This is a genomic window from Novosphingobium naphthalenivorans NBRC 102051 (assembly GCF_001590985.1).
Lineage (GTDB): Bacteria > Pseudomonadota > Alphaproteobacteria > Sphingomonadales > Sphingomonadaceae > Novosphingobium > Novosphingobium naphthalenivorans.
On sequence record NZ_BCTX01000014.1, the window covers coordinates 1 to 57,671 of the forward strand.

Sequence of the window (57,671 nt, forward strand, 5' to 3'; positions counted from 1 at the left end):
CTAGGCCGGAGACAAGCAAATATTAGCGAATGACACTTAAAGTGATTGGCCGTCCTTGTTCAGGCAGGCAAAGAAAATGAAAATATTGGTCATCGACGATGAGCCTGCCGTCCGGGAAGCCTATCGTCATGTCCTGGCCGAACAGAAGAATCTCGCACCTTCCGACGGCATGAATGCGCTGGCGCAGGAACTGTTCGGCGATGATCCTGCGGCGGAAGGTCCTGTTCCGGCCACCAGGAATCCCGTTTTCGACGTCCATTTCGCATCGCAGGGCCTGGACGGCGTTGCCATGGTCCACAAGGCGCTCGAACAGGACGATCCCTTCAAGGTCGCATTCATCGATGTGCGCATGCCGCCGGGAATCGACGGGCGCGAAACCGCGCGGCGCATCCGGGCGATGGACAGCGACATCAATCTCGTGATCGTCACTGCTTATTCCGATCATTCGGCCACCGACATTGCCGCCGTAGCCGGTCCTGCGGACAAGATCTTCTACATCAGCAAACCCTTCTCGAACGAGGAAATCCGGCAGATGGCCGTCGCGCTGTGCCAGCGCTGGGACCACGATACCGGGCAACTGGAACTGCTGCGCCAGAAAGTCGCCGAACTGGCCACCAGCGAGGCACGCGCGCGCCACGCGGCTCTGCACGATTCCCTGACAGGCGCGGCCAACCGCATGGCCTTTCTGCAGGAGCTTTCCTGCCGCATCGCCCGCGGCGACAAGGACTACGCGCTCGCCATCATCGATCTCGACCGCTTCAAGCACGTGAACGATACCTTCGGCCATGGCGCCGGCGATGACCTCCTCATTGCCGTCTATGACATCCTGAACGGCCAGGTCTCGGAACGGGGCATGGTTGCGCGCTTGGGCGGCGACGAGTTCGGCCTGCTCCTGCCTGCCGCCGGACTGGAAGAGGCCAGGGCGAAGTGCACGCGCATGATCGAAAGCTGCTCGCGCAGCTTCTCGATCTTCGGAAATTCGGTTCGCATCGGCGCGTCTTGCGGCCTGATGATGCCGAAGGAGCAGCCCTACCGCGATGCCAGCGAACTGATGCGGTTTGCCGATCTGGCGCTCTTCGCGGCCAAGCGCGGCGGGCGCGAGAGGGTCTGCGTGTTCGATGCCGCGATGGATGAAAGCCAGCGGTTCCGCCAGATGATCGAAACGGGCCTGCGCCACGCCATCGCCGGCAACGAACTGGCTCTCCACTATCAACCGATCGTGGAACGCAACGATCTCAAAACCGTGGGATTCGAGGCCCTGCTGCGGTGGAACAGTCCCGACCACGGACTGATCTCTCCGGCCGTTTTCATCCCCATCGCCGAAGAAAGCGGGTTGATCGATGATCTGGGCGAATGGGTGCTGGGCCATGCCCTGAGCGATTCCCGCGACTGGCCTGGCTTGTTCGTGTCCATCAACTTCTCCCCGCGCCAGTTCAAGCGGGCGAACTTTATCGAGTGGCTGGATGCGCATGTGGCGCAAGCACAAGTCACTCCCGAAAACGTGCAGATCGAGATCACCGAGACCGCGATCTTCGAAGACACCGAATGGGCTTCGGACGTACTGCGCAAGCTGCAACGCAAAGGGTACCGCATTGCTCTCGACGATTTCGGCACGGGCTATTCCAGCCTGTTCAATATCAAGAACTTCTCGCTCGACTGCCTGAAGATAGACAGGACTTTCATCGAAGGACTGGGGCACGACAAACACAGCGCTGCCATCGTCAGTTCCGTTGTTCACCTCGCGCGGGCGCTTGGCCTGTACATCGTTGCGGAGGGCGTCGAGACCGACGAGCAGTGCCAGATGCTGCGTTTGACCGGCTGCTCGCACATGCAGGGCTTCCTGTTCGGCAAACCCTCCGCAGTCGCCCGAGCGGCGGAACAGACTACCTTCCTGCCCGAGATACCGGACAACCCTTCGCGCACCACCGCGATCGGGGAATAACGTGGCTTGGCGTTTGCCGCAGTTTCGGAACCGCGAAGGCCGGATAGGCAACACGCTGCTGCGCAATCTGGCTTTCATCGGCCTGATCGCGACGGCAGCGCTGTTCTTCCTGCTGGGCTTCTCCATCGATAAGAGCTTCTCCGCGCTGGAACAGAAGGAGCTGCAGGGCCACCTTGGCCGTGTCTCCGATTTCCAGAAGACCAGCATGGGCACCCTGATGGCGCGGGCGAAGGATTGGGCAATCTGGGACGACAGCTATCGCTACGCCCAGGATTTCAACCCCGGCTACGAAACCAGCAACGTCAATCTGGAATCGTTTCAGAATGCCGAAGTCGATGGACTGGCTATCGTCGACTTCGATGACGGCCAGGCGCGCACTTTCGCCTTTGACCGGGAGGAAGGCCAGCAAGAGCCCGAACTGGCAAGAGCGCTTCTGGCAGAAGTCACCCGGCCGGATTTCGTGCAACGGATGCGCCGGCAGGAAGGCACCCAAAGCTTCATCACTTTCAATGGCCGGCTGTACGCGATTGCCAGCGTGCAGCTCCACAGAAGCAACGGCACTGGCACGCCCCCGGGGTTCCTCACATTCATTCAAAACATCACGGCCCCGATGGCAAGCGGTGCCCTGCAGGTGCCTGCCGACATCGATCTCGGCTCACGAATGGCGGATACGCAGATTACCCGAGGCGCCAACACGATCGAAGTCGCAGCGCCGCTCAAGGGGCCTGACGGAAAAACTGTCGCCGCCATCCATCTCCACCTCACGCGCCCATTGACGAAAGCCGCGCAAAAACTGCTGCTGATCACTTTCGCAGGCGTGTTCGGCCTGATCGCCGTGCTGCTCGCCGTACTCAGCCGGCGGGTCAAGACGCTGGTTCTCGATCCTGTCCAGCGGCTGCACAAGCATGTAAGCCGCATCCGCGAATCCGGAGAACTGCGGGCGATGGACGATCCTGCCCCGCCCAACGAGTTCGGGGCCTTGCAGGCCGAATTCAACAACATGACCACCGAACTGCAGCAATTGCGTTCGCAACTGGAATCGCAGTCGTTCACTTTGGGCAAGTCGCAAAGCGCCGTCGGCCTGATGCACAACCTGCGCAATTGCCTGAGTCCGGTCCGCGTCATCCTCGAAACACTCGACCAGACCTGCGGCGACACTCTGCCCACACATGTTCCGCGGGCCTTGAGCGAGCTGTCCAACAGTTCCCTCGATCAGGAACGGCGCGAAAAGCTGGTCAGCTTTCTGTCCGCCGCGCATGAACACCTCGAAACCAGAAACGCCGCTGCGCGCCAGCAGGTCCGCGAGGCGGCCCGCAACCTGATGAATGCCCTCGACGCCATCGATGCCGCCGCGCAGAATGAACGCGGCACGCGCTTCGACGAGCGCTGCGACCTCGCCGGCCTGCTCGGCCACTCCGCGAATATCGCACGCTACGCGCAGGGCATTGACGTCACGGTCGACGTTCAGTGCGACGGCTATATCGCCGTATCCGGCAACCGGGTGCTCCTCAGCCAGGTTCTGGAAAATCTGGTCGCCAACGCACTGGAGGCAATCCAGGACAGCGGACGGCCGGACGGCGCGATCTCGCTCCAGGCAACGCAGGACCTGGAGCAGGGTCGATGCACGATCACCGTGACCGACAACGGCGCGGGCTTCGGCCCCGCAACCGCAGCCCAGTTGTTCGAACGCGGATTTTCGACGCGCACGTCAAAATCGGGCGGTCTGGGTCTGCATTGGTGCGCGAACACGGTGCGGGCCATGGACGGCGAATTGACACTGGAAAGCGACGGCAAGGGCGCAGGCGCGCAAGCCGTCATTCGCCTGACCTTGTGGCACGATCAGGATATTCAGGGCCAGAACGCAGCCTGACGCCCCCTTTCCAGGGCAGTCATGAAAGCGTCTTCATCCCGAAGGCCATCCCGCGAGTGCACCCCCTGCCACATCGGCAGCGGCGCTAGGAGCAGGCGTGCGCGGCCATCGGCGCTGCCCGTACAAACTGGATCGAATGGGGCCTGTTCGTCGAAGACTGACTCCATTCCGTCCGCGCCTGCCCCTGAGAAAAGGGGCGGAACCGTGTGGCGGACCGTCATAACCGCGTCGCGATTCGGAACCAAAACGGCTAAGGTGAGTCTCACCTCGGAAATAGGAATATGCGATGCGTGGATTTTTCATCGGCCTGGCCGTAGGCGCGGGGGCGGCACTGACCGGCCAGTCCTATTGGCGGGTCGCCCGCCCAGCAGCCAAGAAAGCGATACGGGCCGGGATCGAAGGGTACATCGTGGCCCGCCGCAACCTCGCCCGGATGGCTGAGGAAGTCGAAGACCTCGTCGCCGAAGTTTCGCATGAGATGGCGGAAGCGGCCGCTGAAGCGGATCAGGCCGTGGTCCGCACCAGTGCGGCCGCCGCCGAAGAAAAATGACCGCACCGCTCACTGCAAGGCTGCGCCACCGCATGGCCGATCGGGTCCGGTTCGCCCTGGACTTTCCCCTGCCCCCGCGTGACCGGCTCGAAGCGCTGGCCACTGCGCTGACGGGCACCAAAGGGGTGCTGGAAGTGGAAATCCGGCCCCTGAGCGGCAGTCTCATCATCCGTCATGCGGGGGATTACGACGCCATCTTGGCAGCGCTGTCCAAGGCAGGCCTTGCCGTCGAAGCGGCAGAGCAGGCACCGGCTCCCGCCGGTCCCATCGATCCCATTCAGGAAACCCTGAACCGCCTTTCCTCCGCAGACGCCGTGCTTCAGCGTTGGTCAGGCGGGCGCGCGGACATCTGGAGCGCGGGCTTCTCGTTTCTGGTTACGGCAGGGCTTGTCCAGCTCGCGCGCGGACGGGTCGCAGGTCCTGCCCTGACGCTGTTCGGCCAGGCCGCGACGCTCGTGATGGCGCGGCCGCTGCGCCGCTTTCTCGGCTGAGCCCTCTGCGGCTTTCGGCAAAGAGATAATAGGCCCCGGTCAGACCGAACGACAGCGCCAGATTGCCCGCCGTGGGAACGGCGATGCCCAGCAAACGGCGCAGCGGCGGGACGGCGAATGGCGTGGCCAGCAAGGCCCCCGCCGCAGCCAGCGTCGCCTCCAGCCGGCGGTCGGAGGTTAGCTGTGCCGCATCCGATCCGGCCTTGCGGTCCCGCAGCAGCCACGCCTGCACGAATTGAGCGAGCGCCAGCGTAAGGAACGTCATCCCGCGCGCCTGCGGCCCTGGCCCGGCCTGCACTTGCTGCAGGAAATGCGCCGTGAGTGCCGCTGCCGAAATGCCCGTGCCGTCGAGCGCCATGCTGGTGAATTCATCGCCCGTGAACAACGGATCGGATGCCGCGCGCGGCGCCCTTTCCATCACGTCGGCACGCGGCTCGGCCAAGGCAAGGCCAAGCCCCGGCAGGATGTCCGTGACCAGATTGAGCCAGAACAGCTCCATCGGCGTTTCCAGCTCGCCGCGGCCGTGCAGGGATTCGCCCAGCATGACCAGCACTTCGGAAAAGTTGGTCGAGAGGAAATAGCGGATCGCCGTCCGCACATTGTCATCGATGGCGCGCCCGCGCGCGATGGCCCGCGCCAGTGCGCGAAGATCATCGTCGGCAATGACGACATCGGCCACCTCGCGCGCAACGTCAGTGCCGCCCGCCCCCATCGCAACGCCCACCGAGGCCGCTCGCAAGGCCGGACCGTCGTTAATGCCATCGCCGATCATCGCCACGCGCTTGCCGACCGCCTGCAGCCCTTTCACGATGCGCAGCTTGTCGCTCGGGCTGACGCGAGCGAAGACCGAGGTCTTCAGCGCCAGCTCGCCCACTTCGCGATCATCGAGACCGACGAAACGGCTCGTTTCGATCACAGGAATGATGCCGGTCCGGGAAAGCTCCAGCGATTCCGCCACGGCCAGGGCCGTAACCGGCTGGTCGCCGGTGAGCATGATCGTGCGGATGCCCGCCTTGTGGAATATCCCGATCGCCTCGCGCGCTTCGGCGCGAATGGGATCGGCCAGCGCGACAAGGCCCAGCCAGACGAGATCACCGGCTCCGGATGCCTCCCCGTCACGCGCGCGCCGGGCAACGCCGAGAAGACGCAATCCTCTTTCGGCCAGCCTGTCATTGGCCTCAAGGATGCCCTGGCGCCGTTGCTCGTCGAGGGGCATCGCCTCCCCCTCGACCAGTTCATGCGTGGCCAGGGCGAGGAGCTCGTCCGGCGCGCCTTTCATCGCCACGAACCGGCCATTGCCGTCCTCGTGCTCGGTCGACATCCAGCGCCGTTTGTGGTTGCGGCTGTGGACCTTGAGGATCGGCGCATGTTCCTGCAAGGCATCGGGATCGACGCCGCTCAGCCGTGCGAAATGGAGCAAGGCCAGTTCGGTGGCGGAACCGGACAGACTGGCGAGACTTGCCTCGTTGCACAGCGAGGCAGCTTCCGCGAGCGGCCGGAATGCGGCCAGATCCACGGCTTGCCACGCATTTCCGGGCGAGACGTCCACTATGCGGCCCTCGACATGGACCGCCACCACGCGCATCCGGTTTTCCGTGAGCGTTCCCGTCTTGTCGAGGCAGATCGTATCGATCGTCCCCAGCACCTCGATCGCGGGAAGCGCGCGCACGAAGGCCTTTTCGCGCTCCATGGCCCGGGCGCCGAGAGCCAGGGTCGAAGTCGCAACGGCTGGCAAGCCTTCGGGAATGGCCGCGACGGCAAGCGCAATCGCACTGCGAGTGATATTGATGAGCGGCTCGCCGCGCAGGAGACCAATGGTGAAGACCACGCCGGACGCACCAAGGCACGCCACGGACAAGCGGCGCCCCAGCAGCGCCAGCTGATCCTCGATTTCCGGTCTCGGCGGGCGCGCCAGACCGATCATCGCGCGGGTGCGCGCCATTTCCGTATGGGCACCGGTCCCGACCGCGACAGCCAGACCATTCCCGCCAGTGACAACGGTTCCCGCGTGAAGGATGGTGTGGCGGTCGGCCACGGACAAGGGCGGGGCAGGCAATGCAGCCGCCTGCTTTTCGACGGGAAGGCTTTCGCCGGTCAGCCCCGATTCGTCGGCGGAAAGATCGTGCGCCTCAAGGATGCGGGCGTCCGCCGGCACGAAATCGCCCGGTGCCAGCACGATCACATCGCCCGGCACGATCTCCCGCGCGGCAACCTTTGCCGCCATGCCGTCGCGCAGGACCGTGGCTTCGTGTTCAATGGGATGCGAGAGGCGCCGGATCAGGTTTTCCGTGGCGCTTTCGGACGAGTATCCGATCGCGGCATTTGCCAGGACCACGCCGAGAGTAACCGCAGCATCGGCCAGTCCGCCAGTCGCCAGCGACAGGATGGCCGAACCGAACAGCAGCGCGACCGGGAACGTCGTGAACTGGGCCGTCGCCATTTCGGCTCTCGAACGGCCCGCAGGCGCGGCCGTCGCATTGTATCCGTGAAGCGCAAGCCGCCGCCGCGCTTCTTCGCTGGCGAGCCCCTGGGCCTGGCTTTCCAGCTCCCGCAGGACCTCAGCCGGACCGGAAGCCGCCAGCCGGTCCAGCCCTTCCCCCAGATCGCTGCGGCGGGGGAACGCCTCCGCGCCGGGCTCGGCGGTATCCGCCACAGGTCCGGCTTCGCCCTGCAAGGCCTGCTCAATCCGGCGGCGCAAATCTTCGGCCGGGCTTTCCTTGCGATGCCGGACCAGCAGACTGCCCGATGCCGGATTGCCCGCTCCGACGCTCGCTCCCGCACGGGCCAGAACATCGTGAATACGGCTCAGGACAGATGCCGATGGCCATGGCTCGAACCGGAAACGGGTCCGGCCAGGCACATGATGGTGGATGACGACGGTCATCCGAATCTTCGTGAACGCAGCGGCATCGATATCAGGCATACCATGGCCCGGCAGTCGGCCCTCTCCCAAATTGCGGCCTGCGGAACCCACAGACGAAGCAGCGCCTTGCTGCCGGACAATCCCGCAGCCTAGCGCGAGGTCAAGCCATACGGCCGAATTTGGTCTGTAAGCCGTCCAATCAATGACGATGATATGACATAGTCGTGCTCATTCCCGGCCGGCTCGAACAGGAATCCGCATCCGGCAGAGCGAAACGCGGGTCCTTGAGGAAATGCTCGTCGGTCAGGGAAGCCAGGAAGGCCTCCAGCGGAGCCTCCTTCGCCTCCGGCAAGGCAGCGAAAGCATCATGGGCACGGATGGCGTCAGCGAAGGCCGGCGCGGAACCGTCATGCAGGTAGGGCGCCGTGACACTGGCATTGCGCAAGCCGGGGGTGCGGAACTTGCCCTCGTCGGCCTGCTCGCCGGTCACTTCGGCCAGTCCGCGATCCCCGGTATCCTGTGCCGGGTGCGATGCGATCCGGTGATAGGCCGTGTCGGTAAAGTCAGGGCCGGCATGGCAGGAGGCGCATTCCCGCTCGAAAATTCGCAAGCCTTGCTGCGCTGCCGGCGACAGGGCTGCGGCATCTCCCCGCGCGTAGAGATCATAAGGGCTGCCGCGCGAAACGAGCGTGCGCTCGAAAGCCGCAATCGCCCTGGCGACAAGGGGATAGCGGATAGCGCCGCCGCTCTCCGGAAAGGCGCGGGCGAACATCTCGACATAGCAGGGATCGCGGCCCAGCCGCCGGGCAATCTCGTCTTCATGGCCCTTCATTGCCATTTCCACGGGATCATCGCCGAAAACGGGAACCGCGACCTGCTTTTCCAGGCTGGTCTGGCGCGGGTCCGCCCAGGTGAGGCGGGGAAACCACCCGACATTGGCCAAGCCCGGCACATTGCGGCGGCCCGGATCGTCGAGGGCACCGGGATGGCTGACATTCCCATCGGCAAAGGCGTGCTTCTGCTCATGGCACGTGGCGCAGGACATCGTGCCGTTCACCGACAAGTCCGCATCGTAGAACAGCCGCCGTCCCAGTTCGACTTTCGCCGCGCTCATCGGATTGTCCGCAGGCACGGGAGGACCAGGCCGCAGGACCGCCGCCGCTGCCGAAAGGCCGCACAGCAAGGCCGCCAGCACAGAGGCCGTCCGCAACACGCCCTGCATCGGCCGGCTCACGGCAGGCGCGTGACAAGCAAGGGCATGTCGGGCGCCGCGTTCGCCGAAACCTGCAAGAGGTAGCGTCCCGGCGCCAGCGAGAAGTCGACCATCTTGCGGATGCCCGTGCAATCTGGCCCATGGCCATGCGCCGTGGAAACGAGAGCCTTGCCCTCCTGCACCAGATCAATCCACGCGGCAGAGCCCAGCGCGATCCGGTAATGGCCCGCCTGCTCCACCGTCAGCGCATAGAGGCCGCCGAAGCTCACCGAGCCGCCGGGCTTTTCAGGGCGCAGTGCATAGCGGACCTCCGGCGTCGGGCGCAGCCGCGCATCGACCGCCTTGCCGATCGTGATCCGGGCATCTGCCAGACTCGATGCATCGGCGGCGGCCGCCAGCGCCGTGCGGTCCGGCCATGCGGCCAGTTCCGGCGGAAGTTCCGGCGTGGCCGTGCAGGCTGGCGACGCCTTCCCGTTCTCCATGCCGCTCCCCATTTCGCTCCCTGTGCCACTCTGGGCCTGGCCGCTGGTTACAAGGATGACTGAAGCCAAGGCCGCAAGGCCGGATCGGACAGGCAGACGCATCGTGATTACCCCCCTTTTCGGTTCACGGGTTATTATATACGATAAAATATAGTGAGTCGCCAAGAGCGGCTTCCATACAAACGCCAAACACAATTTCAGGGGGGTATCCATGCGTCTTTCGACCGCGCTTGCGGCCAGTTTTTGCTGCGTCCTCGCCACGCCGGCCATGGCCGATGACACCGCCGCGCCGGATAGCGACGGCACGTTTTCGCTGGGCCGGATCATCGTCACGGCATCGCCGGTCAAAGATCTGACGATCACCAGCTCGACGCTCGACGCCGAAGCGATCGACACCTTCGAACGCACGAGCCTCGACGATGCCGTGAACCTGATGCCCGGCGTCTCCGCCTCCAACAGCGGCGGATCGCGCAACGAACGGCTCATCTACGTGCGCGGGTTCGACCGCTTTCAAGTGCCGCTCTCGATCGACGGCATCCGCGTCTATCTGCCTGCGGACGGGCGGCTGGACTACGGCCGCTTTCTGACGGCGGACATCGCGCAAGTGCAGGTCGCCAAGAGCTATGCCTCGGTGCTCGACGGGCCGGGCGCGATGGGGGGCGCGGTCAACCTCGTGACACGCAAGCCCACCCAGCCGCTGGAAGCCGAAGCGCGCGGCACGCTCAATCTGGGCCGCGATGCCGAATATACCGGCTACAACGTCTTCGCCCTGCTCGGCACCAAGCATGACAAGTGGTACGCGCAAGCGAGCTACACCCGCAATTTCCGCGATCACTGGGATCTGCCCGGCGGCTATGAACCCGTCGCGGGTTCGGCCGAGGACGGCGGGCACCGCGATTTCTCGCGCAGCACCGACTGGCGGCTCAATGCCAAAGTCGGTTTCACGCCCAATGCGACCGACGAATATTCGCTGAGCTATACCCGGCAGGAAGGCTCGAAAAACGCCCCCCTGCACGTGACGGACAGCGCATCGACCCAGCGCAACTGGACCTGGCCCTACTGGAACATCGACAGCATCTACTTCCTCTCGACCACCGCACTGGGCGACCATGCCACGCTGAAGACGCGGCTATACCGCAACGGCTTCGACAACCTGCTGCGCGCCTTCGACGATGCGAGCCAGACCACGCAGACCAAGGGCCGCGCCTTCAACAGCTGGTATGCCGACACCGCCTGGGGCGGATCGGCCGAACTGGACCTGGCGGTCAGCGACATTGATCAGTTCAGCGTCGCGGCGCATTTCCGGCGCGACAAGCATGTCGAATGGCAGCAGAGCTTTCCGGCAGGCACCACCGAGCCGAAACAGACCAGTATCGAGAACACGTACAGCCTGGCGGCCGAGAACCGGCTGACGCTGACACCGGACCTCACACTGACCACCGGGGCCAGCTTCGACTGGCGCGATCTCAAGCAGGCCGAGGACTATGCGAGCGGCGTTCTGATCGAATATCCCCTGCATAACGGCAGCGCCTTCAACCTTCAGGGCAAGCTGGTGTGGACGCCCGATCCCGCGACAACGCTGCACGCCAGCGCCTCATCGCGCGCGCGGTTCCCCTCGCTGTTCGAACGCTTCAGTTCGAAGTTCGGCGGGGCCGTTTCCAATCCCGCGCTCAAGACCGAACGCGCCAGCAATTACGAAATCGGGGCTGCGCACGATTTCGGGCCGGTCCATGCCGAGGGCGCGGTCTTCTACTCGCACCTGCAGGACGTGATCGTCTCCTTCCCGTTCCTCTACGAAGGGCAATCCGTCTCGCAAAGCCGCAATCTGGGAAGCGGCAATTACTACGGCGCCGAACTGGCGCTGACCGCGCAAGTCGCCAGCACGTTCAGCCTCGGCGGCAACTACACCTATACGCACCGCGATCTCAAAGACCCCACCAACAGCGCGTTCGAGCCGACCGGGGTGCCCACGCACAAGGCCTTTGTCTGGGCCGATTGGGCGCCCTTGGACGGACTGCACATCCTGCCCAACGCCGATATCGCGTCCGACCGCTGGACAGTGAACACGGCCGGCACGCTCTACTATCGCACCGGCGGCTATGTGCTGGCCAACCTCACCATGAACTACGAACTGCGCGAAGGCATCGAAGTGGGCGCGGGGGCGCGCAACCTGTTCGACAAGTACTACGTCCTGACCGACGGCTTTCCCGAACCGGGCCGCAGCTTCTTCCTGAGCCTTGCCGTCAAGTACTGAGGCCCGCCCCCCGTGGCCTGAGCCGGACAGCTCCCTGCCGGCTCAGGCCACAAGTCTCAACAGGTGGGCTTCGCAGTGCCGGCAATCGCTGCTGCCGAAGCCTGCCAGCGCGGTCTCGAACAGGCCCGAGGCGAGAAGCCGGTCCACGATCTCGCATTCGGAGCCGCCGGGGATAGCGAGCGCAGCCATGCAGGCCGCGGCATTGGTCAGTTCATCGACGTGCCAATGGACTTTCTTGTCCTTCCGAAAGTGCCGCCGCAGCCGCGCGCCGATACCGCCACCGCCCCGCGCGCTGCCGGCATAGACCAGCCACCCCGAAAGCGGCGTGGCGGCAATGCCTTTGCGCGCGAAAGTGACCGGCTCGGCCGGTTCGATCACCAGGACATAGGCCCCCGGTGAATAGACCAGCCCCTCGCCCGTTTCGGCATGGACTTCGGCACAGCCGGGCACATGCTGCCGGATAGCCATGAGGACATCTTCAATCCGCATGGCCCGTGAGTACCCGCGCGAGCCGCCGCTGTCAGCGGCCTCACACCGAAGCTCGCTGGTAGCAACTCTTCTCTTCGTCATTGCGAACCCGAAGGGTGAAGCAATCCAGGGCGGTTTGCGCCGGCTTTGGATTGCTTCGCTGCGCTCGCAATGACGAAGGGGCGGAGCATGAGTTCCAATTAACGAGCCATGATATCAGGCCAGGGCAAGCGGCCCTGCCCCGCCGGCCGCCGGATCGGAGAACGATGGCTTGCCGTTCTCGACATGCCCCGCCATCCGCCAGGACTGGCCCGATGCGGCAAGGCCGAGATCGTACCAGCCATGGCTGGCGGAAAGATCCAGCGGCTTGCGCACAGTCGTCCCTGCCTTCAGCGCGACGGCACTGGCAGGCTGGCCGTAAGCCATATCCTCCAGCGCAACGGACAAGGGATCGCGGGTGAGATTGACGAGCACCAGTTCGGCCTTGCCCGCATGGTTCACCTCGATCCGCGCCGAAAAGCGGTCTGCCCGCCCCTGAAGCCTGCGGTGGAAGCCGTTCGGACCGACGATGAACAGATCGGCCTCCTTGCCTTCCGGCGCCGCCGGAACGGCATCGGTGAGCCGCTGGCGCGCGCCCACGGTGTAGCGCGCGGGATCGGCGCCCAGATCGTTGACGTCGTAGAGATGGAAGACGGCGGCGCGCTCCTCCCCGGCATTGGCGAAAATCAGCGACGGCGCCTTGGCATCGCCGCCAAGCCAGACGTCAAGCTGGTAAGGCGTCGCCCGCCGGGGCTTCACACCAGTTTCCTGCACCGGCGCCGCGACGCCGGACGGCAGCGGCGGCGCGATGTTCTTGAGGCTGGCCGCGCGATCCGACAGCGCGCGGGTCGGCGGCAGGGCAGCCATGAATTCGTCAGCATCGGTCTTGGAGAAGTCGAAGCACGAAGTCAGATCGCCGCAGACTTCGCGGCGCCATGCGCTGATGTTCGGCTCGCGCACGCCGAAGCGGGTTTCAAGGAAGCGGATCACGCTGGTGTGATCGAACACTTCGGATGCCACGTGGCCGCCCTTGCTCCACGGCGAGATCACGTACATCGGCACGCGCGGCCCCAGACCATAGGGGCGGCCCAGATATTGCGCATCGGCTTCGTCCTGCGAGTGGGCATGGTATTCATCGTCCGCCGGAACAGTCGACGCGCCGCGCGTGCGGGCAGGCGGCGCAGGCGACGGCACGTGATCGAACAGCCCGTCGTTCTCATCGAAATTGACGAGCAGGACCGTGCGCGCCCAGACTTCGGGATTGGCGGTCAAGGCATCGAGCACGCGGGCGATATATTCCGCGCCTTCCAGCGGGGTGGAAACGCTGGGATGCTCCGAAAAGCGGGTTGGCCCCACGATCCACGAAACCGCCGGCAGGCGTTTCTGCTCGACATCCTCCCTGAGCTTGTCGAGATCGCGGGTCCGGATCGACCGCGCGGCCAGATCGGCAAGAGCCCCGCCGCTCGCCTTATCGGCAGCGCGGTAGCGCTGGAAGCCGACCAGCGGATTGTCGCCGAAATTGTCGGCCATGTCCTCATAGACCTGAAAGCCGATCCCGGCCGCCATCAGCCGTTCGGGATAGGTCGTCCAGCTATAACCGCCCGTTCCGCGCGGGTCCGCATCCATCGCATCATAGCCATTGTCGATCGCAGGTCCGCCCGCCTTCGCCTGCGGATCGTGGGTGCCGGTCCAGATGTAGAGCCGGTTGGGATTGGTCGAGAGGTGCAGCGCGCAGTGATAGGCATCGCAGAGCGTGAAAGCCTCCGCGAGCGCGTACTGGAACGGCAGGTCCTCACGCGTGAAATGGGCCATGGCATGGTTGTGCTTGTGGCGCGGCCACGCCCCCATGCGCCCATTGTCCCAGGCGGCCTGGCTGTCGGGAAAGCCGTGCGGCGTGCCGAGCGGCCGGTAGAGCCGGAAATCGGCCTTGGTATCAAGCCGGAACGGCGCGATCAGCGCCGGGCTTTCGCCTTCATGCTCGTTGGGCTGGACCAGCACCGTGCGGCGCGGCGCCTCCGGCAGCGGCGGGGCAGGAATGGCAAAGCGGTCGCCATAACCCTGAACGCCGCGCATGGTGCCGAAGTAGTGGTCGAAGGCGCGATTCTCCTGGGTCAGGATCACCACGTGTTCCACGTCCTGAATCGTGCCGGAGCGGCGATCCGCCGGGATCTCCAGCGCCCGCGCGATCGACGGCATGAACCCCGCCGCCGCGCCTCCACTCGCGATCATGGTGCGAATGAAACTGCGGCGGTCCTGGGGCAATACCATAAATCTGATCCCGTCTGGTCTGGCATGGGGCAGCGGCCCCGAAGATAAACATCAAAAGTCGAAGCTCACGCCCGCGTGGCGGCCGCGCCATTCTGCACCCGGTTTCCGCAGGTGATGGAAATTCGAGTCGTACCCGCCCTCTGTTGCAATCGTAAGATCATCTGCCGGCGGGAAATTTCTCACGCGCGGTCAATCTCGCGGTCGATTTCGAGGCGGACTTCCAGTCCGCTTTGCCCATCGGCGCGCGGACCAAGGGCAATCTTCAGGCCATAGGCCTCCGCAATGTCGTGCGCGATGGCAAGCCCCAGCCCCGACCCGCGCATGTCCGGATCGAAGCGCGTCCCGATGCGGAAAGCCTCCGCAACCTGTTCTGCGGGAAGGCCGGGCCCGTCATCGATGATCCGCACCAGCAATCCGTCCGGCAAATCCTCCGCGCCAATCGAGATATGCCCGCGCGCCCACTTGCCGGCATTGTCCAGCAGGATCGCGAGAAGTTCGGACAGATCGACCGGTTCGATCGGTACGGCCGTGTCCAGTCCTGCGGGAAACCGGACTGCGAAGGCCTTGTCCGGATGCAGGCGGCGCATCGCAGACAGGATCGGGGGCAGAACATCTTCGATCCGGCTGACCGTTCCCGGACTGCGCGCGCTGGCGGCCGAACGGGCCCGCGCCAGCTGGTATTCGATTTGCTGCACCATGATCTGGCTCTGTTCGAGCAGGGTCTGCGCCGCCGCAGAGGTCCGCTCCGCCTGGGCGAGCCGCTCCGCCTCGTCGGTAATCACCGCCAGCGGGGTGCGCAGCGCATGGGCGAGATTGCCCGCCTCCACCCGCGCCCGTTCGACCGTCTTGTGGCTGCGCTCGATGAACGCGTTGAGATCGTCCACCAGCGGCTCGATCTCGGTGGGATAGTCTCCCTCCAGCTTGCAGGCCGCGCCGCTGCGCAGCCGCGCCGTCGCGCGGGCGAGGCGATCGAGCGGCCGCAGCCCGAATGTCACGACGACGAACCCCGTCACCACGAGCGCCGCCGCCAGCGCGGTCAGCCACAGAGTCAGCTCGCGGGTAAAACTGGCAATGGTCTCGTCAAGCAGGCGCTGGTCCGTGGCAATCACATAATGGACTTCGCCCGCTCCCGGCACATCGCGGATGAAACCATAGGTAATGCTCGGCCCGGTCGGCCCCTTTTCGATGTGGTGGTGAACGGTGCTGTCATGCGCGACGCGTTCGTCGAGAGAACCGCGCGTCATCGACGCCGAGCGGATCGTCTTGTGGCCGTGCAGGCTGACCTGCCAGTAGAATCCGGACAGCGGGACGAGATAGCGCGGATCCGACAGCGGACGATCCATTTTCAGAACCCCGTCCGGCTCCACTTTCACCAGGCCCGCCAGTTCCTTGATGTGGACTTCCAGCTCGTCGTGATAGCTCTCCTCGACATGCTTGGCGAAGAGCCGTGTGGCCGAATACCAGATACCGCCGATACCGAGCGCGACCCACAGCAGCGTGGCAAGCAGGATGCGGACGCGCAGCGAGCGCCAGTGCCATCGGCGATGCGACGATTGGCGGACAGCGGTCATTTGCCGAACCTGTAGCCCAGTCCGCGCACCGTGCGGATACGGTCGCTGCCGATCTTGCGGCGCAGGCGCGAGACCAGCACTTCCACGGCATTGAGATCGCGGTGGCTCTCCAGATCATAGAGGTGCTCGCCGATATCGGCCTGCGACAGGATCTGGCCCGGACGGCGGATGAACAGGTTGAGCAGACGGAATTCCTGCTTGCTGAGCGCAAGCGGCTCGCCGTCGCACTGCACTTCGCGCGCGACCGGGTCAAGCCGGATGCCGGCCTCCTCGATCCACGTGTCGCGGCTGCCGGACTGGCGGCGCAGGAGCGCGTGAAGCCGGGCCAGCAATTCCTCGAAACGCACCGGCTTCACGACGAAATCGTCCGCGCCGGCATTGAGCCCCTCTACCTTGTCTTGCCAGCTTCCCCGGGCGGTCAGGATCAGGATCGGGCAATCGACCTTGCGCTGGCGCCAGTACTTCAGGAGGTCCATCCCGGTTCCATCGGGCAATCCCAGATCGAGCACGACGGCGGCCATCTTGTCCATATCGGGCCAGGCTTCGCCTTCCTCGCGATTGCGCGCGACATCGACGGCAAAATCCGCGCTGCGCAACCGGTCCGACAAGCGCTCGGCCAATTGTTCGTCATCTTCCACAAGCAGCAGCCGCAAGGCCGTATCCTCTCATGTTTCCTCGTGTCGAGCGTCATCGGTAGTAACGCTGAAAGCTGTCAATAAAATCCGAAACTGACAGGATGCTGTCAGCTTGGCAGGCCATGTCATCGCGCATGAACAAGCCCCTCCTCGCCGGTGCCGCCGCTCTGCTCGCTGTCGCGGGCGGGGCCTATTACGTTCTCCAGCCCGGCGACGCGCCGCAGGAGGCCGCCGAAACGCCGAACGGGGCGCCAGCCGCCGATCCCGGCGCGCTGAGCGCCGAACAGGTGCGCAAGCTCGGCATCAGCACGCAGGCCGCCGTAGCCGCCGATGCCGTGCCGCTGGGAACCGTGCCGGGGCAGGTTTCGCTGCCGCCCGAGGCCAAGGTGGCCGTGACCACGCCGTTCACCGGAACCGTCACGCAAATCCGGGTTCTGCAGGGCGAGCAGGTTTCGCGCGGGCAGCCGCTGGCGATCATCCACGCCGCCGAGCCGGTCCAGTTCAGTGCCGACCTTTCCCGCGCGCAGGCAGACCTTGCCGTCGACCGCGCCCGTGCAAAACGGCTCGAAACACTGGCGCATGACGGCATCGTGGCCGGAGCCCGCGCCGACGAGGCCATGGCCACCCTGCGCCGCTCCGAAGCGACCGTCTCCGAAAACAACCGCCTGCTGGCTCTGGCGGGTGCCGGGCGCGATGGCACGGTCACCTTGCGTGCGCCGATCAGCGGCCGGGTGGCGAGCGTCTCGATCGAGACCGGCGGGGCGGTCCGCGGCGATATGGCCCCCTTCGTCATCGAAAATACCGCAGCGCTCACTCTTGATCTGCAATTGCCGGAACGGCTGGCCGGACAGGTTCGGCCGGGCATGAGCGTTTCGGTTCCGCTGTCCGGCGAAAGCTCCGTCAGCGGCCACATCGTCTCGGTCGGCGCTTCGATCGATCCGGCGACCCGTTCCATCGCCGCCAAGGCCCGCCTCGACTCCACGGACGGCCTGGTTCCGGGCCGGGGCATTATGGCGATTATCAGCGGCACGTCGGGCAAGGCGCAAACCGGCGTTTCCGTGCCGTCGCAGGCCGTGACGCGGACAGGCGGGCAGGATGTCGTCTTCGTTCAGGAAGGCGGCCGCTTCGTGCGCCGCGCAGTCACAGTAGTCGCCGATGCCGGCGGCCGGGCCATTCTGACGTCGGGCCTGAAAGTGGGCGAGCCGGTCGCGGTGAGCGGCGTGGCCGAACTCAAGTCCCTGCTGGCGGAGCAGTAAGCCCATGCTGCGCAAGCTTGTCGAACGCGCGCTGGCCTGGCGCCTTGCTGTCCTTGGCCTTGCGCTGGGCCTTGCCGGCCTTGGCGCATGGGCCTTCATGCGCCTGCCCATCGATGCCTTTCCGGACATCAGCTCCACCCAGGTGAAGATCATCCTCAAGGCGCCGGGCATGACGCCGGAGGAAGTCGAAAGCCGCGTGATCGCCCCGATCGAAATGGAAATGCTAGGCATTCCGCATCAGGCGACGCTGCGCTCGGTCGCCAAGTACGCGATTGCGGATGTCACCATCGACTTTGCCGACGGCACCGACATCTACTGGGCCCGCACCCAGGTTTCGGAGCGGCTGAGCGGCGTGATGGGAGACCTGCCCGCCAGCGTCAGCGGCGGCATGGCCCCGATCTCCACGCCGTTGTCCGACATGTACATGTTCACGATCGAGGGGCCGCAGAGCCTGGCCGAGAAGCGGCGCACGCTCGACTGGGTGATCCGCCCGGCCCTGCGCACCGTTCCCGGCGTCGCCGACGTGAACGCGCTGGGCGGCTATGCCGAGACGTTCGAAGTGGTGCCTGACGCTTCGGCGCTGGCCGCCGCCGATCTGACCGTTACCGATCTCGCGACCGCCATCGAGGCATCCAACCGCAACGACGGCGCCGGCCGCCTCATCTCCGGCGAGGAAGCCCTGATCGTGCGCGCCACCGGCGCGATCCACACACTGGATGACCTGTCCGCGGTCGTCGTTCGCAGTGAAAACGGCAAGATCGTGCGCGTGGGCGACGTGGCGCAAGTGCGCACCGGAAGCCTCACCCGCTACGGCGCCGTCACCAAGGACGGCAAGGGCGAAGCGGTCGAGGGCCTCGTGATCGGCCTGCGCGGCGCGGACGCGGCGCAAGTGGTGAACGGCGTGAAGGAGCGCCTTGCCGAAGTGCAGACCAGCTTGCCCAAGGGCATGAGCATCTCGGTATTCTACGACCGTTCCGACCTGATCGGGCACGCGGTCGGCACGGTCGAGGAAGCCCTGCTGGAAGCGACGCTTCTGGTGGTCGTGCTGCTGCTGCTGTTCCTGGGCGACGTGCGCGCTTCGGTGATCGTCGCGCTGGCCCTGCCGATGGCGGCGCTGCTCACGTTCATCTTCATGGGTTCGATCGGCCTGACCGCCAACCTGATGAGCCTGGGCGGCCTTGCCATTGCCGTGGGTATGCTGGTCGACGGCGCGGTCGTCGTGGTCGAAAACGTGGTGGAGCGCCTATCCGATCCCAAGCACGCGCGCGGCGGCAAGCTGCACAACGTCATCGTGGCCGCCGCCGAAGTGTCCAAGCCGGTGGCTTCGGGCATGGCGATCATCGCGCTGGTGTTCCTGCCGCTGCTGACGCTGCAGGGGCTGGAGGGCAAGCTGTTCGCCCCGGTCGCGCTGACGATCGTGCTCGCGCTGCTCTCGGCGCTGGTGCTCTCGCTGACGCTGGTGCCGGTGATGGCCTACTTCGTGCTGAAAGTGAAAGCGGACGGGGGGCATCACGAACCCTGGCTGATGCGGCAGATCGGCCCGCGCTATCACGCGCTGCTGGCCGCTGCCTTCGCGCGCCGGAAAGTGGTTTACGGCGTTGCCGGCCTCTCGCTGCTGGTCACGGTCCTGGCCTATTCGGTGACCGGCAAGACCTTCCTACCGACCATGGACGAGGGCTCGGTGATCGTGCAGCTGACCAAACTGCCTTCGATCTCGCTCGACCACAGCGTGGAAGGCGATCTCAAGGTCCAGCGGGCGATCCTCTCGCAAGTGCCCGAAGTGGAGGAAGTGATCGCGCGCGTCGGTTCGGACGAACTCGGGCTCGATCCCATGGGCCTCAACGAGACCGACACTTTCCTGAAGCTCAAGCCGCGCGAGGAATGGCGCGTGTCCGACAAGGAATGGCTGGTCGAGCAGATCCGCAAGGCGCTGGTCAATCTGCCGGGCATCGAGCCCAGCTTCACCCAGCCGATCGAAATGCGCATTTCCGAAATGCTCACCGGCGCCCGCGGCGATCTTGCCATCAAGATCTTCGGCCCGGACCTGAAGGAACTGTCCAGCATTGCCGGCCAGATCCAGGGCCGCCTGCAAGCAATCAAGGGCACCAGTGAAGCCATGACCGTCGCCGACGACCGCGTCGACTACCTGCAGCTTGATATCGACCGTGTCGCCGCCGGGCGTGCCGGTATGCCCGTCAACGAGTTGCAGGACGCCATGCGCGCGCAAGTCGAGGGTGTGCACGCAGGCGTCGTCGCGGACGGTGTGCGCCGCGTGCCCATCGTCATTCGCGGCGAAGGGCAGGAGCTGACGCCGCAGACGTTCGCCGATACGCTCTACCGCTCGCCCACCGGCCAGCTCGTGCGCGCCAGCGACGTCGCCAAGGTTGCCCGCGTCGAGGGCCCGGTGAAGCTGGAGCACGAAAACGGCTCGCGCTATGCGCTGGTGCAGGCCTTCGTCTCGGGCCGCGACCTTGTCGGCTATGTTGAGGAAGCCAAGGCCGATATCGCCGCACACGTGAAGCTGCCGCCGGGCTACCGCATCGTCTGGGGCGGCCAGTTCGAGAACCAGCAGCGCGCTTCGGCCCGGCTGATGGTGGTGCTGCCGATCTCGCTGGTGATGATCTTCATCGTCCTTTACGCCACGCTCAGCTCGATGCGCGCCTCGCTGCTGATCATCTCTATGATCCCCTTCGCGCTGGTCGGCGGGATGGTGTCGCTGGCCATCTCGGGCGAATACCTGTCGGTTCCCGCTTCGGTCGGCTTCATCGCGCTGCTGGGTATCGCCGTGCTCAACGGGCTCGTCATGGTGAGCTACTTCCGCCAACTGCGCGAAGAAGGCGTGCCTTTGTCCGAAGCCGTGCGGCGCGGGGCCGAGCGGCGCCTGCGTCCGGTGCTGATGACTGCCACGATCGCGGCCTTCGGCCTCGTCCCGCTGCTCTTTGCCAGCGGCCCGGGTTCGGAAATCCAGAAGCCGCTGGCGATCGTGGTGATCGGCGGGCTCGTATCCTCGACCCTGCTCACCCTGATCCTGCTCCCCATGCTCTACGAACGCTTCGGCGAGAGCCGGACCGAGCGCGAGGCCGGGGACCGGGAGAATCCGCAACTGAACGGCAAAAACGGGGAGACGGCCGATGCGTAAGCTGCTGCTGGCCGGAACGGCCCTGCTGAGCGCCCTCGCCGCGCCGGTGCTTGCCGCCGACGCCGAACCCGGCCTCCCTCCTACCGCCGATGTCACGGCGGCACTCGACGCGCATCCTTCGGTTCAGGCGGCCCGCTCCCGCACCGGCGCCGCACGCGCCGAGGCCCGCGCGCTGGCCCGCGGCAGCCACGAGATCACGTTCACGGGAAGCTACATCAACCGCTCCGTCGACCGCGAAGGATCTTTCGACGAGTTCGACGGCCAGTTGCTGCGCCCCTTCCGTCTGCCCGGCAAGACCCGGCTCGACAAGGAAATCGGCCGCTATGGCGTGACCGCCGCCGAGAACCGGGCCGAGGACGCGCGCCATCAGGCCGCGACCCTGCTGGCCGAAAGCTGGTGGAACTGGCTCGGCGCCGCTGCGGAAGCGCGGGTCGACGAACAGGCGGTCGCCAACTACGAAAAGCTGCTGGAGGCCGTGCGCCGCCGGGTCGCCGTACGCGATGCCGCCCAGCTCGATGCCGATCAGGCGGAAGCGGCTCTGGGTTCGGCCCAGGTCGCCGCCCAGCAATCGGCTGGCCGGGAAGCCTTGGCACGAGCGCGGCTGACCACCCAGTTCCCGACGCTGCCGCTGGACGATGCCGCCCCCGCCATGCCGCGCCCCGAGCTCCCGCCCGAGGGGATCGAGGCGCTGGGGAAAAAGGTCATCGAACACAGCCACGAGATCGCCGCGGCAGAAGCCGAAGCCGGCCGGGCCGATGCCTCTGCCTCGCGGATGCATGCCGACAAGATCGCCGATCCCTCGTTCGGCGTGCGCATGTTCTCCGAACGCGGCGGCGCCGAACGCGGTGCAGGCGTGCTGTTTTCGATGCCGCTGGGCGGCGGGCACCGCTCGGCGCTGGCCGATCAGGCGGACGCCGAAGCCGGGGCCGCGCGTTCGGAAGCGATGGCGGTGCGTTTTGCCGTCAAGGAAATGGCCGAGGCCGACATGACCGAAGCACGCTTCCGCTACGCCGCCTGGCAGCGCGCCCGCGACGGTCTCAATGCGCAAGTCGCCGCCCTCGCCAAGCTGCGCGAAGGCCACAAGGCAGGCGAGATCGACCTGTCGGACGAACTGTTCGGCGAACGGCAAGTCCACGATGCCTTCCGCACCGAGGCCATGGCGCGCACCGAAGCGATGCGGGCGATCACGCGCCTGCGCATCGATTCCCACGCGATCTGGATTGGCGATCCGAACGACTGATCCCTCCGGCAGGCCCTTCCCGCCTCGCGGGGAGGACCTGCCCTCTGCCCCCTCCAAACTAAGCGGCCACCGCAGCCATTCCATCGCCCTCGACAAGCTGATAGCCTGCAAACCGGGCCGTGCGGTGGAACAAGGCCATGACATGCTCCGCCGCGAAGTTCCCCGCGACCTCAGGGTCATGCACGGCCACGGCAAGCTGCCAGGGCTTGAGCGCGCGTTCCGGCCGCGACAGGGCCACGAGCACGTCCCCGCCCTCCCCGCTGCGGTCAAGCGTCAGGCCGCCTGCGTCCAGCAGCGAATCTACCAGCCGGTCATGCCCGGCCTGACCGAAGGCGATGACGCAGGCCTGCGAGGGATCGGGCCGCGCCCGCCAGGCACTCTCGCGCTCGAACACGCGAGAGACCAGCGACCAGCGCCGCCGTATCCGCTCGGCCAGTTCCTCGCTCCAATGATCGGGGACAACGAGCACGCGATCCTGCCGCGAGGACAAGGCAAAATTGATCGAGACCGGTCCGCTTCTGGCCGCCACGGCGGTTACGATCAGTTCGTCTTGGCGCGCGGCGAGAATTTCCGGAAGCCGTTCGAATTCCGCCACGAAAGTCCCCGGGCTGCGGGCCAGCCCGCCCGTCCATTCGGCAAACCAGTCGAAAAACGCCGCGCCCTGCGCCTTGGCGAAGGCCCGATGCACAAGGTCGGCCAGACCGGCCTGCCGGCACAATGCGCATTTGAGCGCAATCGTCAGGTGTTCGGCAATGCACTGCGGCCAGGCCACGTCGGCGCGATGGTCCGCAAGCGCGGTCACAAGGGCCGTCTCCAGAGCGGGGCTGGCCTGAAGCTCCTTGCCAACGGCAGGCCAGTGGCGCGCAATGAAGCGCGTCACCGCATAGTGCCAGGCACCGCCCAGCAGCCAGCTTGAATTGATCCCGAACCGGGCCGGATCGTTGTCGAGCGGGAACCCGTAGAACAGATAGCCGGTCGCCTGCCCGCCCGGCGCAACCACCAGCGCACTGTGGCGGCCGCTCTGCGGCGGCGGCAGGAACAGGCTGGGCAGAATCGCAATGGTCAAGGCATCGCACTCGCCGGTCAGCGCCTGCATGTCCCCGGCCGGATCGAAACCGGCAACCAGCGGGTCGGCACGCTGGCGCATCTCCCGATAGGCTTTGTGCAACGGGACCGCGAGGGCCTGCAACAGGCCGTCCCACCGTTCGGAAAGCCGGTCCAGCGCGGAGGCGAGCGCATGCAGTGCCGGATCGACGCCGAGCCCATGCGCCTCTGCCGCAAGGCCCTTGATGATCCGGTCACGCCCTGCCCCCTCCCGCAGGACCGAAAGCTCTACAGTCGCCGGATCGTGCTCCAGCTCCGGCAGGACTTTCGTGACCATCAGCAGGCGCGGGTTGGCGCAATAGGCCGTATCGCCATCGAGCATCTGCCAGAGCAGCGCCATGAGTTCGACCCGTTCCGCGATCCGCTCCTCCGCTGTCGCCTGCGGGACCGGCGGGCACCCGGTGAGGCTCATCGCACCAGCTCTTCGCGCAGCCGGTCGAGCGCATCGAGTTCGTTTTCCGATGAAGGGAGAGTGGTGCGGATCGCCTGCGCTTCGCCCGGCGAAATCAGTCCGAGCTGTTCAAGATCGGGCAGGATGAATGCCATGAAGGCGTATCGCATCCCCCGCGACAGGTCCAGGGGATGGCCCGCAAGCGCGCTCTGCCGCACCGCCGCGATCATGTCGGTCGGATCGACCCCCGCGCCAACCATGACATAGGCACTGGCGATCATGTCTTCGGGCTCGGTGCCCCAGTCACGGAAGATCCTGACCAGATCCAGCGCAAAGGCCTGCAACGCCTGCCGGTCATCGCTTTCCAGCATACCGACATGATCGCGCAGCGCGATCTTCCCGAACGCATGGTGCCGCGCCTCGTCCTTGATGACGAGGTCCAGCATCGCATGGAGCAGCGGGCAGGCGGCGGCCTTGCGCATGTCCAGGAACGTCGCCAGCGCCATGCCCTCGACCACGATCTGCATCCCCACGAGTTGCGCCAGCCACATGGGATGCGCGACGATCTTTTCGAGCACGCGGCGCAGCGAAGCCGATGGCGGATGGATTTCCCCCATCCGCCCGATGTAGCGGGTGAAGACGTCCAGATGGCGGGCTTCGTCGTTGGCCTGGCTGGCGGCGGCCTGTTTCATTTCCGCGCTGGGCAGGAGCCGGACAAGATCGGCCGAGACCATCAACGCCCCCTGCTCGCCATGCAGCAACTGGCTGAACGTGAGCGCCCCCATCCCCGCCATCAGGCTGTCACGCTGCTGGGTGGAAAGCCGGTCCGTCAATCCCGGCGACAACATGCCGCCGCCGATCCCCCGGCCAACCTGCGCCGGATCGATGGCCTGAGACCAATCCAAAGACTCGGCCGCCCGCCACTGCCCATGAATGGACTTTTCGTAGAGACTGGCGATTTTGGGATCGGTCAGACTGTAATCCCAACACCAGACAGCCTCCTTGTTAGTTAACACATCACCATCGAACACCGAATACCTCACCATTGAAGATCAGTTGAAGAATCGTTATTCAACGTAATAAAGTTGAGTCGCAGACGTTCACAGAATTATCGAATGATAAGAACATTAAAACATTAAAACATTGAAACATCTTCTGCATTGGCAGGATTATTGCTGCAGTTAACCTGCTTTCATCGAAAGCAAAACCCTTCAAAGGGGGAAAGCGCCTGCAAACCTGCCCGGAGGATGGGGAGAATGCCGACCGGAATCACAAGCTCTCGCAGCCTGCACGGACTCGTTTCGTCCATGAACGCATGCGGCACGGCCCCCGCATAGCCGGCGCTTGCCCTGATGAAGCAATGTGACGCACCGCAAATGACTTAAATAAGTCAACACAACACTTCAAATTACAAAATCAATACAACCAATTTTAATTAACCATACTAATAAAAATATTAAATCTCTGAAACAACAATCACCTCAAGCAAGGAAATAATTGACTAATATATGCGCGAGTCGTAGAAACTTATTGCGCCAATGGACATCCATGGCGTTTAAACTTCGCGATTACGCACTCGAAGTTTAGAAACACTCACTTCATACATCTGGCTCAGGAGGTTCCTAATGGCTTCAACAACAGAAGATTTCGTGGCTGCGCTCAAAAAGATCCGGGGTGATGCCGATCTGAGCCACAAGTTCATGCAGGACCCGCATGGCACTCTGGCTTCCATGGGCGTGCAGGTCGGCAAGAGCGCGACTCTCGCGTCCGGTGCCGCCGGCGCTGCGGCCGTTTGCGTCGGCGCCTGCGTCTGCGTCGGCTGATTCAGCCGGTGTCCTGATGACGGGGGGCGGACACATACGCCCCCCGTCAACTATCTGTTTATCCATAGGGTTGCGAGCGAACCGGCCGGACTTTCCGGGCTGGGTGATGGCGCGCGCAGCCTGCAGAATGACTGGGAGGTTAAGTATGTCGGCCATTTCCGATGCGCGTATAGAGCAGCATGGCGAGCTGCTGCTGGTGACCAATCCGCGTGTCGGCGCGCTGACCACGATGACGGATACCGACCTTGCGGCACTGCATCTGTTCGATGTCACGGATGGATCGCTCGATACCCTGGCGGGCTATTTCGAAGGGTGCGGCGTGGGCGATCCGCAAAGCCACGCGAAAGGCTTTCGCGACCGCGTCGTTCGCGACGGCTGGACCCGGACCGAATTTCCTAATGCCGAAGGCCCGCCGCTGCTCTCGGCCTATGTGACGATCACGCGCGAATGCAATCTCGCCTGCCCCTATTGCTATCAAGGGCTGTCGAAACGGCGCGGCCGGCATATGTCGATCGAGCAGATCCGCACGCTGTTCGACAAGATCGCGGCGGTCAATTCCGACTGCTACCTGATCCTGACCGGCGGCGAGCCGCTGATGCATCCGGACATCTATGAAATCCTCGACTTCATCGACGGATCGAACTTCCGCCTGACCTTGCTGACCAACGGCATCTACATCGACGCGAAAATGGCCGAGCGCCTGGCGCGGATGAAGCGTCTCGACGTGGTCCAGATCAGCCTCGACGGCCTGACCGAGGACATTTCGGCACTGTCACGAGGCAAGGGCGCGCTGACGAAGATCCAGGCAGGCATCGAGCAGGCCATCGCCGCAAAACTTCCCTTCGTCCTCGCGCCGACACTGCATGGGCGCAACCTGCACCAGATCAACGAGATGGCCGAATACGCCGTGTCCAACGGCGGTTACATCAAGCCCAACAACTTGCGCTCCTTCCCCAAGGATAACGAAAAGATGAAGCCTGGGGCGTCGGACTTTCTTGAGCAGCTCGACTTGTCCGAGCGCGATCTCATGAAAGTCGCGCGCGACATGGATGCAACGCTCGTCGCCAAGTACGGCAAGGAACGCATCCGTGCGCTGAAGGAGCGCTACCTCCGCTACAGCAAATGCTCGGTCGACGATCACAATGCCAAGGGGCTGTGCGGGGTCGGCTGGTCGCTGCTCGACATCGACTGGAACGGCGACGTCTTCCCATGCCATCTCGGCAAGACCCCGGAACTCCAGCTCGGCAACATTTTCGACGTCGATTTCGGCGACATCTTCGAGGAAGCGCGCGAGCGCGGGATCCGCACCAAGTCGCACGAAATCAGTGGCTGCAGCTCGTGCAATTTCGTGTCGCGCTGTGCTGGCGGCTGCCGGATGGGCGCCTATTACGCCAATGGCGGCTTCGACAAGAGCGATGACCTGTGCCACTACAACTACCAGGGCAACTTGCGACGCGCCCTGGGCCAGATCGAGAAGATCGGCGAGAAATGGCACACGCCGGCGTGATGGCACAGGCTGCCGCCATCGCCCCCTGGCCCGAGCCGGACACGCTGACATCCGATGAAATCGATGACGTCCTCGTCCGGCTCCGGCGCGAACGGGATGCCAGGCTGCAACGCCTGCGGCAGCTTGAATTACAGGTCTCCGGCAATGCCGATCCGATCGCCTTTCTCGATCTGACCGAAGCCCGGATCGAGCTCAACGCGCTGCTCGACTACTGGCGCCGGTTGCTGGCGCAGGCGCTGGCAGAGCAGAACTGGCCGCCGCTGGGCAGTGAGCCGCAGCGCTTTGCGGAACGGTCCCATGGCCCCGGCTGGACCAGCGCCCGCGCGCTGGTGCCGCTGACGCCGGACAGCCTGCTCTTCGTGCATGGCCCGGTCACGCTGTGGCACGCCGCCGCGCTGGCGGAAGAGCTGATCGGCGCGGACGACCGCCTCGTGCGGCTGGTGAAATGCGCATTCCACCGCGAATTGACGACCGAACCCAGGATCACCGTCTGGGATGCCGCTTTCGACGCACCAGCCGCTGCCGGCCAGGGCGATCCGGCCGTCAACGGCACTTTCGAAACCGCAGCGGGAAGGACACTGCAGTTCACGGCTACCGCTGACAGTGCGGACATTCCCACCCGCCGTGCCGGCTGGCACCCGGTAACGGCGGCCCTGATCGCTCAGCCAAGGACCAAGGTGGCACAGCCGGCCACAATCAGCGAGACACTCGCCGCCGACCTCTGGTCCGGCCCGGATGTGGCGATGAAGGCCAGCGACGTCCTGCTTGCCAAGATCGAGGCCGTCATGGCGGTCGGAACCCAGAACATGCTGGTTGGCGAGCGAGTCATGCTGCTGGCCCGCGCCACCGACTTCCTGCTCGATACGGGCTTCGCCGACTGGCTCGCAGCCACTCCCGAAATCCAGTTCGAGCTCGACTGGAACCGGCAAAAGCCGATTCCGGGACGCGGTGCCTTTGTACCGGTGCGGTATCGCATTCTGCCCGACGAGCCCGAGTGGCAGCGCACGATGTTCATCTGCCTCGACAGCCACATCGGGCTGTGACGATGGCCAGCGCGATCACCGACCTGCAGGCCCTGATGCTCTCGGACGATCCCGAAGCGGATCTGCGCGTGGCCTACCGCGCCCGCATTGCCGCCGCGCGCCGCGAAACGCTGCAACCACGCCAGCCCGGCCCGCTGCGCGTGCTGCTCGCGGGGTACAGCGGGGCCTGCAATACTGGCGCCGATCTCAGAACCGGAGAGATCATCCGCCAGTTGCGCGGCGCATTCGGCGGCGATGCCACTTTCGGGGTCGTGACCGTGGGCGACCGCCCGCTACCCGATTGGGGGCCGGTTGCTGTCGAGCGCATCTCAGGCTTCCCGCCAGATGCCGTGCGCGATCTTTGCGCGCGCTATGATGCCGTGGTCGTGTGCGAAGGATCGCTGTTCACCTCCACGTTCTCGGACGGCCTTGCCACGATGCTGACGGCCTTCCTCGGCATGGCCACGGCCATGGGCAAGCCCGCGATCGCTTATGGCGCCGAGGCGGACCGGATGTCCCCTGCCGTTGAACGGTTCGTCAGCGATACAGCGCGGGAGGCGCTGGTCATCGCGCGCAACCGCCCTTCGCTTGAACGGCTGGAAGCCCTCGGACTGCAGGCGGAACTGGGCACCGATACCGGGTGGAGCTTTGCCGATGCCGATATGATCGCGGCAGAGGCGGCTTTGCGGGAACGCGGATGGGATGGCCGCAGCGGCCTGACCGTGGTTTGCCCCACCGATCCCTTTCGCTGGCCGCTGATCGCCGATCCGGAACGGGCCCTGATCGCCTCGCTGACCGGCAATGTGGCATCGGAACATCACAGCGGCATGATGTTCTTCCAGCCCGCAGAATGCTCGCAAGACCAATGCTCGGCCTTTCTCGACGATGTCAGCGCAGCCCTGCGCGCGGAGGCTGAACGCTCCGCCACGCCGCGCTTCACCGTGGTGGTCGGCATGGAAGCGAACGACCAGCGCGTCTGCCATGAACTGGCGGAGCGGCTCGCGGCGCCGAAGCCTGTCGTGGCTGGCATCGCCGATCCGCGCCTGATCGTGGGCATCCTGCGGTCGGCCTCGCTCCTTGTCAGTGCGCGCTATCATGCCGTGCTGCTGTCGATGGGGGCCGCCGTTCCCGCCATCGGCCTTGCCTATGACCAGCGGGTCCCCGCGCTGTTCGCCGAGGCAGGCCATCCCGGGCTGGCGCTCGACATTCGCGCTCCGGATCTGGCTGGACGCCTGTCCGACGGGCTGCGCGACCTCGCCGCCACGCCCGGCCTCGGCGCCGATTTCGCGGCCTTCGCCGCCGCCCAGCACGCGGTCCAGCAGGCCACCGGCCGCCGGGTCGCGGCTTACCTTGGCGGATCGCCGGATTGAGCGGGCTGCCGAACAATCGCAATGCGGTCTGGGACAGGGTCCTGGCGGATAGCTTGCACGCGCACGGTATCCGGCGGATCGTGCTGTGCCCCGGCGGGCGCAATGGCCTGCTGGCGATGACGCTGCACCGCACGCCGGGCATCGAGTGCATTTTTCATGTCGACGAGCGCAGCGCCGGCTTTCTCGCGCTCGGCGCCATTCTTGCAGACGGCAGGCCGACGGCGGTCTGCACGACTTCGGGCTCGGCCGTGATCAATCTGCTGCCGGCGATGGCCGAAGCCGAGGCGCGCGGCTTGCCTCTCATCCTGCTCACCTGCGACCGGCCCCTGAGCGGCAGAATGCCGGGCGAGCCCCAGACCCTGCCCCAGCAGGCGCTGTGTGCGCCGCTTGCCCGGGTTCAGCTCGCCCTGCCCGATCCGCTGGACGGGTCCCTTTCCCTCCCCGCGATGCGCCAGGCCTTGGCGGAGGCCCTGACCGGGGGCATCGCGGGAGCGCGGCCCGGCCCGGTGCACATCAACATCCCGCAATGGGGCGATTATTGCGCGACCGAGGACGATCCGACGGATGCCCACCCGCTCCCGCCTCCGCCAAACCGCGTCCTCCAGCCCCGCCGCGCGTCCGTGGCCGAGGTTCGCGACGCCGTCGGCAAGCTCGGCCTGCCGGGCGCACCGCGCGGGCTGATCCTGGCAGGACAGGACCTTCCGACAACGCCCCGCGAACTCGCTGCGCTGGCCGAGACAACCGGCTTCCCGGTCATTGCCGACATTTGCAGCGGACTACGCCATCACGCACCGCCCGGCCTGCTCACGACGGCCGATGCGCTGGCCGAAGCGGGCGTGCTCGATGTCGGCGGCGCGGACCTGCTGGTGCGGCTGGGCGGGGCGCCAGTGAGTCCGGGCCTGACCAGAGTCATCAAGCGATTCCGCGGCCCCGTCCTGAACATCGCCAGTCACGATCCGGGCGGCGATTTTCTCACCCCCTCCGCTATCGGGCTGGTGCCGCCCGGCGGCGATGCATGGACTGCCTTGGGCGATCTGCTCGGCAAGAGCAGCCGCGAATGGCAGCAATCGTGGCAAGCGCTCGACATGATGGCGGATGTCGCGCGCGACATCGTGATCGATGCGGCCGGGTGGGGCGAACTGGCCGCGGCCGCCCAAGTCGTGCGCGCCCGGGGCTTTGGCGCCCTGCATTGCGCGAATTCGCTGTCCGTGAGGCTTGCAGGCCTGCTCGCCGGTGCCGGGGACGGGCCGGCGCGGACCTTCAGCGCCCGCGGCGTGAATGGCACCGACGGCACGCTCGGCCTGATACTGGGAGAAGCCCTCGCGGGAAGCGGCCCGATGCTGGCGCTGATGGGCGATCAGGCGTTCTCGCACGATCTTCCCGCCCTCGCCAATCCCCTCTGGCACGAGCTGCGCGGCGCAATCTGCGTGATGAACAACGCAGGCGGCGGGCTCTTCGACCTCACCGCCGCGCGGCAGGTCGATGGCTACGCCGCCACGATGCGCAATCCGCCCGCGCTGGACTTCGCCGGGATCGCCCAGGCGTTCGGGCTGAACCACCGCCGCTGCGGCGGCCGCCTGGCGCTGGCCGATGCGCTGGACGAGGCCGCGCAGGCCGGCCGGGTGCTGCTGATCGAGATGGCCGTCCCTCCCGGCACGCCCACGCGCGACCTGCCCCGCCTGATCACGGCAATGGGCCGGAGTGCGCTGGCGGCACGCGGCAAGGCGGAGGCCATGACCGCCTGACGCATCCCGCTCGGGCTGAAACCTGGCGCAAAATGCAGGAAATTTGAATTAAGGCCCGCTCACCCTGAGCTTGTCGAAGGGTGTTGCAGCGCCAGCGTCCTTCGACAAGCTCAGGACGAGCGGAAGTGTTGCGGATTTCACGCACCACACTCTAATAGGAACCGCGAGCGAAAACGACGGCGGGGACCGTCTTGCACAGCAGCCAGGTATCGAACGCCAGACTCTTGCGAGCGACATAGGACACGTCCATCGCCACGCGCTGCTGGTAGGAGGTGTCGCTCCGCCCGCTGGTCTGCCACAGGCCCGTAAGCCCCGGCCGGACAAGGCAATAGTGCTCGAAGTGGCGGCCGTAGTGCACCACTTCGTCATCGACGATCGGGCGGGGGCCGACGAGGCTCATATCCCCCATCAGGACATTGATGAGTTGCGGGAACTCGTCGATGCTCAGTTTGCGCATCACCGCGCCCACCGGCGTGACGCGCGGGTCCGCCCTGAGCTTGCGCGCGGCTTCCCATTCGCGGCGCGCTTCCTCATCGCTTTCCAGATGGGCGCGCAGGATCGTGTCTCCGTTCGCTTTCATCGTCCGGAACTTGAGGCAGTGGAAGTATCGCCCGCGATAGCCGATCCGGCGATGCGCAAAGAATACCGGCCCCGGATCGCTGAGGAACAGCACCACTGCCACCAGCACCAGGAAAGGAAACACGGCAATCAGGATCGCCATGGCCATCACGATATCGAAACCGCGCCACATCCCGCATTCCCACAAGGATACCAGACGCGGACCGTGACATTCCTTGCCGGCCGGCTGCGCGAACACATTCGAGGTAATGCCCCCTCGATCACAATTCCTGCCCACCTATGCCTCCCTGCAATCGGGTATTGATTGAAAACATCACCCGTCAGGGATTGCTATCATTCAGCATTTCGCGATCGCAATGAGAGTCGTATTCAATACGGTTCAATAATATTTGACGATAAACAAGAGTAACTTGGCGCGTGAACTTATGTACAGATACATATATTACCAACCGCACGCCACGGTATTTGAATAGAGATCGCACAAATTCGGATCTGATATTTTCGCAACGCGCAATGGCAGGCGCGGGATGGGAACGGTCGGGAATGGAAGAAACCGCGGTTCATGACCGCGTGCAGCAGCATCACCCCGCTGCCCGCTCCTCACCGAACAAGGCGCTCAGGTGTCTGAAACGGCCCTCTGCTTCCCGGACCAGACCAGCCGGGACATCGGGCAGAAGCTCATCGCTGCAGGCGGTGCGGGACAAGGCGGGTTCAATCCGCGAATGCTGCCCGCTCCGCAAGGGATCGCCGCCGCCGCCGCGGCGCGAGGCCGCCAGACTGACGTAACGGTTCTCCAATGGCGGATCGATCCCGATCCGGCTGGAGATCACCGCCAGCGCGCCATCGGGATCGCGCAGCAGTGCCTCATGCGTAAGGCCTGTCCGCTGCCGGGCGGGAAAGCGATGCCACAAGGCCTCCAGCGCCGTGAGCCGCTCGACATAATAGGCGGCGGCCTCTTCCTGCGTGCAATATTCGTCGCGGCCCAGCTTGGCGTAGAGATTGACGATCGAGCGGATAGCCTCGGCCGGCCGGCGCACCACGAAGATCGCGCGCGCCTCGAAGAATTCGGGCGGCGCCTCACCGTCGTACCGGGAATGGAGAATCTTGTCGAACAGCAGGCCCGCCTGCGGCTTCCACCCGCCCCGGCGCATCTGGTTGAGCGCCAACCGCCCGAGCGCGCCCTGCCCGTCGTAGCGGATATGCGCTTCGCCATATCCGCTCACGTCCGGCCGGGAGCACAGGATATTGGAAAGCGCCGTAGAGCCGCACCGCATGTGCGCAAGAATGAACAGACTGTGGCGATAGCGGTATCCGGGCCGCGAACGGCGGATCAGCCAGCCGGCCGTGTTCTTCCCGGATTCGCGCAAGGTCTGCAACATGAGAGCAACGATACCCATCCGGCCCAAATCCGCGCGGGCAATTCCCTCCGTCCCGGCGGCAATTCCCATTCTGCCCAAGCCTAGGGGTGGTAGAAAAGCCCTGCCCGTCAGCGTCCATGGCGGCGTCCCGGTCGCGGCGTCCGGGACTCTTCGGCCCTATTTGACGAGCCCCTGCCTATGACGATGACGCGTACAGTCCCGGCGGCACACGCCCTTCGTTCGGCCGGAAAACAAGGCGGGAAGGCGCTGTTTGCCTTCACCGCACGCTCTCTACAGCAGGCATCGACACTGGTCATTACGCTGCTGGCCGCCCGTTTCCTGCCGCCTTCTCAATACGGCGTTTACAGCCTGGGCGTGGTGTTCATCGTGCTGGTACAGACGATGACTTACACCGGGTTCTATCAGTTCATCCTGACATCGAAGGAAGATGACGGCGCCGTGCTGTCCACCTGCTTCTGGCTGATCCTCGGGCTCGTCTCGCTCGCCTCGCTCGTGCTGGCGCTGGCGGCGTTTCCTCTGGAATGGATGTTTCAGGCGCCGCCGCTCGGTCCTGTGCTGCTCCTGCTTGCACTTATCCAGCCGCTGGCGAGCATGGGCACATGGTCTTCCGCCGCGCTGCTGCGGCGCGGCGACGTTATGCGCAACTTCACCGTGATGTTCGCACAGAACCTCGTGGCGCTGATCGGCGGCGCCGCGCTGCTGTGGTTCTGGCATTCGATCTACGCGCTTGTCGCCTTCCGCTACCTTCGGGTCCTGACCGGCGCCGTGCTCTATGCCCTGCTGGGACGGGACCGGCCGCAAGGGACATTCCGGCGGGACCTGGCCCGCAAGGCCGCCGCCTTCTCCGGCGGGCTCTACGGCTCGCGGTTTCTCGGCTTCCTGGCCCGCTATGCGGCGGACCTGCTGCTGGGGATGCTCCATTCCCCGGCCGCCGTCGGCCTCTACCGTTTCGGCAACCGCGTCGCGACCGGGGCGACGGACGTGTTCAACCAGCCGATGACCACTTTCGCCGCCACCCAGTTCGGTACGGCGGCAAGGCAGGACAGGGACCTTGCGATCCCGCTCGCGCGGTTTTGCGGCACGATCACCCTGCTGAGCGGCCTTGCCGGCGCCGTCATCATCGTCTTCGCGCATGATGCGATCGCGCTCTTTTTCCAGCCGTCCTATCTCGCGGCACTCGCCGTCACATATGCCATGGCGCTGCGCGGGGCGGCGGGCGTGGGACAGATGCTCATCGAGCCGGCCTTCGCCGCCCTCGGCAAGACGGCCTGGGTGATGATGTTCGATCTGCTCTCGACCGTGATCGCCGTCGCCGCGATCTTCGCCGCTTCACCGTTCGGGCTCGAAGTGCTGGCCTGGACGCAAGCGGGTGTCGTTCTCGGCACCACCGGCTGGGCCTTCGCCCTGCTGCATTGGCGCGGGCATATCCGTATCGGCCGGGCCCTGCGCAATTTCGCGGGCGCTGCGGCTCTTTCGGTGATCTACGGGCTGATCCTGCTCGCCGCCTGCCGATTGGGAATCGCCGCGCTGCACTTGCGCCCGGCCGCGGCCCTGGCTCTGGGACTGGCTTTCGCCGGAGTCCTCGCTCTGGGAATGCTGGCTGTGGCCGCGCGGCTGCGAATCTTCAGCCTCCAGGCCTTTTCAGGATGAGGCGGCCGCTCAGGCCGTGAAGTCGATGTCGACCAGTTGCCGCGCGCGGCAGATTTCCACGCGCAGTTCCCCTTCGCCCGTCCCCTCTTCCGGCTCGGCATCGTAGATGAAGGAGTGGCCGTTCATGTGCTCCCAATCGGCGATCGTCATCAGGTTCCCGCTCGCCGTCAGCCAGCGCACCTTGTCCGGGAAACGCGCAAAAGACCGCAAGCGCCCGTGCCGTTTCGCGGAGAGTTCGGCAACGTAGTCCTCAAGCTCGATGTCACGCGCCGTCCAGTCGACCCAGCCGATCGGATTGTCCTGGCAATAGGCATTGTTGTTGCCCTGCTGGCTGCGGCCGAACTCGTCGCCGGCCGTCAGCATGATCGTTCCGGTCGAGGCGAACAGCGTGCCGAGCATCGCCTTGATATCCGCCTTGCGCGCCGCACGCACGTGCGGATCGGCGCTCGGCCCTTCCACGCCGTTGTTCCAGCTATGGTTCTCGCCGTGCCCGTCGCGGTTGTTCTCGCCGTTCGCCTCGTTGTGGCGGTAATTGTAGGCGACCACATCGGCCAGCGTGAAACCGTCATGGGCGGCCAGGAAATTGACCGAGCGGCAATCCGAATGCGGCTGGTGCGGACCGAACATATCGGACGAGCCGGCCAGCCGCGTCGCCAGCACGCCAATGCCTTCCTCGCCTTTCCAGAAGCGCCGCACATCGTCGCGGAACCGGTCGTTCCACTCAAGCCAGTGCATCGGGAAGTTGCCAAGCTGGTAGCCGCCGGGACCGATGTCCCAGGGCTCGGCGATCAGCACGCGGTCTGCCAAGAGCGGATCGGCCTCGATCTCGGCAAAGATCGGCGCGGCAGGATCGAAGCCGGGACCGCGCGCCATGATCGGCGCGAGATCGAAACGGAACCCGTCGATCCCGCAATGCGCGACGAAATGGCGCATGGTATCGAGCGCCAGACGGCGCACAGCCGGATTGGCGAAATCGAGCGTGTTGCCGCAGCCGGTATCGTTGATCAGCGTGCCGTCGCTCGCATGGGCATAAGCCGCATTGTCGAGACCGCGCAGCGACAGCACCCCGCCGCCGGTATCGCTCTCACCCGAATGGTTGAAAACCACGTCGAGCAGCACGCCGATCCCCTCGGCATGAAGCGCGGCGACCGTCTCGCGCAGTTCCTTTACCCCGCCCGGGCACAAGCCGGGATCGAGCGCCATCATCGCCACCGGGTTGTAGCCCCAGGCATTGACGAGGCCGAGCGGCCCCAGATGGCGCTCGTCGATCCAGGCGACGATAGGCATCAGTTCGACGGCATTGACGCTCAGCTTCTTCAGATGCGCGAGAACTGCGGGGTGCGCCAGCGCCGCGACGGTCCCGCGCAAATGCTCGGGCACTTCGGGATGGCGGATGGTAAAGCCGCGCACATTGAGTTCATAGACCAGCCCGCCGCGCGCAAAGCGGGGCGGCTCCGTGGGCAGCGGCTGCGACGGGGCCGGCACGATCGCGCGCGGCACGATGTCGGCGGTATCCTCCCCATAAATGCCAAGCCGGGGGTTCTGCACGAAGCGCCGGTCCAGTTCGACCGCATAGGGATCGACCAGAAGCTTCGCGGGATCGAACCAGTGCTTGCGCGTCGGCGACCATTCGCCCGAAGCCCGGTAGCCATAGCGCGCACCGGCCAGGTTGCCCGGCAGCTCGATTTCCCATTCCGGGCCCGAACGTTGCATGACATGGCGCGTTTCCGTGCCATCGGCGAACAGGCAAAGCCACACCGCATCGGCCTGCGGCGCGCGCACGGCAAAACGCGTGGCGTGCCCGCCAACGACAGCCCCCAGTTCCTTCATGCCATCAGCGCCCCATAAAGATCCGCGTAGGCCTTGCCGCTGCTGGTCCAGGAGAAATCGCACTTCATGGCGTTCTTCTGGATGCGCTCCCAGACCTCGCCCTGATGGAAGAGATCGACAGTGCGGGTAAGGACGGCAGCCAAGCTGTCGTAATTCACGCCGTCGAACTGGATGCCGGTCGCGCAGCCGGCCGTGAGGGCCGCCGGATTGGCATCGATCACGGTGTCGGCCAGGCCCCCGGTGCGGGCGACCACGGGCAGACAGCCGTAAGCCAGGCCGTAAAGCTGCGTCAGCCCGCAAGGCTCGAAGCGTGAGGGGACAAGGATCGCATCGCCCCCGCCCAGCATCCGGTGTGAAAGGGCCTCGTCATAGCCGATGCGGATACCGATGCGGCCGGGATGGCGCGCCGCGCCTTTCAGCAGTTCCTGCTCAATCTGCGCATCGCCCGAACCGAGCAACGCCAGCCGCCCGCCGATACCGGCCAGATGGTCGAGCACTTCGGGCAGCACGTCCATGCCCTTCTGCCAGGTCAGGCGCGACACCGCGACGAACAGCGGCCCGGCGGCCTCGTCGAGACCGAATTCGGCCTCCAGCGCGCGCTTGTTGGCGATCCGCTTTTCGAGCCTGTGGTGGTTGTAGGACGCGGCCAGCGATGCGTCCTTCGCCGGGTTCCACAAGGCGGTGTCGATCCCATTGAGGATGCCCGAAACGGCATTGCCGCGCGCCGTGATCAATCCTTCCAGCCCCATGCCGAACGTGGCGGAGCGGATCTCGCGCGCATATGTCGGGCTGACCGTGGTCACGGCATCGGCGCAGGCCAGCCCTGCCTTCAGCATCCCGAGACCGCCGTGGTACTCCACGCCGTCCATCGTCCAGGCCTCGCCCGGCAGGCCGAGCTGCGGGAAGACTTCCGCACCGAACCAGCCCTGGAAGGCCATGTTGTGGATGGTCATGACCGAGGGCACCCGGCCTTCGGCCCCGAAAGGCGCGAAGCGCAGATAGGCGGCCGTCATCGCCGCCTGCCAGTCATGCGCGTGGACAAGATCGAAACGCTGCGGCTTGCCGCGCTTGACCATGGCTCCGCCCGCAAGGTCCGCCGCCGCCCGGCCCAGCGCGGCGAAACGGCGCCAGTTGTCCCCCCAGTCGCGCCCTGCCGTGTCGGAATAGGGCGCGCCTTCGCGCGCGTAGAGTGCAGGCGCATCGAGCACCAGCAACGGGTAAGTCCCGTCCAGCTTGCCCGCGAGCAGCCGCGCCGGCGTGCCCAGCAGCGAATCCCACACATGCACGGCTCGCGCCCGCTTCACCGTCTGCATGACGGACGGATAGCCCGGCAGCAGCGTCGTCATTTCCACACCGTGCGGAGCCAGCGCCGCAGGCAAGGCACCGGCGACATCGGCCAGCCCGCCGGTCTTGACCAGCGGCACGGCCTCGGAAGTGACGGACAGGACTTTCAGCGGCATCAGCGCGGGATCACAGCTCCAGCCGGTCTATCATCGGCTTGGTTATCAGACAGACCCCGTTGTCGGTACGGCGAAAACGCTGGCCGTCAAGCTCCGGATCTTCCCCGACCACCAGCCCTTCGGGAATGCGCACGCCGGAATCGATCACCACCCGGCTCAGACGCGCATGGCGGCCGATGTTGCAGTAAGGCAGGATCACGGCCTCGTTCACGCTCGACCAGCTACCCATCTTCACGCCGGTGAACAGCAGCGAACGGCGCGCCAGCGCGCCCGAGACGATGCAATCCTGGCTGATCAGCGAGGAAATCGCCTCGCCCCGCCGTCCTTCCTCGTCATGCACGAACTTGGCCGGCGCGGAAACGACCGTGTCGGTCCAGATCGGCCATTCGCGATCGTACATGTTGAGCTTGGGTACAGTGTCGGTGAGGTCGAGATTGGCCTCGAAATAGGCATCCACGGTGCCCACGTCGCGCCAGTATTCCTCGATCTCTTCCGCCGCGCGGATGCAGGAATTGGTGAAGCGATGCGCCTGGGCCTTCCCGTGCTTGACGATATACGGGATGATGTCGCCGCCGAAATCGCGCTTGGAGTTCGGGTCGGCCGCGTCGCGGCGCAGTTCCTCGAACAGGAAATCGGTGTTGAACACATAGATCCCCATCGAGGCGAGCGCATTGTCCGGATCGCCCGGAATGCATGGCGGATCGGCCGGCTTTTCAAGGAACGAGGTGATCACATCGTCCTTGTCGACATGCATCACGCCAAAGCCCGTTGCATCCTTGCGCGGCACCACCAGGCAGCCCACCGTCACGTCCGCGCCCGAGTTGACGTGCTGCTGCAGCATCAGCTCGTAATCCATCTTGTAGATGTGATCGCCCGCCAGGATCACCATGTACTTCGGATTGTGCGCGGCAATGATGTCGATGTTCTGGAACACCGCGTCGGCCGTGCCTTCATACCAGAGCATTTCGGAAATGCGCTGGCTGGCGGGCAGGATGTCGAAGCTCTCGTTACGCTCGGGACGCATGAAGTTCCAGGCGCGGTTCATGTGCCGGATGAGGCTATGCGCCTTGTACTGCGTGGCAACGCCGATCCGGCGGATGCCGGAGTTGATCGCGTTGGACAGCGCAAAGTCGATGATCCGGCTCATACCCCCGAAATAGACCGCCGGCTTGGCGCGATTGTCGGTCAGTTCCTTCAGCCGGCTCCCCCGTCCTCCGGCCAGGACATAGGCCATGGCGTCTCGGGCGAGTGGCTGTCCGATCGGCGTCCTCATCTTGCGTCTCTCTCTCCTTCCAGGCTGCGAACTAGCCTGCGTATTCCAGCATTATTGTCGCCAATGGCGGCAAGGTGACGGTGGCATGGCCGTCCTGCGCCCTGACTTGTCCCAGATTGCCCTTGCCCGATCCGCCGTAGTGGACGGAATCGCTGTTCAGCACTTCGTTCCACTTGCCCGCCAGCGGCAGGGGCAAGTGGTAGTCGGTCCGCAGGGCCGGAGTCATATTGGCGATCACGGCAACAGGATTCGCGCCCGGCGCCTTGCGCAGCCAGGCAAACACCGAGTTCTCGGCATCGTCCACCACCAGCCATTCGAAGCCGTCCGCCTCGCAATCGCCGGCATGGAGCGCGGGTTTGCTGCGGTAGAGCCGGTTGAGATCCTTCACCAGATTGCGCACGCCTTCATGCGCAGGCGCATCGCGCAAGTGCCAGTCGAGCGCGCGTTCCTCGCTCCATTCGCGGCGCTGGGCGAATTCCTGGCCCATGAACAGCAGCTTCTTGCCGGGATAGCCCCACATCAGCGTATAGTAGGCGCGCAGGTTCGCGAACTGCTGCCAGTCGTCCCCGCTCATCTTGGCAAGCAGCGAGCCCTTGCCGTGCACGACCTCGTCGTGGCTGAGCGGCAGGACGAAGTTCTCCGAAAAGGCGTACATCAGCCCGAAAGTGATGTCGTTATGGTGGTAGCGCCGGTGCACGGAATCGCGGCTCATGTAGCGCAGCGTGTCGTGCATGAAGCCCATGTTCCACTTGAACCCGAAGCCCAGCGCCGAGCGGCCGCCGCGCTCGTCGGCAGGCTGGGTCACGCCGGGCCAGGCCGTGGATTCCTCGGCGAAAGTGATGAACCCGGGATGCTGGGTGTAAACCGCGCGGTTGGTGGCGCGCAGGAAATCGACCGCTTCCCAGTTCTCGCGCCCGCCTTGCTGGTTGGGGATCCACTCCCCTTCCTTGCGCGAATAGTCGCGGTAGAGCATCGAGGCGACCGCATCGACGCGCAAGCCATCGACATGATAGCGCTCGGCCCAGAACAAGGCGTTGTTGACGAGGAAGCTCGAAACCTCGCGCCGCCCGAAATTGTAGATCAGCGTGTTCCAGTCCGGCTGGTAGCCCAGCTTGGGATCCTCGTGCTCATAGAGCGCAGTGCCGTCGAAGCGGATGAGGCCGTGTTCGTCGGTCGGGAAATGGGCCGGCACCCAGTCGAGGATCACACCGATCCCGGCGCGGTGCGCGCCGTCGATGAAACGCGCGAACCCCGCCGGTTCGCCGAAGCGCGAGGTCGGGGCGTAAAGGCCGGTGGTCTGGTAGCCCCACGAAGGATCATAGGGATGCTCGCTGACCGGCAGGAACTCGATATGGGTAAAGCCCATCTCGACGACATAAGGGATGAGCTGGTCCGCCAGATCGTCCCACTGCAGGAACCAGTTCCAGCGGTCGCGCTGCCAGGACCCGGCGTGGACCTCGTAGATCGAGACCGGCACCTTGCGCGGATCGACCGAGGCCCAATGCGCGCGGTGATCCTCATCCCCCCAGTCGAGCTTGGCCGGGACCGCCGTCATCGAGGCATTGTCGGGGCGGATTTCCGACATGAAGGCGAAGGGATCGGCCTTGAGCGGCTGCACCGCCCCGTCGGCACCGACGATATGGTATTTGTAGGCCCGGTAGTCGCCGATGTCGGGAAGGAAGATTTCCCACACGCCGATGTCCCTGCGGTTGCGCATGACATGGCGCTTCGGATCCCAGTCGTTGAAATCGCCGACGACGCTCACCTGCCGCGCATTGGGCGCCCAGACCGCGAAGTGCACGCCCTGGCACCCTTCGTGCTCGATCAGGTGCGCGCCCAGCTTGTCGAACAGGCGAAAGTGCGTGCCCTGCGCGATCAGCAGGTCGTCCACCGGGCCCAGGACCGGCCCGAAGGTATAGGGATCCGTCACCAGCCAGTCATGCCCGTGCGCGCTGCAGCGGTAGCGGATCGGCTGCGGGGTAACGCCCAGATGCCCTTCGAACAGGAACCGGTCGTCCACTTTCCCCAGCACGCCGAGGCTGCGGCCATCGAGGCTGAACGCCTCGACTTCTTCCGCGCCCGGCAGAATCGCCCGGGCAAAGGTGCCGTCAGGTCCGGAATACGTACCGAGAAGCGCAAACGGGTCTGCGTGGGTGCCTTGCAGCAGGGATTCGATGGCGCTTTCGGTTGGCTTCACAGGACCTTCCAGATATCCCTCGCATATTCGCCGATGGTGCGGTCGGAGGAGAACCATCCGACATTGGCAATATTCCGGATCGCCGCCGCGCGCCAATGGGCCTTGTCTTCCCAGCGCGCATCGACCGAACGCTGCGCAGCCGCGTAGCTGTCGAAATCCGCCGCGCACATGAACCAGTCGTTGTCGTAGATGCCGCCGACGAGGCTCGCATAGCGGTTGCGGTCGTCGGGCGAGAACACGCCCGAGGCAATCGCCGACAGCGCCTGCCCGAGTTCGCGCGACCCCTCGATGATCTCGCGCGGATTGTAGCCGCTGGCCCGCTTGTGGGCGACTTCCTCGGCCGTGAGGCCGAAGATCACGATGTTCTCGTCCCCCACATGGTCCTTGATCTCGACATTGGCGCCGTCGAGCGTGCCGATGGTGAGCGCCCCGTTGAGCGCGAACTTCATGTTGCCGGTGCCCGAGGCTTCCATGCCCGCGGTCGAAATCTGCTCCGACAGGTCCGCCGCCGGAATAATCCGCTCGGCATAGCTGACATTGTAGTTTGGCACGAACACAACCTTGAGCAGCCCGCCGACAGAGGGATCACTGTTAACCCTCTTCGCGATGTCGTTTGCCAGTTTTATGACAAGCTTGGCATTGTGATAGCTCGGCGCCGCCTTGCCGCCGAAGATCTTCACGCGCGGCACCCAGTCACGCTCGGGGTGGCTGCGGATCTGGTCGTAGAGTGCCACCGTCTCGATCAGGTTGAGAAGCTGGCGCTTGTATTCGTGGATGCGCTTGATCTGCACGTCGAACAGGGCATCAGGATCGAGACGGATGCCCATGGTCTTCTTGATGTAGTCGGCCAGCATGACCTTGTTGGCACGCTTGACCTCGTGAATCCGCTCGCCCAGCGCGGCGTCGTCCGCAAAGGCATTCAGATCGGTGAGCTTTTCCGCATCGTCGAGGAAAGCATCGCCGATCGCATCGCGGATCACCTTGGTCAGGCCCGGATTGCACTGCTGCAGCCAGCGGCGCGGGGTGACGCCATTGGTCTTGTTGTTGATCCGCGTGGGATAGAGCGCGTGGAGATCGGCGAAGACCGTCTCCTTCATCAGCTCGGTATGCAGCGCGGCCACGCCGTTCACCGAATGGGCGCCGACGAAAGCCAGATTGGCCATGCGCACGCGGCGTTCGCCGCCCTCGTCGATCAGCGAGATCGCCGAGACCTGCTCATCGCTGCACCCGGCCTTGCGCGCTTCGCGCAGGATGCGGCTGTTGATCGCATAGATGATCTGCATGTGGCGCGGCAGCAGCCGTTCGAACAGCGGCAGCGGCCAGGTTTCCAGCGCCTCGGGCAGCAGCGTATGGTTGGTATAGCTGACGGTCTGCTTGCAGATCTCCCAGGCCTCGTTGAATTCGAGACCGTGGGCATCCACCAGCATCCGCATCAGCTCGGCCACCGCGACCGAAGGGTGCGTGTCATTGAGCTGGATCGCCGCCTTTTCGGGCAGCGTGCGGATATCGCCTTCGTACTGGACGTGGCGGCGCACGATGTCCTGGATCGAGGCGGCGGTGAAAAAGTATTCCTGCCGCAGCCGCAGCTCCTGCCCCGCCGGGCTGGAATCGGCCGGATAGAGCACGCGCACCAGGCTGTCCGCCCGCACCTGCTCCTCCAGCGCGCCGATATGGTCGCCGGCATTGAAGGCATCGAGGCGGATCGGATCGAGCGCGCTGGCGGTCCACAGGCGCAGCGTGTTCACCCGCTTGCCGCGCCAGCCGACCACCGGCGTATCGACCGCCGTCGCTTCGACTTCCTCGGCCGGGGTCCAGATCACCCCGTCGCCCTCGGCCTCTACCTCGCCGCCGAAGCCGATGCGATAGGTGCTCTCGACGCGTTCGAATTCCCAGGGATTGCCGTGGGCCAGCCAGGTTTCCGGCAGCTCCACCTGCCAGCCGTCATCGATACGCTGGCGGAACATGCCGTTCACATAGCGGATGCCGTAGCCGTAGGCGGGAATGTCGAGCGTGGCGAGGCTCTCCATGAAGCACGCCGCCAGACGGCCCAGACCGCCATTGCCGAGCGCGGCGTCCGGCTCCAGTTCCTCGATCGCGGCGAGGTCCAGCCCATGCGCGGCCAGCGCCTTTTCCATCTCGCGGGTCATACCCATGTTGGACAGGGCATCGCGCAGGAGCCGCCCGATCAGGAACTCCATCGAGAGGTAGTAAACCCGCTTTCCGCCCTCGTCATAAGTACGGCGGGTCGAGCTGATCCAGCGGTCGATGATCTGGTCGCGCAGCGCATAGATCGAGGCGGTGTACCAGTCGTGCTGCTTGGCCGCGCGCTCGTCCTTGCCGACACGATGGCGCAGGACGCGAACAATGTGCTGATCGAATTCGGACGGTGCGGGGGACTTGGGTGCGGAAACGGGATCAACAGCCACGAAAGCACTCCTTGACAGACCGGCACGAGAACCTGCCACAGGCCCCGCACACGGCACCGGTTATCGCCTTCGCGGGGGCGACTTCCCGCTCTCTTCCCAACCTTCCTCTCCATGGCTAGCACAGGCCGGAATTGCGGCAAGACTGATTGTGCTGCGCCGCAAAAAATATTCACCGGCATGGCCCGATCGATGGCCCCATCATCGACAGGTTCCGCCCGGGACCGCGAAGCCTGCGGCGCGCCTCCGCTTCAGGTCCGGCACCTGACGCGCAAAAACTGCGGTGCGGGAAAAGCTAGGAAATCCACGGCAGTGACGCTAAACATCAGGTCATGCATGACCTGACAGCGTTCGACGCCGCCGCCATCCTCATCGTGCTGGCCGCCGCTCTTGGCTATCTCAACTACCGCGTGCTCGGATTGCCATCCACGGTGGGCCTCACGGTCATGGGCACGCTCGCCTCGCTGCTGGTCGTGGCCATCGACCGGCTGATCCCTTCCAGCACGCTGGCCGAGCAATTGGGCGGTTTCCTGGCCGATGTCGATTTCTCGACGACGCTGACGGAGGGAATGCTCTCGTTCCTGCTGTTCGCAGGCGCCATGCACGTAAGCTGGACCGCCATGCGCAAGGGGCGCTGGCCGATTCTGGTGTTCAGCACCGTGGGCGTGATGCTTTCCACCGCGATCGTCGGCTTCGCGTTCCAGGCCCTGACCCTGGCACTCGGGGTCGAGATACCGCTGATCTGGTGCCTCGTGTTCGGCGCCCTGATCAGCCCCACCGATCCGGTCTCGGTCATGGCGGTGATGAAGCGCGCAGCCATGCCGGACACGCTGCAGGCCACAGTCGCGGGTGAAAGTCTGTTCAACGACGGCATCGGCGTTGTCGTCTTCACCATTCTCGTCGCCGTCGCCACCGGCACCGAAACCTTCAGCTGGTCCTTCGCGGTCAGCCATTTCCTGCGCGAGGCGCTGGGCGGCGCCGCGCTGGGGCTGGCCGTGGGCTGGATCGGCTTCGTGGCGATGAAGTCGATCGACGAATACATCATCGAGGTCATGATCACTCTTGCCGTCGTGATGGGCGGCTACAGTCTGGCGATGGCGCTGCATGTCAGCGGCCCTGTCGCCATGGCGGTGGCCGGGCTCATCATCGGCAATGCCGGCGTGGCCCATGCCATGAGCGACGTCACGCGCGATCACGTCATCAAGTTCTGGGCCCTGATCGACGAAATCCTCAACGCCGTGCTGTTCCTGCTGATCGGCCTCGAAGTCATCGCACTGGAATTCAAGCCCAGCTACATCGCGGCGGGCGCGGGCGGGATCCTGATCGTGCTGGCCGCGCGGATGATCTCGGTCGGCGTGCCGCTCATGGCGATGACGCGGATCATCAACATGGGGCCGATGGCCTTTCCGACGCTGGTATGGGGCGGTCTGCGCGGCGGCATTTCCGTGGCGCTCGCGCTCGGCCTGCCCACATCCAACATCCGCACCGAGCTGCTGGTGGCGACGTATATCGTGGTGATCTTCGCGGTGGTGGTCCAGGGCGGCTCGATCGGCTGGCTGATCCGCCGCATGAAAGACCGCTTTGCCCCGGAACTGGAGCTGGACCGGTGAGCGAGGCGCCCGTCCCCCCGGCTCCCGGCGAAGAGAGCATCGCAAGCGATAGCGCGGAAGCACCGGCGCCGCTGCCCAATCTGGCGGCCCGGATCGATGCGCTGTGGCATCGCCGGCCGCACTGGGTGCGGCGGACCGAGGCCTTCTTCCACCTGCTGCGCATCCGCTTCGCCCATGCCGTCCTGCTGCCCGAGCTGACGCCGGATCAGGCCTATGACTTGCGCCAGACCGTGCGCAAGGACGGGCAGCTCACCAACGGCTATATCCTGATGTGCGCGCTGGCCGCCGGGATCGCGACGCTGGGCCTGCTGCAATCGTCCACCGCCGTCGTCATCGGCGCGATGCTCGTCTCGCCGCTGATGAGCCCGATCGCGGCGATGGGCTTCGGCTTTGCCTCGCTCGACGGCCACCGCATCCGCGATGCCGTGAAAGTCGTCGCGATCGGCGCGCTGATCGGCATTGTCACGGGGATGCTGCTGACCTGGCTTTCGCCGATCCGCAATGCCACGCCCGAAATCCTCGCGCGCACCGAGCCCAACCTGCTCGACCTCGCCATCGCGCTGTTCTCGGGCCTTGCGGGCGGCTATTCGACCGTGATCGGCAAGGGCGGCACCGCCATCGGCGTGGCCATCGCCACGGCGCTGATGCCCCCGCTCACGGTGATCGGCTATGGCATCGGCGTGTTCCAGCCGATGTTCGCGATGGGCGCACTGCTGCTGTTCCTCACCAACCTGGCTGCGATCACGTTCGCCTTCGCCCTCGTCGCCCGGCTGTCCGGCGCGGCCCGCCCGCTCGGCAAGGTGGAATGGACGCCGCGCTATGTCGCGATCCTGATCGCCGCGTTCCTGGCGCTGGCCACCCCGCTGTCGATGACGCTGATGAAGCTGTCCAACGAAGCGCGCATCCGCGCAGCCGCGCGCAGCGCGATCGTGGAAGCCTGCGGCAAGAAAGGCGTCACCATCGCCCAGCTCGACGTGAAGACCGGCGTGTTCAGCCTGCCCACGATCGATGCCCTGGTCATCGCGCCCAGCTATTCGACCAATGCCGCCAAGCAGGCGGAAACGCTGATCCGGCAGAAGCTCGGCGAAGACGTCGCCGTCAATCTCCAGCAAGTGCTCGCCGCCGACGTGCAGGCCCAGACACGCGCCATGGTGGACGCCGCGATGGAGCGCACCACGGCCGGCATCGCCGCCGACGTGCCGCCGTTCAAGACGATCCGCGAGGCAGTGGGCCTGCCGACCCGCTCGCTGTGGACCGACCGTGCCCAGCGGATGGTCTATGTCGATCCGGTGCCGGCTCCCGGCTGGACGCTGAGCGACTATCGCACGGTCGAAAGCCAGGCCAGCAAGGGCGTGACCGGCTGGACCGTGCGCCTCGTCCCGCCACCCCAGCCCAGCCTGACCGTGCTCCTCGCAAAGGCCACGCCCGCCGAGGGTGAGGCCGTCGCCCCGCCGCCGCCCGACGCCATTCGCAGCGATCTGGCGCTATGGGCGCTCGCCCGCTGGGGCATCAGCAAAGTCACGATCTCCGGCGCCGACCCGGCCGACGCGGCCGGTCTGACCAAGCTGCTTTCGGATGCAGGGATCGAATCGCAGGTCATCGCGCCGCCGCAGGACAAGCCGGAGGAAAGCGAACGCGGCGATCTGGCACCGGCGCCCGCGCCGGTCGCGACGATCGGCGTCTATGCCCGCAGCCCATCCCAGCTCGCGGCGGCCCAGGCCGCCAAGGCCGCGGAAGAAAAGGCCGCGGCCGAGCAGGCCGCAGCGCAAGCGGCCGGAAATCCGCAGGAGTAAAAGACCGGGCCGCTCTCGGCGAGCGGCCCGGTCCATCGGTTTTCCTGTTTCACCGGGCGGGGCACCGGCACGGTATCTTCCCCCGCGGGTCGCCAGCCGCTCAGCCAGCCACCAGCCCCGCAGCCGAAATCCCGGCGAATGCAGCCTCCTCGTCCTTGTCGGACAAGTCACCGCTGACACCGACGGCGCCGAGCAGCGTACCGGCCGAATCGCGGATCAGCACGCCGCCCGCCGCCGGGATCAGCTTGCCGCTCCAGGCCGCCGAAAGCGCGGCCATGAACTGCGGGCGGTCCGCCGCCATGTCGCCAAGCTTGCGGCTCGACACGCCCATCGCCAGGGCCCCTGCGGCCTTCCCTCCGGCAATGTCGGGACGGCCATATCCCGATCCATCCTCGCGCTCCATCGCCACGAGGTGGCCGCCTGCATCGAGCACGACGACGGTCAGCGGATTGAGCCCCATCTCGCGCCCCCTGGTGCGGGTGGCGGCAATGAGAATGCGGGCCTGCTCTAGAGCAATCATAGTAAAGTCCTGTATTTTCCGGGGAGGGGAAGGAATGCTCCGCGTAGCCGGTGAAGCCGGTTGCCATCAAGCCGGAATGGATAGCGTCCGGGCGAGCTGCCCGGCGGCTTCGCGCCGCTTCGCCGCCGCACGGCCCATGCCCCGGGTTCACAAGCCGTTTACGTAATTGTACGCTTCGTTAACGCGCCGTTTGCCAAAGCCGTACCGACTCCATTTAGCAGCCAAGCCGTATCGCCAGAGACCTGACAAAACCTTGGCGGTCGCATGGCACTTAAACAGATTTCCACGTCTCAGGTCGAAATGGGCATGTTCGTTCACAGCTTTCAGGGAAGCTGGCTGAACCACCCCTTCTGGAAAGCCCGCTTCCTGATCGAGGACGAGGATCGACTGGAAGCCGTGCGCCAGGCCGCGCTCGACGGCGTGGTGATCGACACCGATCGCGGAGCCGACCTGCCCCGCCAGGACGAGGCGCCTTCGCAGCGCGGTCCCGCGCTGCATCCGGCGCTGAAAGCCCGCAACCAGCGCATGGCCGCCGCAGCCCCGCAGCCCGCCGCCCCGGCCCCGATCCGCGCGCCCATTCCCCGTACCGCCAGCGTGGGCGTGGCGCGTGAATTCGGGAATGCGCGCCGCGTCGCCGGACAGGCCCGCAAGGTCATCTCCAAGGTCTTCATCGAGGCCCGGCTGGGCAAGGCGCCGCGCGTGGCCGAAGTCACGCCCGTGGTCGAGGACATCTATGCCTCGATCGAGCGCAACCCTTACGCCTTTTCCGGGCTGATGCGCTGCAAGTCGGAAATGGAGGCGATCTACCAGCACATGCTCTCGGTCAGCGCGCTGATGGTGTCGCTGGCCCGGCAACTGGGGCTATCCCCGCAGGAGACGCGCACGGCGGGCATGGCCGGGCTGCTGCTCGATGTCGGCGTGAGCCGTCTCGACATTGACCCCACCGCCCTGTCAGGCGGCCTGCAGGACATCGACGAGGACCTGTGGCACCGCCACTGCTATGTCGGACGCGATCTGCTGGCGGCCGACGGGGAAGTGCCCGAGGAAGTCCTCCAGGCCGTGGCGCGCCATCACGAGCAGATGGACGGCACCGGCTTCCCGCAAGGCCTTGCCGACCGCGAGATCGACCTGATCTCGCGCATGGCGGCCGTGTGCGACCGCTACGACCTGCTGGTCTCGGGCGCCGCCACCGGCGGCACCATGGACCCGGCCGAAGCCATGCGCCTGATGATGGGCCGCGAAGGCATGTTCGACGGCGAAGTGCTCGCCCGGTTCCAGGAAGCGCTCGGCGTCTATCCGGTCGGCTCGTTCGTGCGCCTGCGGTCGGACCGCATTGCCATGGTGATCGATCAGGACCCGTCGGAACCGGCCCTGCCGACCGTGCGCGCGTTCTTCTCGCTCGCGACCGGCAAGCACGTGAAGGCCAAGGTGATCGAACTGGCGAACTGCTTCGGCGAGGATGCCATCGCCGGCATCGCCGACTTGTCCGAACTCGGCCTGCCCCCGGCGGAAGAGCTGCGCGAACAGCTGCTCACGGTCGGGGCGAAGTAGGCGGGCGTCAGGGCCGCAGACGTTTTCGCAGAAAGATCCGCACATTGTCGCGCGGTGCGTTTTCGAGCGCCCCGAACACCTCGTACCCCCGCTTTTCGTAGAAACCCCGCGCCTGAAACGTAAACGTCGTCAGCCACGACCCCACACATCCCCGGTCGAGCGCGATCTTCTCCGCACGGAGCAGCAGCTCCGAGCCGAGGTCGCGCCCCCGCAAGGCCGCCGGGACGACCAGATATTCGACGAACAGCCAGTCATAGACGGTCTTTCCCCACAGGCCACCGATGATCGCACCGTCCTTGTCGGTGACGGTAATCGCCACGGGCCGGGGATCGGCCGGATAGCCGTTCTCGGCGTTGAACTGCGAGAGGGGGGCCAGGATCGCATCCCGAATGGCATCGGTCGGCGCGTCGCATACGGTAAGGGTGGTATCCATGCCGCTCTATAGCGCGATGCGGCGAACCGCCACCATCGCGAAATCCATTCCCGCCGCCTAGTCACCCGAAGCAGAAGTTAGCATCCCAATTCCCCGTCATCCCCGCGAAGGCTGGGATCCCGCTTCTGGCGGCATGGCCTGAGGCAGAGCAGCGGGGCCCCCGCCTTCGCGGGGGCGACGAATTATGAGGCAAACTTCGCTCCCAGCAGCCTAGATCCCGTACCAGAACACCAGCGAGGCCGAGAGCGTCGCGACCATGATCGCCACCAGCGGGATGCCCGAGCGCAAGTAGTCGGCGAACTTGTAGTCGCCTTCGGCCAGGATCATCATGTTGGTCTGGTAGGCGACCGGCGTCGCGTAGCACAAGTTGCAGCCGAACAGCACCGCCAGCACCAGCGGCTCCGCAGGCAGGCCGAGCTTGGCCGCGATGTTGAAGGCGATCGGCGTGCCCACTGCCGCCGCCGCGGAATTGGACGCGAAATTGGTGAGCGTCGTCACGAAGATCATAATCGCGGCAAGCACGCCTGCCGGCGGCAGGTATTGCAGGAAAGCCGCCATGATGCCTCCCAGCCAGGCCGCCGCGCCGGAGACCAGCATGAACTTGCCCAGCGCGATCGAGGCGGCGACCAGCACGATGACTTGCCCCGAGAGCGCCCGCCCTGCCCGCTCGAAGCGCACGCAGCCGGTCGCGAACATCAGGATGGCGCCTGCCAGCGCCGAAATCGCGATCGGCACCAGGCCCAGCGAGGCCAGCCCCACCGATCCCAGCATGATCGCCAGCGCCACCGGCGCCTTGCCAGAGCGCGCGATTTCCTGGCCGCCTTCCAGTTGCAGCAGCCCGTCCGCCTCGCGGAAGCGCTGCAGGTCCTCCGGCATACCCATCACGAGCAGCACGTCGCCTTCCTTCATCGGCGCATCGGGCGTGTGCTGCCGGGTATCGCGCAGCGGCTGGCGGACATGATGGACGCCGAGCATGGCGACGCCTTCGAAACCTGCGGTCTTGGGCGTCAGGCCGATCAGCCGGCTGTCGGGCGCGACGATCATCTCGGCGACCATCAGGTCCTTGCCCGAGCGCCCGGATTCGCTGCGGATCTTCTCGACCAGCCAGTGCGGCGCCAATGTCCCCGACAGCTTGCGCGCGGCCTCCTGCAACCCTTCGAAGGTGCCAGTCGCAAGCACCCGGCGATGGACGTGGCCGCCGGTCGAAGGCGGCAGCCAGGCCTCGACGCCTTCGGGCAGCCGGCCGCGCGCTTCCTCGATGGTCTTGCCGCGCATCGGCGAATCCGCGGCAATGCGCAGCTTGGCCAGGAACCGGCGGCTCTGCGAGGCCACTGCCCGCGTATTGTCGGGCAGCAGGCGCGGCATGACCAGCCACATATAGGGCAATGCCGGCAGGAGCGCGATCAGCACGATCGGCGTGAACTCGAAGACATGGAACTGCCGCATCCCGAGATCCTTGGCGATCGAGACCACCAGCAGGTTGGTCGAAGTGCCGATCGTGGTCGACATGCCGCCGATCAGGATCGCCGCGTTCACCGGGATCAGCGTCTTCGAGGCTGGCATTCCGTCCTGCGCGGCCATCTGCACCAGGATCGGGATCATCAGCACCAGCACCGGCGTATCGTTGATGACCATGCTGAGCAGCAAGCACACGACCAGCGTCACCAGCATCGCGATGGTCTTGTTATGGCGCCACATCTGCGCCAGCAGGCGCGCCGCCGGGTCGAGCGCGCCGGTCACGACCATGCCGCGCCCGAGGATCATCAGCGAGCAGATGGTGACGAGCGCGTAATGCCCGAACCCCTCGAAGGCGAGCTGGAGCCCGGCGTACTTGTCCTGCCCCGGCATCGGCATGACGTAGAGCAGCAGCGCAATCGCGGCGATGGTCAGCAGCGAAACGATCTCGACCCGCAGGCGGCCGTTCATGAAGCCATAGAACATGGCCAGCGCGATCAGGATGGCGCTGGCGGCGTGAAGATCGGGAAGCAGGGTCATCGGGCGCGCACGCCTATGCTGGATTTCCCTGTGCCGGATTTCCCTGTGCCGGATTTCATTGTCCGCATCCCACCACCTTCGTCATTGCGAGCGGCCAGAGGCCGCGCGGCAATCCAGGGGCGGTTTGCGCCGCCCTGGATTGCTTCGCCTTTGGCTCGCAATGACGAAGCAGAATGGAGCGGAAGGGAGCGGGACAGAGCCATATTCAACACTTGGCTCAGCCCTGCGCCTGCGTCCATTCGACGCGGTAGAGGTCGAAGCGGCGGTCCTTGAGGTTCTGCACCGCGCCCGTCTGGCGCGCGGTCAGCAAGGCGTCGAGGCTGAGGTCGGCGATAGCGATGGTTTCCGTGTTGGGCGCCGTGTCGGCCGCGACACCGTCGCGCGAGAACGGGAAATCCGAAGGCGTGAGGATCGCGCTTTCGGCATAGTGGACGTCCATGTTCTCCACGTTCGGCAGGTTCCCGACAACCCCCGATGTGACGACATAGCACTGATTTTCCACGGCTCGCGCCTGGCAGCAGTAGCGAACCCGCAGATAACCGCGCCGCTCGTCGGTGCAGAACGGCACGAACATCAGCAGCGCCCCCTGATTGACCAGGTGGCGGGCCAATTCCGGAAACTCGCTGTCATAGCAGATCATCACGCCGATCGGGCCGCAATCGGTGGGGATCACATTCGCGCCATAGCCGCCCCTGATGTTCCACCAGCGGCGCTCGGACGGCGTGGGATGCAGCTTCTGCGTCTCGTGCACCGCCCCGTCGCGCAGGAAGGTATAGGCGATGTTGCGAATCTCGCTCTTGCCGTGCCCCAGCTTCACGCGCGTCGGGTGCGAGCCGCCGATGATATTGATGTTGTAGCTGACCGCCATCTTCTGCATGAATTCGACGAAGCGATCGGTATATTCCGCGATCTTCTCGATAGCCTTGGCCGGTTCCAGCTTCTTCGCCTCGATCGAAAGCAGCTCCAGCGTGAACAGCTCGGGAAACACCACGAAGTCGCTCTCGTAATCGGCCGCGACATCGACCCAGTATTCGACCTGCTCCTCGAACTGGTCGATCGTCTCGATCTTGCGCATCATGAACTGCACGGTGGCAACCCGCACGTTGGACGGCACGCGCTCCTTCAGTCCGGGAATGGCCTTGCCGGTATCGCGCGGGGCCAGCGGATTGGTCCAGTACATGATGACGGCATTGCCGCCGCTTTCCTTGTCGTTCGGCAGGTAGTCGGGAAGGATGCCGCGCGCCTCATAGCCCTGGCTCATCTGGAAATTGATGACCTGGTCGCGCAGCTTCTTGTCCTTCACCGCCTGCAGGTAATCGGCGGGATTGGGATAGGTCCGCTTGCGGCGGTAATAGCCGGGCATACGGCCGGCAAAGGCAATGCCCTTCAGCTCGAAATACTGGCACAGCTCCTTGCGCTTGCGGTAGAGGCGCTGGCCGATGCGCAGGCGGCGGTAATCGGGATCGACGCAGACTTCGAAGCCATAGAGCACGTCGCCATCCTCGGCGGGCGGACGGCCATAGCCGCCGTTGCTGATCTCTTCCCAGGTATGCGGCTTGAAGGCGAGATCGGCGGTAATGATCATCGTCGCGCAGTGGCCGACAACCTTGCCTTCGTATTCGGCGACGAACTGGCCTTCGGGAAAATTGATCACCTGCCCCCGGATCTCCGCGCGGGTGAAGGCATCGGCCTTGCCATAGACTTTGACCGAGAGGCGGGCGATCGCCGGGGCGTCTTCGACAGTGGCCTGGCGGATGATGAGCTTGGCTTTGGTTTGATCCATGGCCGCCCTAATACGCGCAAGGCTTCACACGGTTCCAGTGGGGAATGCCACATCGTCCCGGCTTCCGGTCCGCTAAATGGCAAATATCGCCTGCCGGGACGATCTGGATCAAAGAATCACGTCCCGATCTCGGGATAGATAGAGCCACCCCGGCCGTTATCCCTGGCAAGGAAGGAGTTTTCTGGATGAGCGCAGTTCTGTTCGCCCTTGCCCTGTTCGGATGTTCGGACGATGCGACCGCGTGCCGCCGCCTCGACATGCCCGTCCACACTTATGCCACCCGCGCGGAATGCACGGCGGAAATGGACGAGGCGCTAGACAGCGAAGCGGCCATGCGCGCCGATGCGCCGACGGTCTATGCGCAGTGCCTTTCCAGCCGCCAGCTCGCCGCGTTCAGCAAGGGCACCGTGGACCTCAACCGCATCAACGACATGCGGCTCGCCTCTGCGGCGAACTGAACGGGCTCTGGTCAGCCCCGTTATTCAGCCCCTGCCGCGGTAGCCCGGTACGCCCTGATCGGGCACCCACAGGCCCTCGGGCGCCGCGCCGGACTGCCAGAACACGTCGATCGGAATGCCGCCGCGCGGATACCAGTAGCCGCCGATGCGCAGCCAGCGCGGCTTCATCTCGTCGAACAGGCGCTGGCCGATGCCGACCGTCACATCCTCGTGGAAGCCCGCATGGTTGCGGAACGATCCCAGGAACAGCTTGAGGCTCTTCGATTCGACGATGCTCATCTGCGGCGCATAGTCGATCACCAGATGCGCGAAATCGGGCTGGCCGGTGACAGGGCACAGCGAGGTGAACTCGGGCGCCGCGAAGCGCACGAGATAGAGATTGCCCACGCGCGGATTGGGCACGTAATCGAGCACCGCCTCTTCGGGCGAGGCCGGCAAGGCGCTGCTCTGGCCAAGGTGCAGGGGGGAAAGGGGTGTATCGCTCATGCCCCGGCCATGCCGCCAACGCCGCGCCCTGACAAGCGGCAAGTGCGTCCGGTTCGCCTGCCCCGCGCCACGGCTGGCCGCGCGGGCGAAGCGCATTAACACGCGGTTCAGCGCCGGAGCGCCTCTGATCGCCCGGTCATGAGGGGCATATCGGCATTCCTGGCAGCCACGCTTGCGGCCACGGCACTTTTCCCGGCGCTCGCCGCCGCGCCCGTCCGCGCGCAATCGCTGGGCGGCTGGAGCCTGCCCGCCCCCGAGGCCAGCAACGCGGCCCCGACTGCACATCCGGCAGCACAGGGGCCGGTCGATGCGCAGAACCCGGTGGTCCGCCCGGCAGCTTCCGAAACCAGCGCCCCCGAAACCGCGGCGCCCGAGCCCACCGTTTCGGCATCGCCCGCACCGGCGCCCGTCATCACGCCGCCCCCGGTCCGCGCGGCGCCGCAGGCCGCCCCCCGCTCCGGCCCTGCTCCATCTCCTGCTCGCCCGGCACCTGCCCCGGCCAGCGAACCTTCCACCGCAGCGCCCGCTGGAACGCCCCAGCCGGAACCCGCGCCTGCCGTGACGGAACCGGCCTCCCGGACCGTTCCCACCTCCCCCGCGCCGGACGGCTCATGGCCCGCGTGGTGGTGGATGCTTCCCGCCGGGCTTGCCATGCTGGCAGCGGCCCTTCTCCTCTGGCGACGCCGGTCCCGGCAGGAGGAATCCGAGGCTCCGGAACCCCTTGCCGCGCCGCCTGCGCCGCGCCCCTCGCCCGCACTCCGCCCGGCGCCCGCGCCTGAACGGCCGCGTGCGGGCGGGGATCTGCTGTTCGAACCCACAGCCATGCGGCTCTCGCTCGTATATGCCACGCTGCAGTTCCGGCTGGTCCTGACCGCGAAGACCGAAATCCCGCCGGGCAAGCTCATGGCCGGCATGATCTCGGCCCATGGCTCGCTGCCGCAGGCCCTGCAGCTTGCCCCGCCGGTCGAGGCGCTGGACATGGTGCAGGCCTTTCCCGCGATGGTGCCGGGGCAAGTGCTCGATGTGAAAGGCGAACTGCAAGTGCCGCTCGCCTCAGTGCGCCCGGTGCAGCGGGGCGGCGCTTCGTTCATGGTGCCGCTGGTGCGGCTGGCCCTGCTGGGCGAGGACGGCCCGGCGCTGCCGCGCCTCGAACTCGGCTTAGTCTTCACCGTGGGCCTTGCCGGAGGCGGCCCGGCGCTGGCGCCGCTGCGTATCGACACCGGCCCGCGTTCCTTCACCGGCCTTGCCTCCCGCGAAATCGAATCCGCGCGCCGCACGGTGCTCTTCGGCCTCGACCCTGCCCGCGCGGCGGGCTAGGCTTCCCGCTCGACAGCGGAGAAGACCTTGAGCGATACGAGCAATTTGGAAGATGCGGCCCCCGGCACCAGGATCGTCGGAGCCGGACGGCGCCAGGAATGGACCGGCCCCGTCGTCAATCCCCCGGTCTGGCGCGCCAGCACGCACCTCTACGAAAGCACCGCCGCGCTGGCCGAAGGGCCGCGCCACAATGAAGACGGCCGCTTTTTCTACGGCCGCCGCGGCGCGCCGACGCAATGGGCGCTGAGCGAGGCGCTGACCCAGATCGAGCCGGGCGCGGCGGGAACCGTGCTCTATCCCTCGGGCGTCGCGGCGATCGCGGGCGTGCTGCTCACCGTGCTGCGCCCCGGCGACGTGCTGCTCATCAGCGACAATGCCTATGACCCCAGTCGCGCCATGGGCAAGGGCCTGCTCCATGACTTCGGCATCGAGCCGCGTTTCTTCGACCCGCTCGACATTCCCGCCTACGAAGCCGCGTTCTGCGAACGCACCCGCGCGGTGCTGCTGGAGGCGCCGGGCAGCCTGTCGATGGAAGTCTGCGACTTGCCCGAACTGGCCCGCATCGCCCGCGCCAAAGGCGCTATCTCGGTGCTCGACAACACCTGGGCCAGCCCGCTCGGCTTTCAGGCGCTGGAAAAGGGCATCGACATTACCCTGATGGCGCTGACCAAGCATGTCGGCGGCCATTCGGACCTGATGATGGGCAGCGCCAGCGCCGGGCCGGAGCTTTACGCCCGGCTGCGCGCGCGCGCCCAGCAGCTCGGCACCGTGGTCTCGCCCGACGATGCCGCGCTCGCGCTGCGCGGCCTGCGCACGCTGCATCTGCGCCTGAAGCAGGAAACGGACAGCGCGCTGGCCATTGCCCAGTGGCTGTCGCAGCGCGCAGAAGTGGCGCAAGTGCTCTGCCCGATGCTGCCCGGCGCGCCGGGGCATGACCTGTGGAAGCGCGATTTCACTGGCGGCTGCGGATTGTTCAGCTTCGTGTTCAAGGGCGGCGACGCAGCGGCGCGCAACCGCTTCGTCGATGCGCTCGGCCTGTTCGGGATCGGTTTTTCCTGGGGCGGCTACGAAAGCCTCGCACTGCCGATCGATCCCGCCGCCTACCGCAGCTGCATGGCCTGGCCGCCGGAACCAGCATCGGCACCGGCGCCGGTGTCAGCAGGAGACCGTTTCGGCGTGCGCCTGGCGATCGGCCTGGAGGACCCGGCAGACCTGATCGCCGATATCGAGCAGGCCCTTACCGCCTGGAGCGCCCCGTGATCGCGGCGCTCGCCGCTGCCGCCACCGCTGCGGCCGCCACCGGCGTGCCGACCGGCGATGCCAGCGCCGCCGCCAATGCTGATGTGCTCGTCCCCAGCCCGGTGCCCGCCGTGACCCAGGCCATAATGGACCAACCCGTCGCCGGAGCGGAAGGGCTGAAGAACGTCGTCGCCGCGCGCAGCGACACGATCGGCGGCATCGTCAACACGCTGGACAGTCTGGCAATACAGGTCGGCAGCACGCGGGTGTCGCTCTGGGACATGACCGTGGTCGTGCTGGTCGTGGTGATCATGAGCAGCATCGCCTGGACGGCCAGCAAGCTCGCCCACCGCCTGCTCGCCAACGCGACGCGGCTGGACCTGACCCAGCGCCTGCTGGCCGAGAAGATGACGAGCCTCGTCGTCTGGGCCATCGCCATTCTGGTCGGCATC

Annotated in this window: 42 protein-coding genes (1 of these 42 running past the window's edge); 21 read left to right on the forward strand and 21 right to left on the reverse strand. The window is 65.7% G+C overall.

The window, feature by feature from the left end; translation table 11 throughout:
* Positions 1 to 76 precede the first annotated feature (76 nt).
* From NN5_RS06555 to NN5_RS25680, 4 genes are all read left to right on the forward strand, one after another.
* Positions 77 to 1,942, forward strand: a complete 1,866-nt coding sequence (locus tag NN5_RS06555) for a two-component system response regulator (protein ID WP_067733178.1) — start codon at positions 77 to 79, stop codon at positions 1,940 to 1,942.
* 1 nt (position 1,943) lies between these two features.
* Positions 1,944 to 3,812, forward strand: a complete 1,869-nt coding sequence (locus NN5_RS06560) for a sensor histidine kinase (protein ID WP_067733179.1) — start codon at positions 1,944 to 1,946, stop codon at positions 3,810 to 3,812.
* A gap of 286 nt (positions 3,813 to 4,098) precedes the next feature.
* Positions 4,099 to 4,362, forward strand: coding sequence for a DUF5132 domain-containing protein (locus tag NN5_RS06570; protein WP_067733183.1), 264 nt, complete (start codon positions 4,099 to 4,101; stop codon positions 4,360 to 4,362).
* On the forward strand, positions 4,359 to 4,853 hold the full coding sequence (locus NN5_RS25680; protein ID WP_157081042.1) for a hypothetical protein: 495 nt from the start codon (positions 4,359 to 4,361) through the stop codon (positions 4,851 to 4,853). The genes NN5_RS06570 and NN5_RS25680 overlap by 4 nt, the downstream gene beginning before the upstream one ends.
* Here NN5_RS25680 and NN5_RS06575 read toward each other — a convergent pair.
* The 3 genes from NN5_RS06575 to NN5_RS06585 all read right to left on the reverse strand — a co-directional run bounded on the left by NN5_RS06575 (position 4,738) and on the right by NN5_RS06585 (position 9,411).
* Positions 4,738 to 7,776, reverse strand: coding sequence for a cation-translocating P-type ATPase (locus tag NN5_RS06575; protein ID WP_067733184.1), 3,039 nt, complete (start codon positions 7,774 to 7,776; stop codon positions 4,738 to 4,740). The genes NN5_RS25680 and NN5_RS06575 overlap by 116 nt on opposite strands.
* A 139-nt stretch (positions 7,777 to 7,915) precedes the next feature.
* Entirely contained in the window at positions 7,916 to 8,950 is a 1,035-nt protein-coding gene (locus NN5_RS06580; protein WP_245656291.1) for a cytochrome c peroxidase, read from the reverse strand.
* Positions 8,947 to 9,411, reverse strand: a complete 465-nt coding sequence (locus tag NN5_RS06585; protein ID WP_067733188.1) for a homogentisate 1,2-dioxygenase — start codon at positions 9,409 to 9,411, stop codon at positions 8,947 to 8,949. The genes NN5_RS06580 and NN5_RS06585 overlap by 4 nt, the downstream gene beginning before the upstream one ends.
* Before the next feature lie 211 nt (positions 9,412 to 9,622).
* On the opposite strand from NN5_RS06585, the gene NN5_RS06590 reads away from it, so the two are divergent.
* Positions 9,623 to 11,665 (forward strand): TonB-dependent receptor plug domain-containing protein, encoded by a 2,043-nt coding sequence (locus NN5_RS06590; protein ID WP_067733189.1) that lies wholly within the window; start codon positions 9,623 to 9,625, stop codon positions 11,663 to 11,665.
* Positions 11,666 to 11,707: 42 nt separating this feature from the next.
* On the opposite strand, the gene NN5_RS06595 is transcribed toward NN5_RS06590, so the two are convergent.
* The 4 genes from NN5_RS06595 to NN5_RS06610 form a co-directional block, all read right to left on the reverse strand.
* Positions 11,708 to 12,133 (reverse strand): DUF123 domain-containing protein, encoded by a 426-nt coding sequence (locus NN5_RS06595; RefSeq protein WP_084384775.1) that lies wholly within the window; start codon positions 12,131 to 12,133, stop codon positions 11,708 to 11,710.
* A 216-nt stretch (positions 12,134 to 12,349) separates the two neighbouring features.
* Positions 12,350 to 14,440: a phosphocholine-specific phospholipase C gene (locus NN5_RS06600; RefSeq protein WP_067733191.1), complete on the reverse strand. Its 2,091-nt coding sequence runs from the start codon at positions 14,438 to 14,440 to the stop codon at positions 12,350 to 12,352.
* A 179-nt stretch (positions 14,441 to 14,619) separates the two neighbouring features.
* Positions 14,620 to 16,011 carry a sensor histidine kinase gene (locus NN5_RS06605; RefSeq protein WP_067733193.1) on the reverse strand — a complete coding sequence of 464 codons (1,392 nt, stop codon included), beginning with the start codon at positions 16,009 to 16,011 and terminating at the stop codon, positions 14,620 to 14,622.
* Entirely contained in the window at positions 16,008 to 16,664 is a 657-nt protein-coding gene (locus NN5_RS06610) for a response regulator transcription factor (protein ID WP_067733195.1), read from the reverse strand. Before NN5_RS06610 ends, NN5_RS06605 begins: the two co-directional genes overlap by 4 nt.
* Positions 16,665 to 16,780: 116 nt before the next feature.
* Here NN5_RS06610 and NN5_RS06615 point away from each other — a divergent pair, with 116 nt between their 5' ends.
* Genes NN5_RS06615 through NN5_RS06625 form a run of 3 tightly spaced genes read left to right on the forward strand, consistent with a single transcriptional unit; the run spans position 16,781 to position 22,281 of the window.
* A complete protein-coding gene (locus NN5_RS06615; protein ID WP_169800957.1) occupies positions 16,781 to 17,902 on the forward strand; it encodes an efflux RND transporter periplasmic adaptor subunit in 1,122 nt (373 codons plus the stop codon).
* Between the two features lie 4 nt (positions 17,903 to 17,906).
* Complete coding sequence (locus NN5_RS06620; protein WP_067733199.1) at positions 17,907 to 21,041, forward strand: efflux RND transporter permease subunit; 3,135 nt, start codon at positions 17,907 to 17,909, stop codon at positions 21,039 to 21,041.
* Complete coding sequence (locus NN5_RS06625; RefSeq protein WP_067733201.1) at positions 21,034 to 22,281, forward strand: TolC family protein; 1,248 nt, start codon at positions 21,034 to 21,036, stop codon at positions 22,279 to 22,281. Before NN5_RS06620 ends, NN5_RS06625 begins: the two co-directional genes overlap by 8 nt.
* A 58-nt stretch (positions 22,282 to 22,339) precedes the next feature.
* On the opposite strand, the gene NN5_RS06630 is transcribed toward NN5_RS06625, so the two are convergent.
* Positions 22,340 to 23,797 carry a hypothetical protein gene (locus NN5_RS06630; RefSeq protein WP_067733202.1) on the reverse strand — a complete coding sequence of 486 codons (1,458 nt, stop codon included), beginning with the start codon at positions 23,795 to 23,797 and terminating at the stop codon, positions 22,340 to 22,342.
* Positions 23,794 to 24,792, reverse strand: a complete 999-nt coding sequence (locus tag NN5_RS06635; protein ID WP_169800958.1) for a ferritin-like domain-containing protein — start codon at positions 24,790 to 24,792, stop codon at positions 23,794 to 23,796. Before NN5_RS06635 ends, NN5_RS06630 begins: the two co-directional genes overlap by 4 nt.
* Before the next feature lie 609 nt (positions 24,793 to 25,401).
* On the opposite strand from NN5_RS06635, the gene NN5_RS26265 reads away from it, so the two are divergent.
* The 5 genes from NN5_RS26265 (at position 25,402) to menD (ending at position 31,243) form a co-directional block, all read left to right on the forward strand.
* On the forward strand, positions 25,402 to 25,599 hold the full coding sequence (locus tag NN5_RS26265) for a hypothetical protein (protein ID WP_067733206.1): 198 nt from the start codon (positions 25,402 to 25,404) through the stop codon (positions 25,597 to 25,599).
* Between the two features lie 145 nt (positions 25,600 to 25,744).
* Positions 25,745 to 27,106, forward strand: a complete 1,362-nt coding sequence (locus NN5_RS06645) for a radical SAM/SPASM domain-containing protein (protein WP_067733207.1) — start codon at positions 25,745 to 25,747, stop codon at positions 27,104 to 27,106.
* Complete coding sequence (locus tag NN5_RS06650; protein WP_157081043.1) at positions 27,106 to 28,149, forward strand: hypothetical protein; 1,044 nt, start codon at positions 27,106 to 27,108, stop codon at positions 28,147 to 28,149. The genes NN5_RS06645 and NN5_RS06650 overlap by 1 nt, the downstream gene beginning before the upstream one ends.
* A 2-nt stretch (positions 28,150 to 28,151) precedes the next feature.
* Positions 28,152 to 29,498 carry a polysaccharide pyruvyl transferase family protein gene (locus NN5_RS06655; protein WP_067733211.1) on the forward strand — a complete coding sequence of 449 codons (1,347 nt, stop codon included), beginning with the start codon at positions 28,152 to 28,154 and terminating at the stop codon, positions 29,496 to 29,498.
* Entirely contained in the window at positions 29,495 to 31,243 is a 1,749-nt protein-coding gene (gene menD, locus NN5_RS06660; protein ID WP_067733213.1) for a 2-succinyl-5-enolpyruvyl-6-hydroxy-3-cyclohexene-1-carboxylic-acid synthase, read from the forward strand. Before NN5_RS06655 ends, menD begins: the two co-directional genes overlap by 4 nt.
* Before the next feature lie 151 nt (positions 31,244 to 31,394).
* Here menD and NN5_RS06665 read toward each other — a convergent pair whose 3' ends face one another.
* Both NN5_RS06665 and NN5_RS06670 read right to left on the reverse strand, forming a co-directional pair.
* Entirely contained in the window at positions 31,395 to 31,994 is a 600-nt protein-coding gene (locus NN5_RS06665; RefSeq protein WP_067733215.1) for a sugar transferase, read from the reverse strand.
* A gap of 409 nt (positions 31,995 to 32,403) precedes the next feature.
* On the reverse strand, positions 32,404 to 33,219 hold the full coding sequence (locus NN5_RS06670; RefSeq protein ID WP_245656293.1) for a sulfotransferase family protein: 816 nt from the start codon (positions 33,217 to 33,219) through the stop codon (positions 32,404 to 32,406).
* 165 nt (positions 33,220 to 33,384) lie between these two features.
* Between NN5_RS06670 and NN5_RS06675 the strand changes: the two genes are divergently transcribed.
* On the forward strand, positions 33,385 to 34,851 hold the full coding sequence (locus NN5_RS06675) for an oligosaccharide flippase family protein (RefSeq protein WP_067733275.1): 1,467 nt from the start codon (positions 33,385 to 33,387) through the stop codon (positions 34,849 to 34,851).
* A 9-nt stretch (positions 34,852 to 34,860) separates the two neighbouring features.
* On the opposite strand, the gene glgX is transcribed toward NN5_RS06675, so the two are convergent.
* From glgX to NN5_RS06700, 5 genes are read right to left on the reverse strand one after another with little or no spacing between them, the layout of a single operon-like run.
* Positions 34,861 to 36,681 (reverse strand): glycogen debranching protein GlgX, encoded by a 1,821-nt coding sequence (gene glgX, locus NN5_RS06680; protein WP_067733217.1) that lies wholly within the window; start codon positions 36,679 to 36,681, stop codon positions 34,861 to 34,863.
* Positions 36,678 to 38,141 (reverse strand): glycogen synthase GlgA, encoded by a 1,464-nt coding sequence (glgA, locus tag NN5_RS06685; protein WP_067733219.1) that lies wholly within the window; start codon positions 38,139 to 38,141, stop codon positions 36,678 to 36,680. The genes glgX and glgA overlap by 4 nt, the downstream gene beginning before the upstream one ends.
* Positions 38,142 to 38,151: 10 nt before the next feature.
* The gene (glgC, locus tag NN5_RS06690) at positions 38,152 to 39,414 is read right to left on the reverse strand and encodes a glucose-1-phosphate adenylyltransferase (RefSeq protein WP_084384779.1); all 1,263 of its coding nucleotides are present in this window, start codon (positions 39,412 to 39,414) and stop codon (positions 38,152 to 38,154) included.
* Positions 39,415 to 39,445: 31 nt separating this feature from the next.
* Positions 39,446 to 41,611: a 1,4-alpha-glucan branching protein GlgB gene (glgB, locus tag NN5_RS06695; RefSeq protein WP_067733223.1), complete on the reverse strand. Its 2,166-nt coding sequence runs from the start codon at positions 41,609 to 41,611 to the stop codon at positions 39,446 to 39,448.
* Entirely contained in the window at positions 41,608 to 44,037 is a 2,430-nt protein-coding gene (locus tag NN5_RS06700) for a glycogen/starch/alpha-glucan phosphorylase (RefSeq protein ID WP_067733225.1), read from the reverse strand. Before NN5_RS06700 ends, glgB begins: the two co-directional genes overlap by 4 nt.
* Before the next feature lie 329 nt (positions 44,038 to 44,366).
* On the opposite strand from NN5_RS06700, the gene NN5_RS06705 reads away from it, so the two are divergent.
* Both NN5_RS06705 and NN5_RS06710 read left to right on the forward strand, forming a co-directional pair.
* Positions 44,367 to 45,644 (forward strand): cation:proton antiporter, encoded by a 1,278-nt coding sequence (locus tag NN5_RS06705; protein WP_067733227.1) that lies wholly within the window; start codon positions 44,367 to 44,369, stop codon positions 45,642 to 45,644.
* Positions 45,641 to 47,437, forward strand: coding sequence for a DUF389 domain-containing protein (locus tag NN5_RS06710; protein WP_067733229.1), 1,797 nt, complete (start codon positions 45,641 to 45,643; stop codon positions 47,435 to 47,437). Before NN5_RS06705 ends, NN5_RS06710 begins: the two co-directional genes overlap by 4 nt.
* Positions 47,438 to 47,537: 100 nt before the next feature.
* Here the strand turns inward: NN5_RS06710 and NN5_RS06715 are convergent, their stop codons facing one another.
* Positions 47,538 to 47,957, reverse strand: coding sequence for a GlcG/HbpS family heme-binding protein (locus NN5_RS06715; protein WP_067733231.1), 420 nt, complete (start codon positions 47,955 to 47,957; stop codon positions 47,538 to 47,540).
* A gap of 264 nt (positions 47,958 to 48,221) precedes the next feature.
* Between NN5_RS06715 and NN5_RS06720 the strand changes: the two genes are divergently transcribed.
* A complete protein-coding gene (locus tag NN5_RS06720; protein WP_067733233.1) occupies positions 48,222 to 49,508 on the forward strand; it encodes an HD-GYP domain-containing protein in 1,287 nt (428 codons plus the stop codon).
* A gap of 7 nt (positions 49,509 to 49,515) precedes the next feature.
* Here NN5_RS06720 and NN5_RS06725 read toward each other — a convergent pair whose 3' ends face one another.
* The 3 genes from NN5_RS06725 to NN5_RS06735 all read right to left on the reverse strand — a co-directional run bounded on the left by NN5_RS06725 (position 49,516) and on the right by NN5_RS06735 (position 53,719).
* Positions 49,516 to 49,941 (reverse strand): GNAT family N-acetyltransferase, encoded by a 426-nt coding sequence (locus NN5_RS06725; RefSeq protein WP_067733235.1) that lies wholly within the window; start codon positions 49,939 to 49,941, stop codon positions 49,516 to 49,518.
* A 210-nt stretch (positions 49,942 to 50,151) separates the two neighbouring features.
* On the reverse strand, positions 50,152 to 51,936 hold the full coding sequence (locus tag NN5_RS06730) for an SLC13 family permease (RefSeq protein WP_067733237.1): 1,785 nt from the start codon (positions 51,934 to 51,936) through the stop codon (positions 50,152 to 50,154).
* 217 nt (positions 51,937 to 52,153) lie between these two features.
* Positions 52,154 to 53,719 (reverse strand): carbon-nitrogen hydrolase family protein, encoded by a 1,566-nt coding sequence (locus tag NN5_RS06735; protein WP_067733239.1) that lies wholly within the window; start codon positions 53,717 to 53,719, stop codon positions 52,154 to 52,156.
* A 185-nt stretch (positions 53,720 to 53,904) separates the two neighbouring features.
* On the opposite strand from NN5_RS06735, the gene NN5_RS06740 reads away from it, so the two are divergent.
* Complete coding sequence (locus tag NN5_RS06740; RefSeq protein WP_067733241.1) at positions 53,905 to 54,177, forward strand: hypothetical protein; 273 nt, start codon at positions 53,905 to 53,907, stop codon at positions 54,175 to 54,177.
* A 24-nt stretch (positions 54,178 to 54,201) separates the two neighbouring features.
* Here NN5_RS06740 and queF read toward each other — a convergent pair whose 3' ends face one another.
* Complete coding sequence (gene queF / locus NN5_RS06745; protein WP_067733277.1) at positions 54,202 to 54,663, reverse strand: preQ(1) synthase; 462 nt, start codon at positions 54,661 to 54,663, stop codon at positions 54,202 to 54,204.
* 138 nt (positions 54,664 to 54,801) lie between these two features.
* Between queF and NN5_RS06750 the strand changes: the two genes are divergently transcribed.
* The 3 genes in view from NN5_RS06750 to NN5_RS06760 are tightly spaced (at most 27 nt apart) and all read left to right on the forward strand, a layout consistent with a single transcriptional unit that may run on beyond the window.
* Entirely contained in the window at positions 54,802 to 55,980 is a 1,179-nt protein-coding gene (locus NN5_RS06750) for a hypothetical protein (RefSeq protein WP_067733243.1), read from the forward strand.
* Between the two features lie 27 nt (positions 55,981 to 56,007).
* Positions 56,008 to 57,240, forward strand: a complete 1,233-nt coding sequence (metC, locus tag NN5_RS06755) for a cystathionine beta-lyase (RefSeq protein ID WP_067733244.1) — start codon at positions 56,008 to 56,010, stop codon at positions 57,238 to 57,240.
* A protein-coding gene (locus NN5_RS06760; protein WP_245656295.1) for a mechanosensitive ion channel family protein crosses the window boundary here: on the forward strand, positions 57,237 to 57,671 show its 5' portion. 648 nt of this gene lie beyond the right edge of the window; 435 of the gene's 1,083 nt are visible here — the first part of the coding sequence; the start codon lies at positions 57,237 to 57,239; its stop codon lies beyond the right edge, outside the window. Before metC ends, NN5_RS06760 begins: the two co-directional genes overlap by 4 nt.

What these genes read in the sequence shown, in the direction of transcription:
- NN5_RS06615 (WP_169800957.1), top strand. Translation starts at nt 16,781, where the DNA reads ATGAACAAGCCCCTCCTCGCCGGTGCCGCCGCTCTGCTCGCTGTCGCG.
- NN5_RS06750 (WP_067733243.1), top strand. Translation starts at nt 54,802, where the DNA reads ATGAGGGGCATATCGGCATTCCTGGCAGCCACGCTTGCGGCCACGGCA.
- NN5_RS06730 (WP_067733237.1), bottom strand. Translation starts at nt 51,936, where the DNA reads ATGACCCTGCTTCCCGATCTTCACGCCGCCAGCGCCATCCTGATCGCG.
- glgX (WP_067733217.1), bottom strand. Translation starts at nt 36,681, where the DNA reads ATGAAGGAACTGGGGGCTGTCGTTGGCGGGCACGCCACGCGTTTTGCC.
- NN5_RS06665 (WP_067733215.1), bottom strand. Translation starts at nt 31,994, where the DNA reads ATGTGGCGCGGTTTCGATATCGTGATGGCCATGGCGATCCTGATTGCC.
- glgA (WP_067733219.1), bottom strand. Translation starts at nt 38,141, where the DNA reads ATGCCGCTGAAAGTCCTGTCCGTCACTTCCGAGGCCGTGCCGCTGGTC.
- NN5_RS06625 (WP_067733201.1), top strand. Translation starts at nt 21,034, where the DNA reads ATGCGTAAGCTGCTGCTGGCCGGAACGGCCCTGCTGAGCGCCCTCGCC.
- NN5_RS06630 (WP_067733202.1), bottom strand. Translation starts at nt 23,797, where the DNA reads ATGAGCCTCACCGGGTGCCCGCCGGTCCCGCAGGCGACAGCGGAGGAG.
- NN5_RS25680 (WP_157081042.1), top strand. Translation starts at nt 4,359, where the DNA reads ATGACCGCACCGCTCACTGCAAGGCTGCGCCACCGCATGGCCGATCGG.
- NN5_RS06650 (WP_157081043.1), top strand. Translation starts at nt 27,106, where the DNA reads ATGGCACAGGCTGCCGCCATCGCCCCCTGGCCCGAGCCGGACACGCTG.
- glgC (WP_084384779.1), bottom strand. Translation starts at nt 39,414, where the DNA reads ATGAGGACGCCGATCGGACAGCCACTCGCCCGAGACGCCATGGCCTAT.
- NN5_RS06725 (WP_067733235.1), bottom strand. Translation starts at nt 49,941, where the DNA reads ATGGATACCACCCTTACCGTATGCGACGCGCCGACCGATGCCATTCGG.
- NN5_RS06670 (WP_245656293.1), bottom strand. Translation starts at nt 33,219, where the DNA reads ATGGGTATCGTTGCTCTCATGTTGCAGACCTTGCGCGAATCCGGGAAG.
- NN5_RS06570 (WP_067733183.1), top strand. Translation starts at nt 4,099, where the DNA reads ATGCGTGGATTTTTCATCGGCCTGGCCGTAGGCGCGGGGGCGGCACTG.
- NN5_RS06585 (WP_067733188.1), bottom strand. Translation starts at nt 9,411, where the DNA reads ATGGAGAACGGGAAGGCGTCGCCAGCCTGCACGGCCACGCCGGAACTT.
- NN5_RS06740 (WP_067733241.1), top strand. Translation starts at nt 53,905, where the DNA reads ATGAGCGCAGTTCTGTTCGCCCTTGCCCTGTTCGGATGTTCGGACGAT.
- NN5_RS06675 (WP_067733275.1), top strand. Translation starts at nt 33,385, where the DNA reads ATGACGCGTACAGTCCCGGCGGCACACGCCCTTCGTTCGGCCGGAAAA.
- NN5_RS06705 (WP_067733227.1), top strand. Translation starts at nt 44,367, where the DNA reads ATGCATGACCTGACAGCGTTCGACGCCGCCGCCATCCTCATCGTGCTG.
- NN5_RS06555 (WP_067733178.1), top strand. Translation starts at nt 77, where the DNA reads ATGAAAATATTGGTCATCGACGATGAGCCTGCCGTCCGGGAAGCCTAT.
- NN5_RS06620 (WP_067733199.1), top strand. Translation starts at nt 17,907, where the DNA reads ATGCTGCGCAAGCTTGTCGAACGCGCGCTGGCCTGGCGCCTTGCTGTC.
- NN5_RS06590 (WP_067733189.1), top strand. Translation starts at nt 9,623, where the DNA reads ATGCGTCTTTCGACCGCGCTTGCGGCCAGTTTTTGCTGCGTCCTCGCC.
- NN5_RS06655 (WP_067733211.1), top strand. Translation starts at nt 28,152, where the DNA reads ATGGCCAGCGCGATCACCGACCTGCAGGCCCTGATGCTCTCGGACGAT.
- NN5_RS06645 (WP_067733207.1), top strand. Translation starts at nt 25,745, where the DNA reads ATGTCGGCCATTTCCGATGCGCGTATAGAGCAGCATGGCGAGCTGCTG.
- NN5_RS06735 (WP_067733239.1), bottom strand. Translation starts at nt 53,719, where the DNA reads ATGGATCAAACCAAAGCCAAGCTCATCATCCGCCAGGCCACTGTCGAA.
- NN5_RS06605 (WP_067733193.1), bottom strand. Translation starts at nt 16,011, where the DNA reads ATGACCGCTGTCCGCCAATCGTCGCATCGCCGATGGCACTGGCGCTCG.
- NN5_RS26265 (WP_067733206.1), top strand. Translation starts at nt 25,402, where the DNA reads ATGGCTTCAACAACAGAAGATTTCGTGGCTGCGCTCAAAAAGATCCGG.
- NN5_RS06575 (WP_067733184.1), bottom strand. Translation starts at nt 7,776, where the DNA reads ATGCCTGATATCGATGCCGCTGCGTTCACGAAGATTCGGATGACCGTC.
- NN5_RS06600 (WP_067733191.1), bottom strand. Translation starts at nt 14,440, where the DNA reads ATGGTATTGCCCCAGGACCGCCGCAGTTTCATTCGCACCATGATCGCG.
- NN5_RS06720 (WP_067733233.1), top strand. Translation starts at nt 48,222, where the DNA reads ATGGCACTTAAACAGATTTCCACGTCTCAGGTCGAAATGGGCATGTTC.
- NN5_RS06595 (WP_084384775.1), bottom strand. Translation starts at nt 12,133, where the DNA reads ATGGCTATCCGGCAGCATGTGCCCGGCTGTGCCGAAGTCCATGCCGAA.
- queF (WP_067733277.1), bottom strand. Translation starts at nt 54,663, where the DNA reads ATGAGCGATACACCCCTTTCCCCCCTGCACCTTGGCCAGAGCAGCGCC.
- NN5_RS06715 (WP_067733231.1), bottom strand. Translation starts at nt 47,957, where the DNA reads ATGATTGCTCTAGAGCAGGCCCGCATTCTCATTGCCGCCACCCGCACC.